General features: G+C 37.1%; 59 protein-coding genes and 2 tRNA genes. 51 read left to right on the top strand and 10 right to left on the bottom strand.

The features are described 5' to 3' along the window. Positions 1 to 67 precede the first annotated feature (67 nt). Both clpX and yihA read left to right on the top strand, forming a co-directional pair. Positions 68 to 1,321 carry an ATP-dependent Clp protease ATP-binding subunit ClpX gene (gene clpX, locus RV15_RS11990; protein ID WP_071878280.1) on the top strand — a complete coding sequence of 418 codons (1,254 nt, stop codon included), beginning with the start codon at positions 68 to 70 and terminating at the stop codon, positions 1,319 to 1,321. A 140-nt stretch (positions 1,322 to 1,461) separates the two neighbouring features. Continuing rightward, positions 1,462 to 2,043, top strand: a complete 582-nt coding sequence (gene yihA / locus RV15_RS11985; protein WP_071878279.1) for a ribosome biogenesis GTP-binding protein YihA/YsxC — start codon at positions 1,462 to 1,464, stop codon at positions 2,041 to 2,043. A 46-nt stretch (positions 2,044 to 2,089) separates the two neighbouring features. Here the strand turns inward: yihA and RV15_RS18750 are convergent, their stop codons facing one another. After that, on the bottom strand, positions 2,090 to 2,239 hold the full coding sequence (locus RV15_RS18750) for an SPJ_0845 family protein (RefSeq protein WP_167364099.1): 150 nt from the start codon (positions 2,237 to 2,239) through the stop codon (positions 2,090 to 2,092). Positions 2,240 to 2,455: 216 nt separating this feature from the next. Here RV15_RS18750 and yidD point away from each other — a divergent pair, with 216 nt between their 5' ends. Together yidD and RV15_RS11975 are read left to right on the top strand one after the other, a co-directional pair. After that, complete coding sequence (gene yidD, locus RV15_RS11980) at positions 2,456 to 2,746, top strand: membrane protein insertion efficiency factor YidD (RefSeq protein WP_071878278.1); 291 nt, start codon at positions 2,456 to 2,458, stop codon at positions 2,744 to 2,746. 19 nt (positions 2,747 to 2,765) lie between these two features. Continuing rightward, positions 2,766 to 3,644 (top strand): ROK family protein, encoded by an 879-nt coding sequence (locus RV15_RS11975; protein ID WP_071878277.1) that lies wholly within the window; start codon positions 2,766 to 2,768, stop codon positions 3,642 to 3,644. A gap of 106 nt (positions 3,645 to 3,750) precedes the next feature. Here RV15_RS11975 and RV15_RS18645 read toward each other — a convergent pair whose 3' ends face one another. Next, positions 3,751 to 3,990 (bottom strand): hypothetical protein, encoded by a 240-nt coding sequence (locus RV15_RS18645; RefSeq protein WP_139243024.1) that lies wholly within the window; start codon positions 3,988 to 3,990, stop codon positions 3,751 to 3,753. A gap of 43 nt (positions 3,991 to 4,033) precedes the next feature. Further along, on the bottom strand, positions 4,034 to 4,534 hold the full coding sequence (locus RV15_RS18640; protein WP_167364098.1) for an MBL fold metallo-hydrolase: 501 nt from the start codon (positions 4,532 to 4,534) through the stop codon (positions 4,034 to 4,036). 103 nt (positions 4,535 to 4,637) lie between these two features. Between RV15_RS18640 and RV15_RS11965 the strand changes: the two genes are divergently transcribed. The 14 genes from RV15_RS11965 to RV15_RS11900 all read left to right on the top strand — a co-directional run bounded on the left by RV15_RS11965 (position 4,638) and on the right by RV15_RS11900 (position 14,434). Further along, on the top strand, positions 4,638 to 5,513 hold the full coding sequence (locus tag RV15_RS11965) for a LysR family transcriptional regulator (protein ID WP_071878276.1): 876 nt from the start codon (positions 4,638 to 4,640) through the stop codon (positions 5,511 to 5,513). 256 nt (positions 5,514 to 5,769) lie between these two features. Further along, on the top strand, positions 5,770 to 6,939 hold the full coding sequence (locus RV15_RS11960) for an ABC transporter substrate-binding protein (RefSeq protein WP_071878275.1): 1,170 nt from the start codon (positions 5,770 to 5,772) through the stop codon (positions 6,937 to 6,939). 111 nt (positions 6,940 to 7,050) lie between these two features. Further along, complete coding sequence (locus tag RV15_RS11955) at positions 7,051 to 7,929, top strand: branched-chain amino acid ABC transporter permease (RefSeq protein WP_071878274.1); 879 nt, start codon at positions 7,051 to 7,053, stop codon at positions 7,927 to 7,929. A 9-nt stretch (positions 7,930 to 7,938) separates the two neighbouring features. Next, on the top strand, positions 7,939 to 8,907 hold the full coding sequence (locus RV15_RS11950) for a branched-chain amino acid ABC transporter permease (RefSeq protein WP_071878308.1): 969 nt from the start codon (positions 7,939 to 7,941) through the stop codon (positions 8,905 to 8,907). Beyond that, positions 8,888 to 9,664 (top strand): ABC transporter ATP-binding protein, encoded by a 777-nt coding sequence (locus RV15_RS11945; protein WP_071878273.1) that lies wholly within the window; start codon positions 8,888 to 8,890, stop codon positions 9,662 to 9,664. The genes RV15_RS11950 and RV15_RS11945 overlap by 20 nt, the downstream gene beginning before the upstream one ends. Then, positions 9,664 to 10,365 carry an ABC transporter ATP-binding protein gene (locus RV15_RS11940; protein ID WP_071878272.1) on the top strand — a complete coding sequence of 234 codons (702 nt, stop codon included), beginning with the start codon at positions 9,664 to 9,666 and terminating at the stop codon, positions 10,363 to 10,365. The genes RV15_RS11945 and RV15_RS11940 overlap by 1 nt, the downstream gene beginning before the upstream one ends. A gap of 4 nt (positions 10,366 to 10,369) precedes the next feature. After that, positions 10,370 to 11,026: a CBS domain-containing protein gene (locus RV15_RS11935; protein WP_071878271.1), complete on the top strand. Its 657-nt coding sequence runs from the start codon at positions 10,370 to 10,372 to the stop codon at positions 11,024 to 11,026. Between the two features lie 229 nt (positions 11,027 to 11,255). Beyond that, complete coding sequence (locus tag RV15_RS11930; RefSeq protein ID WP_071878270.1) at positions 11,256 to 11,834, top strand: hypothetical protein; 579 nt, start codon at positions 11,256 to 11,258, stop codon at positions 11,832 to 11,834. 1 nt (position 11,835) lies between these two features. Continuing rightward, positions 11,836 to 12,606, top strand: a complete 771-nt coding sequence (locus RV15_RS11925; RefSeq protein WP_071878269.1) for a class D sortase — start codon at positions 11,836 to 11,838, stop codon at positions 12,604 to 12,606. 18 nt (positions 12,607 to 12,624) lie between these two features. Continuing rightward, positions 12,625 to 13,479, top strand: a complete 855-nt coding sequence (locus RV15_RS11920; protein WP_071878268.1) for a hypothetical protein — start codon at positions 12,625 to 12,627, stop codon at positions 13,477 to 13,479. A 158-nt stretch (positions 13,480 to 13,637) separates the two neighbouring features. Next, on the top strand, positions 13,638 to 13,871 hold the full coding sequence (locus RV15_RS11915) for a DUF2969 domain-containing protein (protein WP_010760759.1): 234 nt from the start codon (positions 13,638 to 13,640) through the stop codon (positions 13,869 to 13,871). 91 nt (positions 13,872 to 13,962) lie between these two features. Next, a tRNA-Tyr gene (locus tag RV15_RS11910) sits at positions 13,963 to 14,043 on the top strand. Positions 14,044 to 14,053: 10 nt separating this feature from the next. Continuing rightward, positions 14,054 to 14,125, top strand: a tRNA-Gln gene (locus RV15_RS11905). Positions 14,126 to 14,248: 123 nt separating this feature from the next. Continuing rightward, complete coding sequence (locus RV15_RS11900) at positions 14,249 to 14,434, top strand: hypothetical protein (protein WP_071878267.1); 186 nt, start codon at positions 14,249 to 14,251, stop codon at positions 14,432 to 14,434. Between the two features lie 75 nt (positions 14,435 to 14,509). Here RV15_RS11900 and RV15_RS11895 read toward each other — a convergent pair whose 3' ends face one another. Next, positions 14,510 to 15,118, bottom strand: a complete 609-nt coding sequence (locus tag RV15_RS11895) for a TetR/AcrR family transcriptional regulator (protein ID WP_071878266.1) — start codon at positions 15,116 to 15,118, stop codon at positions 14,510 to 14,512. Positions 15,119 to 15,310: 192 nt separating this feature from the next. Here RV15_RS11895 and RV15_RS11890 point away from each other — a divergent pair, with 192 nt between their 5' ends. Beyond that, positions 15,311 to 19,558, top strand: coding sequence for a 2-hydroxyacyl-CoA dehydratase (locus RV15_RS11890; protein ID WP_071878265.1), 4,248 nt, complete (start codon positions 15,311 to 15,313; stop codon positions 19,556 to 19,558). A gap of 345 nt (positions 19,559 to 19,903) precedes the next feature. Then, the gene (locus tag RV15_RS11885; RefSeq protein WP_071878264.1) at positions 19,904 to 20,611 is read left to right on the top strand and encodes a GntR family transcriptional regulator; all 708 of its coding nucleotides are present in this window, start codon (positions 19,904 to 19,906) and stop codon (positions 20,609 to 20,611) included. A gap of 63 nt (positions 20,612 to 20,674) precedes the next feature. Here RV15_RS11885 and RV15_RS11880 read toward each other — a convergent pair whose 3' ends face one another. From RV15_RS11880 to RV15_RS11865, 4 genes are all read right to left on the bottom strand, one after another. Continuing rightward, on the bottom strand, positions 20,675 to 21,181 hold the full coding sequence (locus tag RV15_RS11880) for a QueT transporter family protein (protein ID WP_071878263.1): 507 nt from the start codon (positions 21,179 to 21,181) through the stop codon (positions 20,675 to 20,677). A 168-nt stretch (positions 21,182 to 21,349) separates the two neighbouring features. Beyond that, a complete protein-coding gene (locus tag RV15_RS11875) occupies positions 21,350 to 22,114 on the bottom strand; it encodes a 3-oxoacyl-ACP reductase (RefSeq protein WP_071878262.1) in 765 nt (254 codons plus the stop codon). 76 nt (positions 22,115 to 22,190) lie between these two features. After that, positions 22,191 to 22,427 (bottom strand): DUF2829 domain-containing protein, encoded by a 237-nt coding sequence (locus RV15_RS11870; RefSeq protein ID WP_071878261.1) that lies wholly within the window; start codon positions 22,425 to 22,427, stop codon positions 22,191 to 22,193. Continuing rightward, positions 22,417 to 23,076 carry a YigZ family protein gene (locus RV15_RS11865; protein ID WP_071878260.1) on the bottom strand — a complete coding sequence of 220 codons (660 nt, stop codon included), beginning with the start codon at positions 23,074 to 23,076 and terminating at the stop codon, positions 22,417 to 22,419. Before RV15_RS11865 ends, RV15_RS11870 begins: the two co-directional genes overlap by 11 nt. A gap of 194 nt (positions 23,077 to 23,270) precedes the next feature. Between RV15_RS11865 and RV15_RS11860 the strand changes: the two genes are divergently transcribed. The 24 genes from RV15_RS11860 to RV15_RS11745 all read left to right on the top strand — a co-directional run bounded on the left by RV15_RS11860 (position 23,271) and on the right by RV15_RS11745 (position 48,354). Next, positions 23,271 to 23,558 (top strand): DUF7662 domain-containing protein, encoded by a 288-nt coding sequence (locus RV15_RS11860; RefSeq protein ID WP_071878259.1) that lies wholly within the window; start codon positions 23,271 to 23,273, stop codon positions 23,556 to 23,558. Positions 23,559 to 23,681: 123 nt separating this feature from the next. Next, positions 23,682 to 24,008: a PTS sugar transporter subunit IIB gene (locus RV15_RS11855; protein WP_071878258.1), complete on the top strand. Its 327-nt coding sequence runs from the start codon at positions 23,682 to 23,684 to the stop codon at positions 24,006 to 24,008. A 175-nt stretch (positions 24,009 to 24,183) separates the two neighbouring features. Beyond that, positions 24,184 to 25,512, top strand: a complete 1,329-nt coding sequence (locus RV15_RS11850) for an ATP-dependent helicase ComFA (RefSeq protein WP_071878257.1) — start codon at positions 24,184 to 24,186, stop codon at positions 25,510 to 25,512. Then, positions 25,502 to 26,188, top strand: a complete 687-nt coding sequence (locus tag RV15_RS11845; RefSeq protein ID WP_071878256.1) for a ComF family protein — start codon at positions 25,502 to 25,504, stop codon at positions 26,186 to 26,188. Before RV15_RS11850 ends, RV15_RS11845 begins: the two co-directional genes overlap by 11 nt. Before the next feature lie 137 nt (positions 26,189 to 26,325). After that, positions 26,326 to 26,877 carry a ribosome hibernation-promoting factor, HPF/YfiA family gene (hpf, locus tag RV15_RS11840; RefSeq protein ID WP_025869219.1) on the top strand — a complete coding sequence of 184 codons (552 nt, stop codon included), beginning with the start codon at positions 26,326 to 26,328 and terminating at the stop codon, positions 26,875 to 26,877. Positions 26,878 to 27,210: 333 nt separating this feature from the next. Continuing rightward, the gene (secA, locus tag RV15_RS11835; protein WP_071878255.1) at positions 27,211 to 29,742 is read left to right on the top strand and encodes a preprotein translocase subunit SecA; all 2,532 of its coding nucleotides are present in this window, start codon (positions 27,211 to 27,213) and stop codon (positions 29,740 to 29,742) included. Positions 29,743 to 29,822: 80 nt separating this feature from the next. Then, positions 29,823 to 30,924, top strand: a protein-coding gene (gene prfB / locus RV15_RS11830) for a peptide chain release factor 2 (protein WP_217265822.1) whose coding sequence is annotated in 2 segments (ribosomal slippage) — positions 29,823 to 29,894 and positions 29,896 to 30,924 — 1,101 coding nt in all. Because the reading frame shifts where the segments join, the coding sequence is not laid out codon by codon here. A 107-nt stretch (positions 30,925 to 31,031) separates the two neighbouring features. After that, positions 31,032 to 31,718 carry a cell division ATP-binding protein FtsE gene (ftsE, locus tag RV15_RS11825; protein ID WP_071878253.1) on the top strand — a complete coding sequence of 229 codons (687 nt, stop codon included), beginning with the start codon at positions 31,032 to 31,034 and terminating at the stop codon, positions 31,716 to 31,718. Further along, positions 31,711 to 32,595 carry a permease-like cell division protein FtsX gene (gene ftsX / locus RV15_RS11820; RefSeq protein WP_071878252.1) on the top strand — a complete coding sequence of 295 codons (885 nt, stop codon included), beginning with the start codon at positions 31,711 to 31,713 and terminating at the stop codon, positions 32,593 to 32,595. The genes ftsE and ftsX overlap by 8 nt, the downstream gene beginning before the upstream one ends. A 103-nt stretch (positions 32,596 to 32,698) precedes the next feature. Beyond that, a complete protein-coding gene (gene cls / locus RV15_RS11815) occupies positions 32,699 to 34,147 on the top strand; it encodes a cardiolipin synthase (RefSeq protein WP_071878251.1) in 1,449 nt (482 codons plus the stop codon). A gap of 254 nt (positions 34,148 to 34,401) precedes the next feature. Further along, a complete protein-coding gene (locus RV15_RS11810) occupies positions 34,402 to 35,256 on the top strand; it encodes a phosphate ABC transporter substrate-binding protein PstS (RefSeq protein ID WP_071878250.1) in 855 nt (284 codons plus the stop codon). Between the two features lie 669 nt (positions 35,257 to 35,925). Next, entirely contained in the window at positions 35,926 to 36,846 is a 921-nt protein-coding gene (pstC, locus tag RV15_RS11805) for a phosphate ABC transporter permease subunit PstC (protein ID WP_071878249.1), read from the top strand. Further along, positions 36,846 to 37,730 (top strand): phosphate ABC transporter permease PstA, encoded by an 885-nt coding sequence (gene pstA / locus RV15_RS11800; protein ID WP_071878248.1) that lies wholly within the window; start codon positions 36,846 to 36,848, stop codon positions 37,728 to 37,730. The genes pstC and pstA overlap by 1 nt, the downstream gene beginning before the upstream one ends. Before the next feature lie 16 nt (positions 37,731 to 37,746). Continuing rightward, positions 37,747 to 38,547: a phosphate ABC transporter ATP-binding protein PstB gene (pstB, locus tag RV15_RS11795; RefSeq protein WP_071878247.1), complete on the top strand. Its 801-nt coding sequence runs from the start codon at positions 37,747 to 37,749 to the stop codon at positions 38,545 to 38,547. 10 nt (positions 38,548 to 38,557) lie between these two features. Beyond that, positions 38,558 to 39,316: a phosphate ABC transporter ATP-binding protein PstB gene (pstB, locus tag RV15_RS11790; protein ID WP_071878246.1), complete on the top strand. Its 759-nt coding sequence runs from the start codon at positions 38,558 to 38,560 to the stop codon at positions 39,314 to 39,316. Between the two features lie 17 nt (positions 39,317 to 39,333). Beyond that, complete coding sequence (phoU, locus tag RV15_RS11785) at positions 39,334 to 40,005, top strand: phosphate signaling complex protein PhoU (protein WP_069638742.1); 672 nt, start codon at positions 39,334 to 39,336, stop codon at positions 40,003 to 40,005. Positions 40,006 to 40,363: 358 nt separating this feature from the next. Then, on the top strand, positions 40,364 to 41,734 hold the full coding sequence (gene uhpT / locus RV15_RS11780) for a hexose-6-phosphate:phosphate antiporter (RefSeq protein ID WP_071878245.1): 1,371 nt from the start codon (positions 40,364 to 40,366) through the stop codon (positions 41,732 to 41,734). Positions 41,735 to 41,749: 15 nt separating this feature from the next. Then, positions 41,750 to 42,514, top strand: coding sequence for a tyrosine-protein phosphatase (locus RV15_RS11775; RefSeq protein ID WP_071878244.1), 765 nt, complete (start codon positions 41,750 to 41,752; stop codon positions 42,512 to 42,514). A 68-nt stretch (positions 42,515 to 42,582) separates the two neighbouring features. Beyond that, positions 42,583 to 43,521, top strand: coding sequence for a DNA-binding transcriptional repressor DeoR (locus RV15_RS11770; protein ID WP_071878307.1), 939 nt, complete (start codon positions 42,583 to 42,585; stop codon positions 43,519 to 43,521). A gap of 106 nt (positions 43,522 to 43,627) precedes the next feature. After that, positions 43,628 to 44,299: a deoxyribose-phosphate aldolase gene (gene deoC / locus RV15_RS11765; protein ID WP_071878243.1), complete on the top strand. Its 672-nt coding sequence runs from the start codon at positions 43,628 to 43,630 to the stop codon at positions 44,297 to 44,299. Between the two features lie 33 nt (positions 44,300 to 44,332). Continuing rightward, positions 44,333 to 45,634: a pyrimidine-nucleoside phosphorylase gene (locus tag RV15_RS11760; RefSeq protein ID WP_071878242.1), complete on the top strand. Its 1,302-nt coding sequence runs from the start codon at positions 44,333 to 44,335 to the stop codon at positions 45,632 to 45,634. Between the two features lie 272 nt (positions 45,635 to 45,906). Continuing rightward, entirely contained in the window at positions 45,907 to 47,508 is a 1,602-nt protein-coding gene (liaX, locus tag RV15_RS11755) for a daptomycin-sensing surface protein LiaX (protein WP_071878241.1), read from the top strand. 169 nt (positions 47,509 to 47,677) lie between these two features. Further along, positions 47,678 to 47,995, top strand: a complete 318-nt coding sequence (locus tag RV15_RS11750; RefSeq protein WP_071878240.1) for a PspC domain-containing protein — start codon at positions 47,678 to 47,680, stop codon at positions 47,993 to 47,995. Beyond that, positions 47,995 to 48,354, top strand: coding sequence for a phage holin family protein (locus RV15_RS11745; RefSeq protein ID WP_071878239.1), 360 nt, complete (start codon positions 47,995 to 47,997; stop codon positions 48,352 to 48,354). The genes RV15_RS11750 and RV15_RS11745 overlap by 1 nt, the downstream gene beginning before the upstream one ends. 107 nt (positions 48,355 to 48,461) lie before the next feature. Here RV15_RS11745 and RV15_RS11740 read toward each other — a convergent pair whose 3' ends face one another. Continuing rightward, positions 48,462 to 49,430, bottom strand: coding sequence for a GIY-YIG nuclease family protein (locus RV15_RS11740; protein ID WP_071878238.1), 969 nt, complete (start codon positions 49,428 to 49,430; stop codon positions 48,462 to 48,464). Positions 49,431 to 49,674: 244 nt separating this feature from the next. Here RV15_RS11740 and hprK point away from each other — a divergent pair, with 244 nt between their 5' ends. From hprK to RV15_RS11710, 6 genes are all read left to right on the top strand, one after another. Further along, entirely contained in the window at positions 49,675 to 50,613 is a 939-nt protein-coding gene (hprK, locus tag RV15_RS11735; RefSeq protein WP_071878306.1) for an HPr(Ser) kinase/phosphatase, read from the top strand. Between the two features lie 175 nt (positions 50,614 to 50,788). Further along, complete coding sequence (gene lgt / locus RV15_RS11730) at positions 50,789 to 51,616, top strand: prolipoprotein diacylglyceryl transferase (RefSeq protein ID WP_071878237.1); 828 nt, start codon at positions 50,789 to 50,791, stop codon at positions 51,614 to 51,616. Between the two features lie 366 nt (positions 51,617 to 51,982). Continuing rightward, positions 51,983 to 52,999 (top strand): NAD(P)H-dependent glycerol-3-phosphate dehydrogenase, encoded by a 1,017-nt coding sequence (locus RV15_RS11725; RefSeq protein WP_071878236.1) that lies wholly within the window; start codon positions 51,983 to 51,985, stop codon positions 52,997 to 52,999. A gap of 21 nt (positions 53,000 to 53,020) precedes the next feature. After that, positions 53,021 to 53,917, top strand: a complete 897-nt coding sequence (galU, locus tag RV15_RS11720; RefSeq protein WP_071878235.1) for a UTP--glucose-1-phosphate uridylyltransferase GalU — start codon at positions 53,021 to 53,023, stop codon at positions 53,915 to 53,917. Between the two features lie 216 nt (positions 53,918 to 54,133). Next, positions 54,134 to 54,577, top strand: a complete 444-nt coding sequence (locus RV15_RS11715; RefSeq protein WP_071878234.1) for a DUF948 domain-containing protein — start codon at positions 54,134 to 54,136, stop codon at positions 54,575 to 54,577. 23 nt (positions 54,578 to 54,600) lie between these two features. Further along, positions 54,601 to 55,191, top strand: a complete 591-nt coding sequence (locus RV15_RS11710; RefSeq protein WP_071878233.1) for a YtxH domain-containing protein — start codon at positions 54,601 to 54,603, stop codon at positions 55,189 to 55,191. Between the two features lie 61 nt (positions 55,192 to 55,252). Here RV15_RS11710 and RV15_RS11705 read toward each other — a convergent pair whose 3' ends face one another. Further along, positions 55,253 to 56,353 (bottom strand): aminopeptidase P family protein, encoded by a 1,101-nt coding sequence (locus tag RV15_RS11705; RefSeq protein ID WP_071878232.1) that lies wholly within the window; start codon positions 56,351 to 56,353, stop codon positions 55,253 to 55,255. Positions 56,354 to 56,567: 214 nt separating this feature from the next. On the opposite strand from RV15_RS11705, the gene ccpA reads away from it, so the two are divergent. Continuing rightward, positions 56,568 to 57,569, top strand: a complete 1,002-nt coding sequence (ccpA, locus tag RV15_RS11700) for a catabolite control protein A (protein ID WP_071878231.1) — start codon at positions 56,568 to 56,570, stop codon at positions 57,567 to 57,569. Positions 57,570 to 57,671 lie beyond the last annotated feature (102 nt).

The following is a 57,671-nucleotide window of genomic DNA, read 5'->3' as shown; positions in this document are numbered from 1 at the left end:
TTGATTTATGCTATTATATCTTAAGACTGTAACGACAGTCATTTTTAATTTTAGAGGGGTGACACGCATGTACGATAATACAAATAGCAACAATGGTGCAGTTCGCTGTTCATTCTGTGGTAAAACACAAGAAGAAGTGAAAAAAATCGTTGCCGGACCTGGCGTCTATATTTGTAATGAATGTATCGACTTATGTAAAGAGATTATTGATGAAGAATTTTACGACGAAGCCGTACGTGAATTAACGGATGTCCCAAAACCTCAAGAAATATTGGATGTCTTAAACGAATATGTAATTGGACAAGATCAAGCAAAACGCTCACTAGCGGTAGCTGTCTATAATCACTATAAACGTGTAAATCAATCAGAAAATTCAAGCTCTGAAGATGTAGAATTACAAAAGAGCAATATTTGTTTAATTGGACCAACAGGTTCTGGGAAAACATTTTTAGCGCAAACATTAGCTAGAACATTGAATGTACCATTTGCCATTGCAGATGCGACTAGCTTAACTGAAGCAGGATATGTAGGGGAAGACGTAGAAAATATTCTATTGAAGCTATTACAATCTGCTGATTTTAATGTGGAACGTGCTGAAAAAGGGATCATCTATATTGATGAGATCGACAAAATTGCCCGTAAGAGTGAAAATGTTTCGATCACAAGAGATGTATCAGGTGAAGGGGTGCAACAAGCCTTACTTAAAATCTTGGAAGGAACAGTTGCCAGCGTGCCACCGCAAGGCGGACGCAAACATCCACACCAAGAATTTATCCAAATCGATACAACAAATGTCTTGTTTATCGTGGGTGGTGCCTTTGATGGTATCGAAAACATGGTCAAAAATCGCTTAGGCGAAAAAACAATCGGTTTCGGTACGAAAAATAGCAAGCTGAACGAAGACGAAAGTGTCATGCAGCAAATCATTCCAGAAGATCTATTGAAATTTGGATTGATTCCTGAATTCATCGGACGCTTACCAGTGACTGCGGCTTTAGAGAAGTTGACGATAGATGATTTAGTTCGGATCTTAACTGAACCTAAAAATGCATTAGTCAAGCAATATCAAAAATTATTGTCTTTAGATGATACAGAATTAGAGTTTGAAACAGATGCTCTTCGTGCTATTGCGGGTAAAGCAATCGAACGTAATACAGGAGCGCGTGGCTTACGTTCGATCATTGAAGAGATCATGATGGATGTGATGTTTGATGTCCCATCAGATGAGACGATCGAAAAAGTGATCATTACAGAAATGGCTGTTGATGGTACAGGTAAACCAGCAATTGTTTATAATAAAAAGGATAAAAAAGCTGGGTAATGTTAAAAGACTAAAAAGTAGAGACGTGTCTCTACTTTTTTACTGATTTTTATGAAATAAATTTATCTAGCTGGAATGGGGAAAAGATAACATGAGGCTGAACGAGCTCGTTCAACGTTTAAACTTAGGAGGTTAGGACTATGAATGTTCATAACGCAGAAATTATTATTAGTGCAGTTTCACCGAAACAATATCCTGAGACTGAACTGCCTGAAATTGCTTTAGCAGGTCGTTCGAATGTGGGGAAATCATCGTTTATCAATACGTTGATCAACCGCAAAAATTTAGCTAGAACTTCCGGAAAACCAGGGAAAACGCAAACACTTAATTTTTACCTGATCGAAGACGCTTTGCATTTTGTTGATGTTCCAGGATACGGGTACGCCAAAGTTTCTAAAACAGAACGCGCCAAATGGGGCGAGATGATCGAAACGTATATGACAACAAGGGAACAATTAAAGGCAGTGGTATCTTTGGTTGATCTGCGTCATGCACCAACACAAGAAGATATTCAAATGTATGAGTTCTTAAAATACTACGAAATCCCTGTGATTGTTGTTGCAACGAAGAAGGATAAAATCCCTCGTGGCAAATGGAATAAGCATGAAAGTATCATCAAAAAAGCCTTGAATTTTGATAAGTCAGATGATTTTATTCTTTTTTCTTCCCAAACAAAAGAAGGAAAAGAAGAAGCGTGGCTTGCCATTGAAAAGTATTTATAAAAAAATAGCTTTGACGACTCTGAAGATGAGTGGTCAAAGCTATTTTTTATTGTTCCTTTTTCTTGTCTTCTTTTTGTTCTGTTTTTGCTGCTTGTTTTTCTAATTCTTCTTTCGGCATTTCAACTTTTTTAGGGTCTACCGCAAAAGAATCAAATAATTTATCTAGGTCATTTGTACGTTCAAATTTTAAGCCCATTTTGTCTTGCTCCATTTCATGTTAGATTGAGTAGAAGGAAACTGATGATTTCCGTCAGTCTCTTTTCTCTAGTTTAGCACCCTTTGAGAATTTTGAATAGTTTTCTTTTTCAACGAGTCAAAATTTAGCTAAAAATAGTTTTACTTTCCTCTTGTAAACTTGCATTCATTTATAAAACAAGGTATAGTTTTTTCTGATAGAGAAAAGAGGGACGAAATGGCAGGAAATATTTTTATCGGAATGGTCCGGTTTTATCAACGATTCATTTCACCTGGGCTTCCGGCTAGTTGCCGCTATCACCCAACCTGTTCACAATATATGATCGATGCAATTCAAACTCATGGCAGTATCAAAGGTGTGACGATGGGAACAGCGAGGTTTTTACGGTGTCATCCGCTAACAAAAGGCGGTATTGACTATGTGCCGTTGAAGTTTAGCTTAAAAAGAAATCCAGACCAGGAATACCATGGACCTTATAACTATAGAAGAAACAAGCAAAATAAATAGATGAAAGCAGGCATAGAATATGGCGATTTTAGCATTTGATTTTGGCGGTTCAGCAGTAAAACATGGGATTTGGAACGGTGAGAAGATGCTCGATAAGGGCAAGTTTCCAACGCCAAAAACCTGGGAAGAAATGAAAGCGTCATTATTAACTGTATTTGATGGAACCAAGCAAGAGCTAGAAGGTGTGGCGTTAAGTGCACCCGGTGTTGTGGATGTTGACAAGCAAATGATTAATGGGATTTCAGCAATTCCTTATATTCATGGATTCAATATATTTAAAGAATTGGAAGAACTGTTTAAACTTCCTGTGGCAATCGAAAATGATGCCAATTGTGCAGGGATGGCAGAAATTTATGAAGGCGCTGCTAAAGGCAAACAAGAAGTAGCGTTTGTTGTCGTTGGAACTGGAATCGGCGGTGCGATTTTTCATAATGGGCAAATTACTAAAGGTGCTCATCTTTACGGTGGCGAATTTGGTCTGATGTATCTAAGTGGTGGCGAAACGTTCAGCAAGCTGGGAACAGCGGTCCAAATGGCGTGGCGGTATTGCGAACGAAAAGGTGTAGAAAAAGAGACCTTCTCTGGAGAAGATGTGTTTAACCTAGCGGAGTCTGGTGACGAATTGGCAATAGAAGAGGTCGATAACTTTTATGAGTACTTAACCCAAGGATTGTTTAGTATTCAATTTTCTCTTGATCCAGAAATGATTGTTTTAGGCGGTGGGGTTTCGGCGAAGCAAGGATTGTTAGATGAAATCAATCGTCGAATGAAAGAAAAGTTAGCTCATTTTGAATTGAATGATTTTATTCCGCAGATCGTAACATGTAAATATAAAAACGATGCCAACTTGATTGGAGCGGCGGCAAATTTCTCCGCAAGAAATCATAGTACGATATAAGATTTGATCCGAGGATTTAGACTGTATAGGACTGAGACATAACGTAATTGGTTATGCCTCAGTCCTATTTTTGATTGCTGAAAAAACATGGGAAGTTGTTGCTAGGTTATCGAGGGAAAAAAGCAGTTTTTTCACCAAGGGTTAAAACGTTTAGTTTGTGCTGAATGTTTAGAACGCCAAAGGCATCAAGTAGATCTTGTTCATTTTGGGTAAAGTGTTTCCAGCCTTCAAAATGCAAAGGAATTATTTGGGCTTCTGGAAATGTGTAAGAAGTATCAAGCGCATCATTAGTGCTTATAGTTAAGTTAAGTGGTCCTGTCGGCTGAGCTGCACCAGCATAAATCAAAACATAGTCAGGATTCGCCTTTTTGGCTACATCTCTAATTCCTTCATAATAAACGGGTGTCCCCAGTTAAATAAAGTTCGAATGGCTGTTTTCCTGCAACGGTTATCAAAAATCCGATAACATCACCAGTCAATTTTTCAATCCCGGCAGGTCCATGTCGTGCTGGTGTTGCTGTAATGGTAACTTGTGTGCCGTTTGTGGTAAAGAGTATATCCTGTTTCCAAGGTGATAAACCAATTGCGTTATCACCTAAGCGTTGTGCACCGCTAACTGTGGTATAAGTTTTAGAGACAGTTTTTAAAAATTCTCTACCCGAATAATCTAAATTATCATGATGGTGATCATGACTAAGTAAAACAATATCGATGTTGTCTATTTCAGTAAGTGCAGGACCTTTTGTTTTTTCCAAAGTCGTATGATCATTAGCAAAAGAACTCCCTTGTGCATCCAATGTTGGATCGGTCATAAAACGTAGACCATCAATTTCTAAAATTACAGTGGGACCGCCGATATAGGTAAGATCAAACAAACGATTGTCTATCAAGTAAATCACTCCTTTTCTAAATTCAGCTTACCACGGGTATATGTATTTGTTAAATTGAATAAAATGAATTAAACTATCAATAATACAAATATGAGGTGGTAAGATGGACTTAAAAGAACTCCAAGCGTTCAAAACAATACTGGTAGAAGGAAACTTTTCAAAAGCAGCGCAAAAATTACATTATGCGCAATCAACGATTACAATGCAGATCCAACGATTAGAAAAGGAAATAGATTTTCGTTTGTTTGATCGAAGTGCTAATTTACAGTTAACGCCCTCTGGTGAGTTATTTGCTAAGGAAGTAGATGGATTGATCAAACATTGGTCTTCAGTAGTAGATTCAGCTAGATCTATCCAAAAGGAAGAAGTTGGTGAAATTAATATTGGGGTAGTAGAGCCAATTGCGATTACCAAATTTCCGCGTATCATTGCGGAATTTAGAAAAGAGAAACCTTTCGTCACTTGTAATATTACTATAGGGAATGCAGATTCGTTAGGATTACTATTAGAGAAACAACAGTTGGATTTTATTATTGCTGGAAAACCGACAAAATATTATCAACATACGGTTTTTGAAGAACTATATCAAGAGAAAATAATCTTTATTGTTTCTAGAAAATTTGTAGAATTATTTAGCGAGAAACATAAAATAGACGTTTTAAATAAATACCCGTTATTTGTTTCAGGCGAAAATTGTTTAACCTATATTCAACTTGAGCAACTATTTGAAGCTCCTCAGCAAAGACCGTTTCATTATTCAGTCGGGCAGCTCTCTAATGTTTCAAACTTCATTCATGAGTTCCCTTCAATAGGTGTAGTTAGCTCTTCAGTAGTATTGAAAGATGATGTTTTTAAATTGCCAATCGATGGGATCAAGTCTATGATTTCTATTGGAATTTATAGTAAAAAAGAAGATATTCAATACTTGTCTAAATCAAAACAACTTATCTTAAAACTAATTAGAGAGTCACTCTGTTGAGCGGAATAAGACTAACTTAGGCACCTAGTCTTTCAAGGCACGAAATTAGCCCATTTAACGCGGTTTTTCGTGGATAATAATTTGAATTATAAAAATTTTCTGAAAATTCATTGACAATTTATTCTTTTTTGCTTATATTTGTATACATACTTCTTTAATAATTATATACGCGAAGAACATTATCAAGCTTTTTGTGTTAGCTCTTCAGGAAACAGCTGACCAGCATAACAAGTTTTAAAATCAAGGGGGAAATAAGATGAAAAAATTTAGCTTTTTATTTGCTAGTCTCTTTTTATTAGCAGCATGTGGTCCAACAGCTGGCGGAGGCGCAAGCGGTGGTGGAAATAAGACTGAAGGCGATACGATTAAAATCGGAATGAATATGGAACTTTCTGGTGATGTTTCGGCATATGGGAATGCTGAAAAGGAAGGTATTACCCTAGCTGTTGAGGAAATCAACGAAGCAGGTGGTGTGTTAGGGAAAAAAATAGAATTAATTGAAAAAGATAACAAATCAGAAAATGGTGAAGCCACTTCTGTTGCGGCCAATTTAACAGCTAAAGATAAAGTTGTTGCCGTTGTTGGGCCAGCAACATCTGGTGCAACGAAAGCAACGATTCCAAATATGACAAAAGCAGCGGTGCCTGTTATTACGCCTTCTGGGACGGATGATAGTATCACTGTTGTCAATGATAAAGTACAGGAATATATTTTCAGAGCTTGTTTCCAAGATACGTTCCAAGGGGTTATCCTAGCGAACTTTGCCCAAGATAATTTAAAGGCTGAAAATGTTGTCATTATCGGTGATAATTCAAGTGATTACGCCATTGGATTAACGAAATCATTTAAAGATACGTTTACAGGTAAGATCGCTAAAGAAGAAACGTTCACTGCAGGAGACAAAGACTTCCAAGCCATCTTAACAAAAATCAAAGACCTTGATTACGATGCTATCTACATTCCTGGTTACTATGCAGAAGCAGGATTGATCATCAAGCAAGCACGTGAGATGGGGATCGACAAGCCGATCCTTGGTGCTGATGGATTTGGTGATGAAAAATTAGTTGAAATTGCTGGAGCGAAAAATGTCTCTGATGTTTATTACACAGGACACTTCTCAGAAAAAGCACCGGCAACAGATAAAGTAAAACCATTTGTAGATGCATTCAAGAAAAAATACGATAAACAACCATCAGCTTTCAATGCTTTAGGTTACGACTCTGTTTACATGTTAAAACAAGCAATGGAAGATAAAGATTCAGCAGATTCAAAAGATATTACAGAAGGCTTAGCTTCATTGAAAGACTTTGTCGGTGTGACTGGTAAAATGACGATGGACAAGGATCATAATCCTGAAAAATCAGTTGTTGTATTAGGCTTGACAGAAGGAAAAGAAACATCAGCAGATGCAGTAGAACCTAAATAGTAACAAGTTGGTAGAGACTTAAAAGAGGGTGAGACAAGGTTTTACGTTTTGTCCATCCTCTTTTTATTTTAATTAAACAGCAATTATTCTAAAATATTGGAAGTGATAAACATGGAAGTAGTGATTCAACAGCTAGTAAACGGTCTTTTTCTAGGAAGTATTTATGCGCTCTTAGCATTAGGGTATACAATGGTTTACGGAATCATCAAATTGATCAACTTTGCTCATGGAGAAATTTATATGCTAGGTGGATTTATGGGCTATTTCTTTATCAATAAATTGAATTTAGGTTTTTTCCCAGCATTGATTTTATCAATGGCAGGAGCTGCCGTGATCGGGGTAGTAATTGAGTTTTTAGCTTATCGACCGCTAAGAAAGTCAACAAGGATCGCGGCTTTGATCACCGCAATTGGGGTTTCATTTTTACTGCAAAACGGAATGATTTATTGGTTAGGTCCTGAAAAAAAATCATTTCCGCAGGCAATTGAATTTAAAAATTATCAACTAGGCTTTATTCAAATTTCAAATATTCAAATTCTTATTTTAGTTATTTCTCTAGTGTTGATGATTGCCTTGCAATTGATTGTTAAAAAGACAAAAATGGGTAAAGCAATGCGGGCCGTTTCCGTTGATGCTGATGCCGCACAGTTGATGGGGATCAATGTCAATCGAACAATTTCATTTACTTTTGCATTAGGTTCTGCATTGGCTGCGGCCGCGGGCATGCTGATCGGACTCTATTATAATTCTATTGATCCAATGATGGGGGTTGTTCCAGGGCTTAAATCATTCGTTGCGGCTGTTTTAGGTGGAATCGGAATCATACCAGGAGCAGCACTGGGTGGTTTTGTGATTGGATTGTTAGAAACGATCACGATTGCACTTGGGTTTTCAGATTACAAAGATGCAGTTGTATATGCATTGTTGATTATTATTTTATTGATTCGTCCTGCTGGAATTCTTGGCAAGAACATCAAAGAGAAAGTGTAGGTGGCAGTCATGAAAAAGAATTTAAAATATAACCTTGTTTGGCTTTTAATTGCTGCGTTAGCTTATGCTTTTATTTATGTATTATATGTTACAGGCGTGATCACACCGTTTACTGAATATACACTGATTACGATCGGAATCAATATTATGTTGGCCTTGGGCTTGAATTTGATTATCGGTTTTTCGGGTCAATTTTCACTTGGTCATGCAGGGTTTATGGCAATCGGTGCGTATAGTGCAGCGATCATGACCGTTAAGTATCCAACAATGGGTGGTTTTTTCAGTGGGATTCTACTAGGAATCGTTTTATCAGGTCTTGTGGCTTTGCTAGTAGGTATTCCAACCTTGCGGCTAAAAGGGGATTACTTGGCGATTGCAACGTTAGGGATTTCTGAAATCATTCGGATCATTATTATCAATATGAAAGATATAACCAATGGACCTGCTGGAATCTTTGGTATTCCACCGATGGTCAGTTGGCCGATGGTTTTTGGTTTTGTAGTGATTGTTACTTTAATCATTGTGAATTTTATCCACAGTGGTCCAGGGCGCGCGACGATGGCGATAAGAGAAGACGAGATCGCAGCGGAATCAATGGGGGTCAACACGACAAAATATAAAGTTGTAGCCTTCATTATAGGTGCTGTGACAGCAAGTGTTGCGGGTGCTATTTATTCAAGCTATGTTCAAACGATTGCACCGAAAGATTTTGGCTTTATGAAATCGATCGATATATTGATTATTGTGGTCTTTGGTGGAATTGGAAGTGTTACGGGAACCTTTATTTCAGCGATTGTGCTGGGAATTTTAAATATGTTTTTACAAGATGCTGGTGCACTTAGAATGATCATTTATGCATTAGCTCTGATCATTATCATGATTTTCAAACCAGGCGGCCTTTTAGGCACATGGGAATTTTCAGTAAAGAAATTATTCAAGAAAAAGGAGGACAAATCAAATGCCTCTATTGAACGTTAGTAATTTAACCAAAAACTTTGGTGGACTTGCCGCTGTTTCAAATGTCAATCTGTCCTTAGAAACCAATGAACTTATTGGTTTGATTGGACCCAATGGTGCGGGGAAGACGACTTTATTTAATCTTTTAACAGGCGTTTATGAGCCGAGTGAAGGAACCGTCACACTAGATATTCTAGGCAAAGAACATGTATTAAATGGCATGAAACCATATAAAATTGCAGATATGGGCTTAAGCAGAACTTTTCAAAATATCCGTTTATTCAAGGATTTGTCTGTGTTGGATAATGTGTTGATTGCAATGAATAGTAAAAATAAAGAAGGCATCCTTTCCAGTATTTTACGTTTACCGACGTTTTATAAAAAAGAGGAAGAGATGGAAAAGAAAGTATTGGAGCTGTTGGCCATTTTTGGTTTGGAAAATAAGGTTCAGACCTTAGCCAAAAATTTGCCTTATGGGGAACAAAGACGTTTAGAAATCGTACGTGCCTTAGCGACTCAACCAAAGGTGTTATTTCTAGACGAACCGGCAGCAGGGATGAATCCACAGGAAACGGCTGATTTAACTGAACTGATCAGAAAAATCCAAAAGGAATTCCAAATTACAATTGTCTTGATCGAACATGATATGAGTTTGGTTATGGAGGTTTGTCAAAGAATTTATGTATTAGAGTACGGTAGAATCATTGCTGAAGGAAAGCCAGAAGCAATCAAAAACGATCCTCGTGTGATCGAAGCTTATCTTGGAGGTGAACTATAATGCTGACAATTGAAAATTTATCTGTTCATTATGGTGTGATTCAAGCTGTACGAGATGTTAGTTTTAATGTAGAACAAGGAGAAATTGTCTCGTTGATCGGTGCTAATGGTGCTGGGAAAACAACGATTTTAAGAACAATTTCTGGCTTAAATCGACCATCGAATGGTACGATTACGTTTGAAGGACAACAAATTCAAAAAATGGTGCCGCAAAAGATCGTGGCATCAGGCTTGTGTCAAGTGCCAGAAGGCCGCCATGTTTTTTCAGGTTTAACAGTTCAGGAAAACCTAGAAATGGGTGCGTTTTTGAGAAAAGACGGAGATCTGAAGCAGGATTATCAAATGATTTTTGAGCGTTTTCCGATTTTGAAAGAACGAAAAAATCAAGATGCGTCTACTTTATCTGGTGGGGAACAGCAAATGTTAGCAATGGGAAGAGCACTGATGTCTAAGCCTCGTTTACTATTGTTAGACGAACCGTCCATGGGATTAGCTCCGATTTTTATTCAAGAAATTTTTAATATTATAAAAGAAATCAATAAACAAGGAACAACTGTTTTATTGATTGAGCAAAATGCAAAAATGGCTTTATCGATTGCAGATCGAGGGTATGTTTTGGAGACCGGGGAAGTTGTTTTAAGTGGACCAGGAAAAGAATTACTGGAAAGTGAAGAAGTGAAAAAAGCGTATTTAGGAGGCTAGTAGCATGAGTGTAAGTGATTTTATGACAAAAAATCTAGTTGTTGCACAACCGGAAATGAAAATTTTTGACGCCGTTGATTTGATGAAAAAAAATAATATCCATCGTTTACCAGTGGTCAAAGGAGAAAAACTCATAGGATTGATCACAGAAGGAACGATTCAATCGGCAATGCCGTCAAAAGCAACTAGTTTGAGCGTCTATGAAGTGAATTATTTGCTAAACAAGACGACAGTAGCAGATATAATGGTAAAAGAAGTTCAAACAATCAAGCCAACTGCTTCATTAGAAGACGGTATTTTCCAGATGCGTCAAAATAATATTGGTGTCTTACCTGTTGTTGATGCAAATAAAACTTTAATTGGAATTATAACAAATAATGATATTTTCGATGCCTTTTTAAAAATTACTGGTTATAACGCTGGCGGTACTAGAATTCAACTGCGCATACCCGAAGACCATAAAGGGATTTTGGCTGCTATTACAAAATTATTGGCAGAGAATGATTTTAGTATTTTGACAGTAGTTGTAAACCATAAAGAACTAGAAACGATTATTGAGTTACAGATCGAAAGTCGGGAAACGCTTCAAATTCAAAATATTTTAAAAGATGCAGGTTATGATGTTTTTGAGGCAATATTTATGTCTCCGCAAATTTCATAAAGAAGAATAGTACGAAAAATACACGCATTTTTTTTCTGAAAAAGGGTTTGACTAATATTAGGGCGTATGATAGTTTTATATAGTAAAGTAACTTAATGGAATATTAAAGTGCTGTTTATCTTTAATATTCTTTCCTTATGTCTTCTAAACATTAGAGGGTTGTTGTTGGTATAATTATTACAGATTTTCTGTAATTGATTATAAATATTTAAGAATAGGAGGAATGAAAATGAAAAAAGTTATCGGATTTATTATTGCTTGTGTAGCAACTGTAAGCTTTGCAACAACTGCTTCGGCAGACGGCGCTATTTCAGCTACAGAACAGCCAATCCTTAACGAATTGAATGCTGGTGCAACAATCGGCGGTAAAAAATTCAATTTTGATGCGGCTGAAACGAATGCAGCTTCAAATCACTTGAAACGTGTTGATTTAACACAAGCTCAAGCAGATGAAGCGATTAAAAACATCCAAGCGGCTCGTAGCTTAGTTGAGAGTGTTTCTGTTAATACTACAGGAGTTAACTCACTTGGAAAAGCAATTAGCTTATTGCCAGCAAACGTAATTTCACAAGTACAAAATTACGCAATTGCTGCTGGTAATGCTGTAGGCGTTAAAATCACTTTTGGAGCTCGCGGAAGCTATTCTGCAGTGACAATTACTGATGCTAACGGCGCGCCTGTTTATCAAGCTGGAACTCCAGTGAAAAATACAGGATCAAACTACGCATTAAGCGGTATTACTTTTGGCTCATTGATCGTAGCTGCAGCAGGTGCAGTATTCGTGAGCAGAAAGAACAAATTAGCATAAGATGAAACAACTAAAAAGAGTAGGGGCATTTATTTATGTGCCTCTTCTCTTTATGTGTTTTGGCTATCTTGTTATTTACATAATTGGTGCACCTGTCATTAATTTCGCATCTTCCGCAGTCGAGCTGATCTCACTAAATGACGCTCCGTCTTTTGATCAAAAAGGAACGAATCTCCTTGAAAAGAGATATGAAGACAAAGAGCAGGCTTCATCTGATAAAACAACAGATAAATCGGTTCAAACAAAAACTGATGCGTCTGACAATAAATCAGCAAAAGCAGTCGCTGCCGGTATGAAAGTGACTGAAAAAGGCGAGTTAGCTTCTTCAAGTATGGTCTATCCTGTAGGAGGAGATCAATTTGGAGAGGTAGTGATCGACAAAGTGGGAATTAATGAACCATTATTTTACGGAGATAGTGAAGAAATTTTGCGTTTAGGCGCAGGACAATACATCGGAAGTATGATTCCAGGAGATCTTGGAACGACTTTGATCGGTGGGCATAATCTACCTTCCTTTGGTAAAATTTATTACTTAGAACCTGGGGACGAAGTAGCTATCCGCACTCACTATGGTGATTATACGTACCAAGTGACAGAGGTAAAAATAGCGAACTACAAAGACCCTACAATCAATACCAAATTAGGTGAACGCACTAAAAGATCGCTGATTCTATATACCTGTTACCCATTAGATGCAATTGGTTTAACACCAGAGCGAGTTTTTGTTTCTGCAGATTATGTATCTGGACCAATTATCGATGAGAAGTCATAAGGGAGGAGAATCAGTCAGATGAAAAATCGCAATCATTCAATGAAAGTAATTTCTCGCTTTTTTATTGCTTTTTTGTCTTCAGTTTTTTTGTTTGCATTTTTAATTTTACTGACATTGAGATTAACCCTTTTTAGTGAAAATTATATTACCAAACAAGCAACTAAAGCAGATTACTATTCGCAGTTAACAGAAGAAATCAATCGACAAGTGGAAAATAGCGCTCTAGGAAGTAACATTCCAACCGGGGTCTTAAATCAGTCGATCAGTAAAGACTTAGTTAAGACAGACGTAGATGCGTATTTTAAAGCGATGTACAATACAGGAACAAAGTATTCAATCTCTAATGAAAAAGGCGTTCATGATGCTGTTTCTAAAGCGATTACAAAGTATATGGAAGAAAAAGCAATTCAGACAACACCAGAATCCGTACAGGCTGTAACTGGTCTTTCAGACAATGCCGTAAACATTTATAAGGGCTATATTGAGTTGCCGTTTTTAGTTTCCTATGGACGAAAAGTGATCAATTATAAATCAACGCTAGTTATTTTTATGGGAGTTTGCGGTGTGCTTTGGCTATTGTTAAGCTTTTCTCTCTATTCTTCATTGAGAGGGTATGTTCATCGTTTGTTGCGGTATTGGGCATATATTTGGATTAGCAGCGGCTTGATGATGGCCGTTGTGCCAGCATTCATCTTAATGCAAGGATTTTTGAAAAAGCTAGGAATTCAATCTAAAGCAATGTATGACTTTATACAAACTTATTTATCAAGCTTTTTGTGGTTGTTTATTATGGTTGGGATAATCTCAATCGTAGCAGGTATCATTTTTGGAGTACTTAGCGAAATCAAGAGAAAAAATTTATTTAGCGCTTAATGCTGAAAGAAGTTTTAAGAAATCATAATAAGATCGTCAGCTTGTTTTTAAATAGGCTGACTTTTTTATTGCATACGAAAGTGATGCAAGTAAATAACGTTTAGCACGCTTTCTTTTTTTTACATAACATGATACCATAGAGGCTTGGAGGGATGAAGATGTCAAAAAAAAATAAAGATATAGAAGTAAAAATAGAAGAAGCAGAAAAAAAAGTAAATGGTGAAACAATTACAGTTAGTACCTTGACAATCGGCAAAAAAGAAATTGGTCAAGTTTTAGCACAAGACACAAAAAAATTTGCTGTGGTGATCGATGGGCGCAATGAAGCAACTGTGAAAACGCTTGATGAAGCGATAGAATACATTATTCGCCAATGGAATTTAAACGACTAAAATAAATAACAACTTTTTTTCGAAAAAGGCTTGCTTTTTGTTCAAAAGTTTTGTATTATAACTAAGTCAGGTTTGTTACTAAAAACCTTCTGGAGGAATAGCGAAGTGGCTAAACGCGACGGACTGTAAATCCGTTCCTTAGGGTTCAGTGGTTCGAATCCACTTTCCTCCATTTTGACCATTGGGGTATAGCCAAGCGGTAAGGCAACAGGTTTTGATCCTGTCATGCGTTGGTTCGAATCCAGCTACCCCAGTTTTTTTCTTAGAACAACTCAGATAGAGTTGTTCTTTTTTTGACTAAAAAAATGATAGTAACTTTTGTTCTCTTTTTTTAGAATATGTGATAAAGTGGATGAAAAGCATGAGGAGTGAACCCGATGAATCTTAAAGAGAAAATAACTGAAACAGCTGAAAAAGTGTATGACTTAGCTCGTGAAGGAAAATATGATGTCAACGTGAATCTTTTTTCTAAAAAGAGAAGCAATGAGAAGGCAAAAGGCATTGAAGTTGTAACACTTAGAGATACAGCGCATACTAAAAAGTGGCGCTCTAAGAACCGTTAAAGAGAATGAAGAGCAAATAGCCTGAAACAACGTCCTTTATATGTTGTTTCAGGCTATTTTGTTTACTGGAGGGTATTACTTGTCGATTTCAAGTCCTAAGACTGTCAGGTGTCCATTTCCGACGAGTTTAATGACAAGTCTAGCTAAATGATTGGGAGCCATGTCAGTGTCACTTGTGATCCACCAGTGCAGGGTTCCAATAAAAATTGAGGTCATGTACTCAATAATAAAATCAATAGGCACCTCGATATCATTTTCAGTAATTTTTAGTTTGGAGAAAATATCCGCATATTTCTCATAAATAATATCTGCCAGCTTTTTCCGTAATAATTCATTTGAACTGCCATCCATGATCGTCAGAAAGAAGTTTTTATTTTGTTGAATATTGATATAAATATGCGTAAGCAGAAACTCGATTTGTTTGACTTTGATTCGATTGCTGACGATGATTTGTTCAGTATCAATAATAGAGGTGAAGGCATTGATCGCAAAATCGAAAATTTGTTCATAGAGGTCTTGTTTGTCCTTGAAATGAGCATAGAAAGTCGCACGATTGATCATCGCTTCATCGGCAATGTCTTGAATCGTTATACCATCGTACCCTTTTTCGTTGACTAAGTGAAAGAAAGCTTCGATAATCATTTTGTGTGTTCGTTTTACCCGTAGGTCCGTTTTCTTCGACATATAAATTTCCTTTCGAAATAATCAACAGATTTAAAAAGTTTGTTGCTTATCTCACAAATTTGAGTGATTTGCCTGTTGCAATTACATTAGAATCTTTCTAAAATATACATAAGTATTATATCAGACACCTTGTAGGATAATCAACAAAGTGTTGTGAAATAAAAGGGTATGAACTATAAGGAGATAAAAGTTATGACAATAAGAGCCGGAATCGATGTTGGATCAACAACTGTGAAATTAGTAATTATTGACGAAGAAAAGCATACAAAATTTGCAAAATATGAACGACATTACTCAGATGTAAAAGCAGCGACTGAAAAAGTGTTGAATGAAGCAATGAATGAATTAGGTGAAAAAACACCGATTACAATGACGATCACAGGCTCAGGCGGAATGGGATTGGCAGATGTGTTGAATATTTCATTTGTTCAAGAAGTCATTGCCTGTACAAAAACAGTAGAAGAGATCATACCTGAAACAGATGTAGCGATTGAATTGGGCGGAGAAGACGCAAAGATTACTTTTTTTGAAGGTGCATTAGAACAACGGATGAACGGGAGTTGTGCTGGAGGAACTGGGGCTTTTATCGATCAAATGGCAGTCTTATTAAAAACAGATGCAAATGGTGTCAATGAATTAGCTAAAAACTATCAGACGATTTATCCAATTGCTTCTCGATGCGGCGTTTTTGCCAAAACAGATGTGCAGCCATTGATCAATGAAGGCGCAGCTAAAGAGGATATTGCGGCGAGTATTTTTCAGGCGGTTGTCAACCAAACGATTGCAGGTCTTGCTGCCGGTCGTAAAATCAGAGGGAAAATTGCCTTTTTAGGTGGACCGCTTTTCTTTATGTCAGAACTTAGAAAACGATTCATTGAAACTTTAGATGTAAAGCCGGAAGATGTGATTTTTCCAGAGAATCCACAACTATTTGTCGCAATGGGGGCAGCCATTTATTCTGAAGGTGCTAACCCAACAACGCTAGAGGAATTAATCCATCGCTTGACTAATGGGGATCAAGAGCAATTAAAACCAACCGATACATTAGAGCCGCTGTTTCAAGATGACACACAATTAAAAGAATTTAGAGCGCGTCATAATCAAGCTAAAGCGCAAGAAAAGCTATTATCTGAACATCATGGCGTTGCCTTTTTAGGGATTGATGCAGGGTCGACGACGACTAAAGTCACGCTAATTGATGAAGATGGCAATCTGCTGTTTTCGTTTTATGGAAATAATCAAGGACAGCCTTTAGAAACCACAATGACAGTTCTAAAAGACTTATACCAACAATTACCAAAAGATGTTTTCATTGGAAAGTCAGCAGTTACAGGATATGGTGAACATTTAATCAAAAATGCTTTGAAAGTTGATATTGGTGAAGTTGAAACAATGGCACATTATAAAGCGGCCAATCATTTTCAACCCGGTGTTGATTTTATTTTAGATATCGGTGGTCAAGATATGAAAGCTATGACGATCAAAGACGGTGTCTTGTCTTCAATCCAACTAAATGAAGCTTGTTCATCAGGCTGCGGTTCTTTTATTGAGACATTTGCCAAATCGTTGAATTTTGATGTAAAAGACTTTGCCATTGAGGCCTTAAGTTCTAAAGCACCAGTTGATTTGGGTTCTCGTTGTACGGTCTTTATGAATTCAAAAGTAAAACAAGTACAAAAAGAAGGGGCATCCGTTGGAGATATCTCTGCTGGTTTGTCTTATTCTGTGATCAAAAATGCGATATACAAAGTAATCAAAGTACGACGCCCAGAAGAATTGGGAAAGAAAATTGTTTGCCAAGGTGGGACATTCTATAATGAAGCAGTATTACGTGCTTTTGAAATGATCAGTGAACGTGAAGTTGTCCGTCCTTCGATCGCAGGACTAATGGGTGCGTATGGTGCAGCATTGATTGCATTAGAGAATTATGAATTGGGTCAAGAAACAACGATTCTTGGACTTGATGAGCTGGATACCTTTACAGCGGATAAGGAATTTACCCATTGTGGTTTATGTGAAAATAACTGCATGATGACGGTGACGATTTTTTCTGATGGCCGCCAATTTATCACAGGAAATCGCTGTGAGCGTGGGACTAGAATTAAAGTAAAGAAAGAAGATCGTAAAGTCAATTTGGTTGATTATAAATACCGAAAATTATTTAAATATCGTCCATTGAAAGAAAAAGATGCGGTTCATGGCAGAATCGGCATTCCTCGTGTTTTGAATATGTATGAAAATTATCCATTATGGCATACTTTCTTCACGGATCTAGGGTTCCGAGTCGAGTTATCACCACGCTCAAATAAAGAGTTATATGAACAAGGCATGGAAACTATTCCAAGTGATACAGCCTGTTATCCTGCTAAAATCTCTCACGGGCATATTCAAGCATTAATCGATTCAAAAGTCCCAATGATTTTTTATCCGGGTGTTGTTTTTGAACGTCAAGAGTCAGCAGAAGCGGATAATCATTTTAATTGTCCAATCGTTCAAAGTTATCCTGATGTGATTCGCAATAATGTAGATGATATTCGTGATGGAAAAGTCGATTACCGCAACCCGTACATTAATTTAGCAAATGAAGCATCTGTGGCGAAAGTCTTAAGTGAAACCTTTGCTGATTTAGGTATTTCAGCGGAACAAGTGACTCAAGCTTTGCGACATGGGTATGAAGAATTAGATGCTTTCAAAGAAGATGTCCGCAACAAAGGGGAAGAAACGTTAGTGATGCTGAATCAAAAAGGGGAAAAAGGAATCGTTTTATCTGGACGTCCGTATCATTTAGATCCTGAGATCAACCACGGAATCGCTGACGTAATCACGCAAGAAGGGTTCCATGTGTTGACTGAAGATTGTGTTTCTCATTTAAGTGATGTAGGTAATTTACGGGTCGTCAATCAATGGGTCTATCATTCGCGGCTATATGCAGCGGCTCGTGTTGTAGCTAAATCAAAAAATCTTGAGCTTGTGCAGTTGAATTCATTTGGCTGCGGGCTAGATGCGGTCACGACTGACCAAGTGGAAGAAATCATGGATCAATATGGCAAAATCTATACTGTTTTAAAGATTGATGAAGGATCTAATTTAGGGGCAATCAGGATTCGATTACGTTCATTAAAAGCCGCTGTCGGTGAACGGGAAAAAATGGATTTTCAACCAAAACTACAACATGAAGAACCAGAGAAAATCATTTTTACGAAAGAAATGAAAAAAACGCATACGTTATTATTACCAATGCTTAGTCCAATCCATCAATCTGGATTAGTAGATGTTGCATTACAAGCGTCTGGGTATAATGTTGTATGCTTGCCGGCAGATGACCGTGAAGCAGTTAATGTTGGGTTGAAATATGTCAATAATGATGCGTGTTATCCTGCTATTATTTCAATCGGCCAATTAGTTGAAGCCCTAGAAAGCGGAGAATATGATCTAGAACATGTCAGTGTGATGATGACACAAACAGGTGGCGGCTGCCGTGCAACAAACTATATTCCGCTGCTTAGAAAAGCCTTGAATGATGCGGGCTTCCCACAAGTTCCTGTGGTTTCAGTTTCAATGGGGAATAAAGGGGTCGAATCGAATCCAGGATTTAAGTTTACACTGCCAATGCTAAAACGGGTCGCCGTAGCCTTTTTATATGGAGATTTATTTGAACGAGTGGTTTATCGAACCCGTCCGTACGAAACAGAAACGGGTATGATCGATGCACTCCACGCTAAATGGTTAAAACAAATCGAGAAAAATGTTCGAAACGGTTCATTGAGCTTGTTTAACCGCAACATGAAAAAAATCATCAAAGAATTTGATGAGGTTCCACTTCATCAAATCAAGAAACCTAAAGTTGGAGTTGTTGGCGAAATTCTAGTGAAATATTCACCAACCGCGAATAATGATATCGTTCGTCTATTGGAGGCAGAAGGGGCAGAAGCTGTTGTTCCAGATATTGTCGGATTCATGAATTACTCTCTTTATAATCAAATTTGGAAATACGACAACATGGGGATGTCTAAACAAAGCAAAAACTTAGCTCAATTTGCAATTCGCATCATCGAATATGTTGAAAAACCGATGGATAAAGCCTTAAGAAATTCTAAACGCTTTGAAGGTCTAAGCTCAATCCATGAATTGGCCGAAGATGCAGGGAAAATTCTTTCAATTGGCAATCATACGGGTGAAGGTTGGTTCTTGACCGGTGAAATGATTGAGTTGTTGAAATCGGATGTAAACAATATTGTTTGTATGCAGCCGTTTGGTTGTTTGCCAAATCATGTCGTTGGGAAAGGTGTGACGAAAGAGTTGCGACGTCAATATCCTAAAGCAAATATCGCGCCGATTGATTATGACCCAGGCGTTTCATTAGTGAACCAACTGAATCGCATTCGTTTGATGATGGCGACAGCGAATAAAATGTTGGAAGAAGAAAAGATACGTTCTTAAAATGAATAACTAATCGAACAAAATACTTGCACAGTTAAAATCAAAAAGTATTTCCGCCGTTGATTCAGATTATAATTGAGTGACTAGGACATAATGCATCAAGTTATGTCTTAGTTTTTTTGTACCATAGGAGAATAAATATGAATTTATTTATTTCTTTTTGTTAGACGGTTGGTATATAATAAGGTGAAGTAATGGAAAAGTTGTCTAAACAACATCCTAAACTTGACTTGTAGCATACCAAATTGTTTTACAAAACGTTTCCTTGGCTAGATTTTCGAACTTTTGGTTGTTTATGAGGTATATACCAGTTATAATGGAAGTGAATAAAAAGGAGGAAGTAAGATGGTGTCAAGTTTACCAGTTTATATTCAAATACACGATAAGATTAAAGATGACATTGAACATGGTGTTTGGAAGATTGGAGACAGACTTCCATCAGAGCGTGAGCTGGCGACTCAGTTTAGTGTGAGCCGAATGACGTTAAGACAGGCGATCCAGACACTTGCTGATGAGGGGATTTTAGAACGTAAGATCGGTTCAGGCACTTATGTTGCCCGTAAAAAAGTGCAGGAAAAAATGACGGGAACAACGAGCTTTACTGATATTATGCTTTCGCAAAATCGAGTGCCGTCTAGCCGCACCGTCTCCTACTATGTAGCTAAACCAAGTTCTAGTGAAATGGAAAAGCTAAATCTGAAAGAAAATGAACAGATCGTCCGGATGGAGCGGGTTCGTTTTGCAGATGATCTGCCGATTTGCTTTGAGGTTGCCAGCGTTCCCTATTCTCTAGTCGATCAATATAGTAAAGCTGAGATTACCAATTCTTTTTATAAGACTTTAGAAACAAAAGGCGGCAATAAAATTGGACACGCTAACCAAACAATTTCAGCGATGTTGGCATCAGAGCAAATCGCTGATTATTTAAAAATCAAACGAGGAGATGCAATTCTTCGCTTGCGCCAAATTTCATATTTTGAAAATGGCACACCGTTTGAATATGTTAGAACCCAATATGTAGGCAACCGCTTTGAATTTTATTTAGAAAAATAAACGACAATGAACGTGTCTCAACGCTCTCATTCAGAGTAGCAGAACACGTTCATTGTTATTTTTTTATTTTGTTAAATCAATTTTCTGATTGATCCAATACACCAAAATACCACCAACTGACATCGACAACAACTCCCCGATAGCGACAGTTAGCCATGTATAGAAAAATGGCATATGATAAAAATAAGTCAATTGACCAGCTACTGTAAACATTGATAGTGAACAAATAATGGCTGTTAAACTCATTTTTTTGATTGGACTTTTAAACCGCTTGGTGACTGAGTACGATAAAAGTAAAACGACAAACGTCGACAAACTGCCGATAACAACATCGACTAAACCTAAGGGGGATGCAAAATTTGAGATAGCCACACCGAAAGTCACAGCGATGATGTACCGTTTATTGAATAATGGCAAATAATTGAACAACTCAGAGAGCCTGAATTGAACAGCACCGAAACCAATTGGCGCTAAAAAGATCGTAACCACGACATAAAGTGCTGTGATCATAGCCATTTTTGTTAAGCTAATGACAGACCAGGCTGTGGTCTGCGTGTTTGGATTATTCATATGTGTTCTCCTTTGTAAAACAGATTTTCTGTTTTAGTAATAACTATGACCAAAGGAAGTGACAGAACAAGACTGCCAGCTGAAGTGTCATAGTGTGAATCGCTTCACTGCTTGTATGTTACCGAATGTTCGCTTGGTTGTAAAGTAAAGTGTGAAGTCATAACTAGATTATTTCTCTAACCAACCACCATCGATCGTCATCACAGTTCCATGAATGTAGTCTGCCTGCTGGCTGGCTAAAAAGAGAGTCAAAGCTGCAACTTCTTCAGGTTTTGCCCAGCGACCAGCGGGTGTTTCGTTTGCGACCCAAGCAGCCATTTTTCCATCGCCAGCAAAATCAGCAGCATTCATTGGTGTTTGGATCGCTCCAGGAGCAATCGCATTTGCTCGGATCCCTTGTTTGATGTAGTCGTAATCTAATTGTTTGGTATAACCGATGATCGCATGTTTTGACGCGGTGTAAGCCGCGCCGCCACCGCCAGCTACCATACCAGCAATTGACGCCATATTGATGACGACTCCATGTTTTTGCTGCAGCATTTGAGGTAAAATCTGATTGGTGACCAAAAAAGTTCCTTTTAAATTAACAGATAGAACATCATCCCACAGTGCCTCTGTGGTTTCCAAGGTCGGTGTGTAATTATCCAAGATACCAGCAGTATTAAGTAAAATATGTATGGGGCCAAATGATTTATTTGCTTCTTCTAAGGCAGAGCTGATTTCGTTTTTTTTCGTAATGTCTCCGGTATAAGCTAGAAATTTTCCAGGTGAGGCAGTTGTTTTAGCAAATGTTTGAGCTAAGCCTATTGCATCGAGATCCATTCCAAAGACATTGGCGCCTTGGTCGACAAAAGCAAGTACTTGTGCCTGACCTATACCAGAAGCCGCTCCTGTTACGAAAATTGTTTTTCCTTGGTACTCAGTAAATTGCATAATAGTTCCTCTTTTCCTAATAAATAGAAAAAGCTAGACCGACTTATTTCAAGTGCCCTAGCTTCTTTTTGTCTTCTTAATCCGTGCTGACGATTTTCCAGTCTTCAGCCAGTACGTCACAGGGGGTTGGTGAAAACATACTATAGCCTTCATCAGATGTTTTAATCAAAAAATAAGGTGTAACTGGGAGAAAGGTTCCGTCAGAGGTACCGATTTCATCTCTAAGTTCAATATACAATTCAAAACCGCTCCAACCTGTTCTTACAGCCTTAGCCCCTTTTTTTATCAGCGGTAATACTTCTTCAAATGTCATTTGTGTGCTCCTTTTTAATAATTGGTTGTTCATGATAAGAACAGTCACCTTCTTTGAAGGCGACTTGTCCGTTCAACTGTTCGGTGACCTCTGCCATAAATTGCTCAGCATTTGGTTCATCTACAAGACAAATTATTTCCACTTGTTCGCCATAAATCGTGTCTTGTAATGTGTATGGCTTGTGTTCCATAAAATGTTGTAAGGTGCCTAAATTTGGATAATTAATTGTTAAGCGGATTTCCTGTTGCAGTTTTCCTTCAACTAATCCGATTTTTGCTAATGCATGAGAGACTGCATGGCTATAAGCTCGGATCAAGCCGCCAGAACCTAATTTTGTGCCGCCAAAATAACGAGTGACGACTGCTACGACGTTGATCAGTTCTTGTTTCTTCAAAACTTCCAACATTGGTATACCAGCTGTGCCGCTAGGTTCGCCATCATCACTGCTGCGCTGGATATCACTTTTTTCACCGATCACAAAGGCAGTGCAATTATGATTAGCTTTCCAATGTTCTTTTTTCTTTTGTGCAATAAAGGCTTTGGCTTCTTCTTCCGAATAAACACGCTTGAGCGCACAAATAAAGCGTGATTTTTTGATTTCGATTTCACTTTCTCCGTCAGAACGAATGGTAAAATAACTTTCAAGCATTTCCTCATTCCTTTTCTACATACTGTTTTAAGTATAAAAAAAATCAGGATGAGAAGCAACCATTCTCTTTAAAAAGATCAGTGAGTGCATTTGCTTCTTGGAAAATATATGAGATAATGATTAAAAGAATGAATAGCTTTTAGCAAAAATCAATTTCTTTCAGGTAGTGTTGATCTAACAAAGGAGTGAGAAATTTGGCAAAAGAGCGTCAAAAGAAATATGATAGCGTTACCCATTATTTAACAGCCAATGGGGGTTCACAAGTAACTCTAACGTTTACTCAGTTTGACGAGTTGCTTTTTCCACATTCCGGACTGCCTAAAACAGCGCGAACCGATGTTGACTGGTGGGCGAATGATCATAAACATCCAGAAAAAGGTGCTTATGGGTGGCTTAACGCAAGCTATCAAGTGGTTCAAGTAAACCTTGAAAAAGAATATGTCGTTTTTAACAAACTACTTAAATCTAATTGGCTATTTTGAACGATTGACAGATGATAGCTAAAAGCAGGAAGCGTTGACAAAAAACAGTTTTTTACTATACTTAAGATTAAAGAGATATAGAACATGATTTGATTGTACCAATTGGAAAAGGAGATGGATGAAATGGCTAAAAAAACAATTATGCTTGTATGTTCAGCTGGAATGAGTACAAGTTTACTCGTAACAAAAATGCAAAAGGCTGCTGATGCAAAAGGTTTAGACACCGATATATTCGCAGTATCTGCTTCAGATGCGGATAACAATTTAGAAAGCAAACCTGTAGACGTATTATTATTAGGCCCCCAAGTTCGTTTTATGAAAGGCGACTTTGAAAAACGCTTAGCGCCAAAAGGAATTCCTCTAGAAGTAATCAACATGGCAGATTATGGCATGATGAACGGGGAAAAAGTTTTACAACAAGCGTTAAATTTGATTGGTAATGATGAATAAATAAAATTGAAATAAGTGAGAAAAAACGGACTAAGTTTTTCTCACTTATTTTTGTTGCCCCTAATAGACTCAATTAATCAGCTGGAAAAGCGGATTAGTTGAGTTTTTTTCGTCAAAAACTCTGAATAAAAAATAGTTAGCAGAAAATGCGTAGTTTTATTATGGAGGGGAAATAATGCAAGAATTATGGGGAAGGAAAGTTTTAAAAAAAGAGATCAATGACAATAAATCGATTATTGCCGACAGCCAAAAACTACCAACAATGGATATGCTAAATGAAAAGGAAATACAATGCTTACGATGCGGTCAAATTCAAAGAAAAGTATTGGTTCAATTGAGTAATGGTTATTATTTTTGTCCGGAGTGTATTCAATTAGGTAGGGTGGATACCAGTCAGGAATTTTATCACTTACCAGAGCCAACGCCAATACAAAGGACAGTCCATTTTGCTTGGAAAGGCGCATTGACACAAGGGCAGCAAGCAGTATCAGATGAGTTATTAGCTTCTGTAAAAAAAGGTGAATCTAGGATGATTTGGGCTGTTACAGGTGCAGGAAAGACGGAGATGCTGTTTAAAACGATCCATTATTGTTTGGAGTGCGGTTATCGCGTTGGCGTAGCTTCGCCTAGGGTAGATGTTTGTTTAGAGCTTTTTCCTAGAATACAGGCCGTTTTTCCAGATGAGCCAGCTATCTTGCTTCATGGAAAGATGGACGAAGGGTATCGTTATACTAAATTACTAATATGTACCACACATCAACTATTACGTTTTTTTCAGGCGTTTGATGTATTGATCATTGATGAAGTGGACGCATTTCCTTTTGTGGACAATCCATTATTGCAGTATGCCGTAAAAAAAGCGATCAAAAACAAGAGCTCACTTATTTATCTGACTGCGACACCCACTGAAACGTCAACTAAAAGAAATCGACAAAATAACGTGCAGATCAGTATTTTACCTGCACGTTATCATCGAAGGGCCTTACCCGTTCCGAAAACAAAATGGTGTCATCACTGGCGTGAAAAAATTAAAAAAGGCCGCAGTCCCAAACAACTTGTGGCTAAAATCCGTACATTGATGAACAAGAATGACGTATTGATTTTTTGCCCTAGCATTGCTTTGATGGAGCAATTAAAAAATGCTATTGAAAAAAAATTTCCTAAAGTACCGTTGGCTTGTGTTCATTCGCAAGATTCAGAACGACTAGAAAAAGTACTAGGCATGAGAAATAAAGAATATAGGATTTTGATAACTTCTACTATCTTGGAACGGGGTGTGACTTTTGACGGTGTATCAGTAATTGTTTTAGGTGCAAACCATCCTGTTTTTGCCACTTCAGCTCTTGTTCAAATTGCTGGAAGAGTCGATCGAAGAATGGACTATACTGCAGGCGAAGTTTGGTTTTTACATGATGGCTGTACCAGAGCAATGAGAGAGGCAATCAAACAAATCAAAAAGATGAATAGGTTAGGGCGAGAAAGGGGCTTGATTGATGAAATGTAATTATTGCAGGCAAATGGTCACTAGAAATTTAACGATGAAAGAAATTTTTTTGCCTAAAAAAATCATGTCGGAGCAATTGTGCTCACAATGTGTTGTAAAATTTCAATTATTAGGCAAAAAAGAGAACTGTCGTGGTTGTCAGCGGCAGACTAAAAAGGCTTATTGTGAGGATTGTTTGAAGTGGCAACGGTGTTATCCAGGCTATGACTTTCATCACGAAGCAATATTTTCATACAATCAAGCGATGCAAGAATGGTTTGAAGAATATAAATTTAAAGGCAATTATCGTCTTCGCTATAGTTTTGCTTCATTTTTACAGCCTTACTTTAAGCAAAAGAAAAATTTTTTAGTGATCCCAATGCCAATATCAGCAAAACGTATGGAAACACGGGGATTTAATCAGGTTGAAGGAATACTAGATGCTGCGAACATTTCCTATCAGCCGTACCTTGTCCGGTTTGCAGACGGTGTTTCCCAAGTCCAAAAAACAAGAAAAGAGCGATTAACTTTGCAACAACCCTTTAAACTTACAAAAGAAGGTAGCAAAGTAGTTGAAAATAAAGACATACTTTTAGTTGATGATATTTATACAACTGGGCGGACGATTTTTCATGCAGCGCAAGTTATTTTAGAAAAACAGCCTACAAAACTGTATACGTTTTCTCTCGCAAGATAACAGAGAAATTAAAATAAAAAAACGATCGCAATTTTGTTGGCAAAAGCAGGATAATTCGTTATAATAGAATTAAGAAGAAGGATAACAGAGTGGTCCTTTTATTCCTTCTTTAGTGGCAGATGAAAGGGGTAATCGTTATGTTTAGATATAATGTGCGTGGAGAAAACATCGAAGTTACTGAAGCTATCCGTGACTACGTAGAGAAAAAAGTAGGCAAATTAGAGCGTTATTTCAGTGATTCACCTGAAGCAACAGTACATGTGAACTTAAAAGTCTACACTGAAAAAACAGCAAAAGTTGAGGTTACAATTCCTCTACCTTATTTAGTTTTACGAGCTGAAGAAACATCACCTGATTTATATGCAAGTGTTGATTTAGTTGTAGATAAATTAGAACGACAAATCCGTAAATTTAAAACAAAAATTAACCGTAAATCTCGTGAAACAGGGATGAATACTGCTAAAGCAGCTATTTTCTTAAATGGTGAAGAAACACCAGAAGAAACGCCAGAATTAGACATCGTTCGTACTAAACGTCTTTCATTAAAACCAATGGATAGTGAAGAAGCTGTTTTACAAATGAACATGTTAGGACATAACTTTTTTATCTTTGAAGATTCAGAAACAAACGGAACAAGTATTGTTTACCGTCGTAAAGACGGCAAATATGGCTTGATCGAAACAGACTAAATTGAACAAGTGAGGTAAAATAATTTTGATTCAATAAAATTATTCTAAAAATAGCTAGAAAATCAAAATAAAAGCCATTTTTAGAAAAATTATTATCAAGAGTTATTTTCTTTCGAATAATCGATTTTTAAGAGACTGAAGCAGGACGGCACACGTTTTGCCGCAGTCTCTTTCCTTATTGCCCCTGTATAATACATAAAAAATGAACTAATATATTATTAATATTAAGAGAAGTTATTTCCTTTCTTACCAACTAGTGATAAAATGGAAAGGATGATTGTGCATTTAGTGCAAAAAATAAATTAGAGTTTACTGAAAGGAACACTTAAAAACATGGCGAATTTTTTAAAAAAGATAATTGAAAATGATAAAAAGGAACTGAAGCGCTTGGATGGTATTGCCAAACAAGTAGATACTCATGCTTCAGCGATTGCTGCATTAAGCGATGAAGAATTAAGAGCAAAGACAGACGAGTTCAAAGCTCGCTATCAAAAAGGAGAAACACTAGATCAACTATTACCAGAAGCTTTTGCGGTTGTCCGTGAAGCAGCAAAACGTGTCTTAGGATTATACCCATATCACGTTCAGTTAATGGGTGGTATCGTCTTACATGATGGGAACATTCCTGAAATGAGAACGGGTGAAGGGAAAACGTTGACTGCTACAATGCCAGTTTATTTAAATGCGTTGACTGGCGAAGGTGTTCACGTTGTGACAGTGAATGAATATTTAGCAACTCGTGACTCGGATGAAATGGGTGAGTTATACAACTTCTTAGGTTTAACAGTCGGTTTAAATATCAACTCAAAATCATCTGAAGAAAAACGGGATGCTTATAATTGCGATATTACCTACAGTACAAATAACGAATTAGGGTTCGATTATTTACGTGATAATATGGTTGTTTACCGTAACCAAATGGTACAACGTCCGTTGAACTATGCCATTGTGGATGAGGTCGATTCAATCTTAATCGATGAAGCTCGGACACCGTTGATTATTTCAGGTCAAGCTGAAAAATCAACAGCACTTTACACGCGCACAGATAATTTTGTTAAGCGTCTAAAAGAAGAAGAAGACTATAAAATCGATGTTCAATCGAAAACAATTAGTTTAACAGAAGCTGGAATTGAAAAAGCAGAAGAAAACTTTGGTTTAGAAAATCTTTACGACATTGAAAATACAGCGTTAACACATCATATGGATCAAGCGTTGCGTGCAAACTTCATCATGCTTCGTGACATTGATTACGTGGTACAAGAAGGTAAAGTCTTGATTGTTGACCAATTTACTGGTCGAATCATGGATGGACGTCGTTATTCTGATGGCCTCCACCAAGCAATCGAAGCCAAAGAAGGCGTAGAGATCGAAGATGAAACGAAGACAATGGCGACAATCACATTCCAAAACTATTTCCGTATGTATAAGAAATTATCTGGGATGACAGGGACTGCTAAGACAGAGGAAGAAGAGTTTCGTGAAATTTACAACATTCAAGTCTTCCAAATTCCGACAAACCGTCCAATCGTTCGTGATGACCGTGCAGATTTACTGTACCCAACATTACAAAGTAAATTTAAAGCTGTTGTCCAAGATATCAAAGAACGTTATCATAACGGTCAACCTGTTTTAGTCGGAACGGTTGCAGTTGAAACATCTGAATTGTTATCAGAACTACTTAACAAAGAAAAAGTACCTCATGAAGTGTTGAATGCGAAAAACCACTTTAAAGAAGCAGAAATTATTATGAATGCAGGTCAAAAAGGGGCAGTAACAATTGCTACCAATATGGCTGGTCGTGGTACAGATATCAAACTTGGGCTTGGTGTTGTTGAACTTGGAGGTTTAGCGGTTATTGGTACTGAACGTCATGAATCTCGTCGTATCGATAATCAATTACGTGGACGTGCTGGACGTCAAGGAGATCCAGGGGTTTCTCAATTCTATCTATCACTAGAAGATGACTTGATGAAACGTTTTGGCTCAGATCGAATCAAAGCATTCTTGGATCGTATGAATGTTGAAGAATCAGATGCAGTAATCCAAAGTAAAATGTTCAGTAAACAAGTTGAATCTGCTCAAAAACGTGTTGAAGGTAACAACTACGATACACGTAAAAATGTCCTACAATATGATGATGTAATGCGTGAGCAACGCGAAGTTATTTATGCGCAACGTCAAGAAGTCATCATGGAAGAAAATGATTTAACTGAAGTATTATTGAATATGGTGAAACGGACAATCACGCGTGTTGTAGAAAGTCATACCCAATTAGAAAAAGAAAATTGGAACTTAGATGGCATTGTTGATTTTGCTGCGTCAACTTTAGTTCATGAAGATTCTATTACTAAAGCAGATATTGAGACTAAATCGCCAGAAGAAATCAAAGCATATTTAGTAACACGTGCCCAAGAAGTCTATGATACAAAGGTAGAGCAATTAAATGGAGCAGAGCAAATTCTTGAATTCCAAAAAGTTGTTATTTTACGTGTTGTAGATACAAAATGGACCGATCATATTGATGCGATGGATCAATTACGTCAATCAGTCGGTTTGCGTGCTTATGGTCAAAACAATCCATTAGTTGAATATCAAACAGAAGGTTACAATATGTTTGAAGAAATGATTGGAGCAATTGAATATGAAGTTACTCGCTTATTCATGAAATCAGAAATTCGTCAAAATGTTCAACGGGAACAAGTAGCACAAGGTGAGGCTGTTCATTCATCAGATGAAGAAGAGCCACAAAGCAATACAAGTGCTAAGAAGAAACCAATCCATGTTGACGAGAAAATTGGCCGCAATGATCCTTGTCCATGCGGCAGCGGCAAGAAATACAAAAATTGCCACGGTAAAGGTCTGTAACAATCGATGAAGGTGAGGCGTTCGCCTCGCCTTCATTTGTTTGCGTAATAAAGTATTGAAAGTGAAAGGAAGAAAATATCATGGAAAATGCTGAAATCCGTACTATTTTAGATGAAATGAATCAATCAATTACAAGCTTCAGGGGGTCTCTTTGACTTAGATCAATTAGAAGAAGACATAGCGGAAGCTGAAAATAGAATGGCAGAGCCCGGTTTTTGGGATAATTCAGAAACAGCACAGCAGTTGATCAATGAAACCAATGCTTATAAAGAAAAATACCAACAGTTTCATCAATTTGCTGATGAACTGGAAGAATTGGAAATCATGAGTGAAATGCAGCAAGAAGAATATGATCCAGACACTCAAATAGAATTGGAAGAACGTTTACTTGCTCTAAAGGAAAAATTAAGTATTTATGAGCTTTCCTTACTCTTAAACGAGCCTTATGACAAAAATAATGTTATCATGGAACTTCATCCAGGAGCTGGTGGCACGGAATCACAAGATTGGGGCAGTATGTTGCTTCGAATGTATACCCGTTGGGCTGAAAGTCATGGGTTTCAAGTAGAAACATTAGATTACCAATCAGGAGACGAAGCAGGAATAAAAAGTGTGACTCTTTTAATTAAGGGATATAATGCCTATGGTTATTTGAAATCTGAAAAAGGGGTTCACCGTTTAGTGCGAATTTCACCATTTGATTCTGCCAAACGTCGCCACACTTCTTTTTGCTCGGTTGATATTATGCCTGAACTGGATGAAAATGTTGAGATCGATATCAATACTGATGATTTAAAAGTCGACACCTATCGTGCTAGTGGAGCTGGTGGACAGCATATCAATAAAACCGAATCAGCTGTGCGGATCACTCATATCCCAACAGGAACTGTTGTTGCCAGTCAAGCGCAACGTTCACAATTAAAAAACCGTGAGCAAGCGATGGGCATGCTAAAAGCCAAACTTTACCAATTAGAAATGGATAAAAAAGCACAAGAAGCAGCTTCGTTGCGTGGAGAACAGCTAGAGATCGGTTGGGGCTCACAAATTCGTTCGTATGTTTTCCACCCCTATTCAATGGTCAAAGACCATCGTACCAATTATGAAACTGGAAATGTACAGGCAGTAATGGATGGAGACCTGGATGGTTTCATTGATGCTTACTTGAAACAAAAATTAAATTGATCAATTCACAGAAATGAAACAAAATTGTAAACTGTTGAAAGAGCCTTGAAACAAAGTCATGTTATAATGATTGATAGTCTAGAAAACAGAGATGGAGAGAATACGCCATGATTGAAATGAAAGATGTAATGAAGAAATATTCGAATGGTACAACTGCTATCCGAAATATTTCAGTAGAAATAAAACCAGGTGAATTCGTTTATGTTGTTGGCCCTTCCGGAGCCGGAAAATCAACATTCATTAAATTGATGTACCGTGAAGAAAAAGCAACAAAAGGACGTTTAAAAGTTGCCAGTCATGATTTAATGAAAATAAAAAATGCAGAAGTACCTTATCTTAGAAGAGAAATCGGCATTGTTTTTCAGGATTATAAATTATTGACGAAGAAGACTGTCTATGAAAATGTTGCTTATGCGATGCAAGTTGTTGGACGTAAACCGAGAGATATCAAGAAAAGAGTAATGGAAGTTCTTGATCTTGTTGGTTTAAAACATAAAGTTCGAGTGTTCCCAAGTGAATTATCTGGTGGTGAACAACAACGTGTGTCAATCGCGCGCGCAATCGTAAATACACCCAAAGTGCTAATTGCCGATGAACCAACAGGAAATCTTGACCCAGAAAACTCATGGGAAATCATGAAATTGTTAGATCGGATCAACGCACAAGGAACGACCGTTGTGATGGCAACACATAACAGCACGATTGTAAATACGATCCGTCATCGCGTAATCGCCATTGAAAATGGCCGAATTATTCGAGACCAAGCGGAAGGAGACTATGGCTACGATGATTAGAACGTTCTTTTCTCACGTCCTAGAAAGTATCAAAAGTTTAAAACGTAATGGGTGGATGACAATCGCTTCTGCTAGTGCCGTTACGATTACTTTAGTCCTTGTTGGGATTTTTATGGCAGTTATTTTCAATGCAACAAAATTAGCAAAAGATATTGAAGAGAACGTAACAGTTTCAGTTTTCGTTGATATTGGTACAACACCAGATGAAATGCAAAAATTAGAAAAAGACCTAAATAAAATCAAAGATGTAGAGACAATTTCTTACTCAAATAAAGACCAACAATTAAAGAAAATCCAAAAACAAATGGGTGAGGCTTGGAATTTATTTGAAGGAGACAGCAATCCGCTTTACGATGTCTACTTAGTAAGTGCTAAAGATCCAGCAGATACAAAGAAAATTTCCGAAAAAGCAGCTAAACTTCCAAATGTGTTTAAAGCAGATTATGGTGGTGTTTCTTCAGATAAAATCTTCAGTCTTGCTGGAAAAGTTAGAACATGGGGATTGGGTGCAGCGTTATTGCTATTGTTTGTCGCAGTGTTCTTGATTTCCAATACGATTCGTATTACCATTCTTTCACGTCAAAGAGAAATCCAAATCATGCGTTTGGTTGGTGCAAAAAATGGATATATTCGTTGGCCGTTCTTTATAGAAGGTGCTTGGATTGGTCTATTAGGCTCTATCATTCCAATTCTTTTATTAACGTTCGGGTATCAACAGTTTTATAATATATTCAACCGTCAATTGTTACAATCAAATTATTCATTGCTAAAACCAGAATCGTTTGTTTGGCAATTGGATCTATTGATGGTCGTGATTGGTATGACTATCGGATCTTTAGGTTCAATTATATCAATGCGTCGTTTCTTAAAAATTTAGCAAGCTTAAGCAGACATTTTTGTCTGCTTTTTCTTTACTTATTTTCATAAGTTCGTTATGCTTTAATGGGGATAAGTGAGATGTGTGTGATTGGGGTGAATAAATGAAATTTTTATATGATAATTTATTTGTTATTATTTTTATTGCTAATATGCTATTATCATTAATTATCGTTTTTAGGGAACGAAAACAAACAGCTCAGACATGGTCATGGTTACTTGTACTGATGTTTATTCCAGTCTTAGGCTTTGTGCTCTATATATTTTTAGGTCGAGGAATTTCTAAAGATAAGATCTTTGATATGAAGATGCAGGCAAAAATCGGGATGAATGCCGAAATAGAATCAGAGAAACAATCATTATTAAGAGGTCTTTTTCCGCATCCACCAACAGGTGATGTAGATCCTAAACAGCTGATTTACATGCTGACTATTTTTGAGAGTTCATTATATACAACGAATAATGAGATTCGTTTATATACAGATGGAAGAGAGAAGTTTGATGGCTTGATCGAAGATATTCGCCAAGCAGTTGATCATGTTCATATGGAGTATTACATTTATCGCGGAGATACCTTAGGTAAAGAAATTCGTCAGGAGCTAATTGAAGCGGTAAAAAGAGGGGTCAAAGTCCGATTGCTTTTAGATGCTTGGGGTTCAACGCAAGTAAATATGAAATTTTTTGAAGCGTTAAAGAAAAACGGCGGGGAAATTGCTTTTTTCTTCCCACTATTTGTTCCATATTTAAACCCAAGAATCAATTATCGTAATCACCGAAAAATAGTGGTGATCGATGGTAAAGTTGGTTATACAGGGGGTTTTAATGTTGGCAATGAATACCTAGGTGAAGTTGAAAAATTTGGATATTGGCGTGATAATCATCTACGAATCCATGGTGAAGCCGTTTATAGTTTGCAAAATCGTTTTTTGATGGATTGGAATTCACAACATCGAAAAGAACTTAGCTACGATGCAGCGTATTTTCCGCCGATTAATTCTGATGGGAAAAAAGCGATTCAAGTTGTGACCAGTGGTCCTGATTCAGAACTTGAACAAATTAAGATGACCTATTTAAAAATGATTTCAATAGCAAAGAAAGAAATCTTGATTCAAACACCATACTATATACCAGATGCTTCAATTCATGAAGCGCTGAAATTAGCACTACTATCGGGCGTCAAAGTGCGTATGCAAATACCCAATAAACCCGATCATATGTTGGTTTACTGGGCAACCTATTCCTTTTCGGCTGAACTATTGGAATATGGTGCGATTATTGAGACCTACGAACATGGATTTATCCATGCGAAGACAATGATTATTGATGGAGGAATTGTTTCTGTCGGGTCAGCGAATATCGATGTGCGTTCTTTCCGACTTGATTTTGAAGTGAACACAATTATTTATGATCAAGAATTTTCGAGAGAAGTACGTGATGCTTTTTACGAAGATTCTAAAGTATCTGAACTTTTGACAGAAGAAATATACCGCGATCGTGGTGTACTCATTAAATTAAAAGAAGGCTTAGCTCGCCTAATTTCGCCATTGCTATAAACTTGTGTAAAAGTGGTTGAAACAGAAGTGTTTAACTCTTATTTCCGAAAGAGTTGCTTCTGCTCTCACCGTTTATCCAGATTCCATGTGGCTGGGATGTGACTCGCAGAGTTGTGTCCCAGCCACTTTTTACTTTATCATTTTTTGTTATTTTATTCTAAAAAAATGCGAATGTTGAAAACTTATAATTTTCAAGGGAAACAGTTAATGTTAAAATAAATTGATTGAATTGAGTTTGGAGGATTATCAGATAAATGAAAAAGAAAATGCTATTATTTTTTAGTCTAATTGGAATACTAACTTTATCAGGCTGTGCTAAGTGGATCGATCGAGGTGAATCGATCACAGCAGTCGGCTCATCAGCACTACAACCCTTAGTTGAAACAGCAGCTGAAGAGTTTCAAAGTCAAAACCCAGGACGCTTTGTCAATGTCCAAGGAGGCGGAAGTGGAACGGGATTGAGCCAAGTTCAGTCCGGAGCAGTGGATATTGGGAATTCTGACTTGTTTGCCGAAGAGAAAAAAGGAATCGACGCTTCTAAATTGACAGATCATAAGGTCGCTGTAGTAGGAATCACACCGATCGTTAATAAGAATGTTGGGGTATCAGATATTTCACTAGAAAACCTTAGAAAAATCTTTTTAGGTGAAATAACCAACTGGAAAGAAATCGGCGGAAAAGATATTCCAATCGTTATGTTAAATCGTGCTGCTGGAAGTGGTACACGCGTGACCTTTGAGCGATGGGTATTAGATGGTAAAACAGCAATACAGGCACAAGAACAAGACTCAAGCGGAATGGTTCGTTCTATTGTTGCTGATACACCTGGAGCAATCAGCTATACGGCTTTTTCTTATGTCAATGATGAAGTCAACACGTTAAGTATTGATGGTGTAAAACCAACTGATGAGAATGTTATAACGAATAAATGGACAATTTGGTCTTATGAACATATGTATACACTAGGAAAACCAAAGCAATTGACGGATGAATTTTTGGAATTTATGTTATCAGATGATGTACAGGAAAAAATCATCGCTCAATTAGGGTATATACCTGTATCTAAGATGGAAGTAGAACGTGATTGGCAAGGAAATCTTATTAAATAATCGACCTTTACACAAAATTTACAAACTTAACATAAGTTTTACATGTTATTAAACACAAATTTATGTTGGAAAGTTACACTAATTTTATTATGGGAAGTGCTTGGTAGATGGGGCGTTATTGATGAAAAATAAAAATAGAATGTAGTAGAAAATACTATATTTTATTGTTCCTATTTTTCAGTCGAAACTAAACGAGCACGTTACGCTTTTGCTTTGAAACACAGTGAGTGAAATGAACTGATGTTGAAAAGTACAAGGTGAAGTAAAACGGAACGTTGTTACTGATATGCTATCTAGCTTCACGAGCTGACTCTTCGGGAAAAAGATAAAAATAGATTGAGGCAAAAAGCACCACATTCGATTTTTCCTATTTTCCAGTCGGAGTCGAACGAGCTCGTTACGCTTTTAATGCTATCTAGCTTCGCAGGCTAGCCTTTCGGAAAAAAGATAAAATATGAATGAGGCAAAAAGCACCTCAGTCATATTTTCCTATTTTCAGTCAAGGCTGGACGAGCCTGCTACGCTTTTAATGCTATCTAGCTTCACGAGCTGACTCCTCGGGAAAAAGATAAAAATAGATTGTGGCAAAAAGCACCACATTCGATTTTTCCTATTTTCCAGTCGGAGTCGAACGAGCTCGTTACGCTTTTAAAATAAGGAGGAATTTTCTTGGAAGATGTGCAGAAGAAATTGTTAACAAAATCAAAGCGCGCCAGAATGGAACAACGTGGGAAATTTATTAGTTTTCTATGTATCGCTTTGATTGTTTTGGTTGTTTTATCGATCTTTTATTTTGTAGCCAGTAAAGGGTTAGCAACCTTTTTTACAAATAAAATCAAAGTATCCGACTTTTTATTCGGTTCAAACTGGAATCCAAGTGAAACAGGGACAGATGGTAAACCAATGGTCGGGGCCTTACCGATGATTGCTGGCTCTTTTATTGTAACGTTCTTATCAGCGATTATTGCAACGCCATTTGCGATTGGTGCAGCTGTGTTCATGACAGAAATTTCACCTAAAAAAGGCTCAAAAATTTTACAACCGGTTATTGAACTATTAGTAGGTATTCCTTCTGTTGTGTATGGCTTTATCGGATTATCAGTCATTGTTCCTTTTATTCGCTCAATTTTCGGTGGTACAGGCTTTGGGATTTTAGCTGGAACCTTTGTACTATTTATCATGATTTTGCCTACGGTTACCACAATGACGGTAGATGCTTTAAAATCAGTACCACGTCATTATCGTGAAGCATCCTTAGCGTTAGGAGCGACACGTTGGCAAACCATTTACAAAGTAGTTTTACGAGCTGCAGTTCCGGGGATTTTAACCGCCGTTGTTTTTGGAATGGCGCGTGCCTTTGGTGAAGCATTAGCCATCCAAATGGTTATCGGAAATGCTGCAATTATGCCATCTAGCTTAACAACCCCAGCGTCAACATTAACCAGTATTTTAACGATGGGGATCGGAAATACGATTATGGGAACAGTAGAAAACAATGTGCTTTGGTCACTTGCTTTGATCTTACTATTGATGTCATTGTTCTTTAATATTATTATTCGAATCATTGGTAAGAAAGGAGCCTTGAAATAATGAATGCAAAAAAAGCAGATAAAATTGCAACAGGTATTTTGTACGCCATTTCTGGTGTGATTGTTTTGATCTTGGCCGCCTTGCTACTTTATATTTTGATTCGCGGGATTCCCCATATTTCTTGGGACTTTTTAACGAAACCATCTAAAGCCTACCAAGCAGGCGGTGGTATCGGAATTCAATTATTCAACTCACTGTATTTATTATTAATTACCATGTTGATTAGTTTTCCAATTTCACTAGGTGCAGGGATTTACTTATCTGAATATGCGAAGAAAAACTGGGTGACAGATGTGATTCGTACATCAATCGAAATTTTAAGCTCACTTCCTTCAGTTGTCGTAGGTTTGTTTGGTTTCCTGATCTTTGTTGTACAGATTGGGTATGGGTTTTCAATCATTTCTGGTGCTTTGGCATTAACCTTTTTCAACTTACCATTGTTGACGAGAAATGTTGAAGAATCATTAAAAGCCGTTCATTATACACAACGAGAAGCGGGCTTGTCTTTGGGCTTATCTCGCTGGGAAACAGTAATAAAAGTAGTCGTTCCAGAAGCATTACCAGGTATTTTAACAGGAGTGATCTTAAGTTCAGGCAGAATTTTTGGTGAAGCGGCTGCGTTGATTTATACTGCAGGGCAAAGTGCGCCAGCGTTAGATTTCAGTAATTGGAATCCGTTAAGTGTCTCAAGTCCGATCAGTATTTTCCGTCAAGCTGAAACCTTAGCTGTTCATATTTGGAAAATTAATACAGAAGGCACGATGCCAGATGGAGCAGCTGTTTCTGCGGGTGCTTCGGCCGTTCTGATTTTAGTCGTGTTACTCTTTAATTTTGGTGCACGCTTTATCGGAAACAGATTATATAAAAGAATGACATCAGCCTAATGTTAGGGGAATCAGAATGAAAGAATATAATTTAAATGATACCAATATTATTAAATTGCCAGAGCCGATTGCCTTGCATACCGATGATCTACATGTTTGGTATGGAGACAATGAAGCAATCAAAGGTGTTGATTTAGAGTTTGAAAAAAATAAAATTACTGCCTTGATCGGTCCTTCTGGTTGTGGTAAATCAACTTATTTACGTTCGTTGAATCGAATGAATGATGGCATTGCCAATACCAAAGTAACAGGTAGTATCATGTATAAAGATGTGAACGTCAATACCAAAGAAGTGGATGTTTATGAAATGCGGAAACGTATCGGCATGGTGTTTCAGCGTCCTAACCCATTTAGTAAATCAATCTATGAAAATATTACATTTGCCTTGAAACAACATGGTGAAAAAGATAAGAAGAAGTTAGATGAGATTGTGGAAACAAGCTTAAAACAAGCCGCACTTTGGGATCAAGTCAAAGATAATTTGGGTAAGAGTGCGTTAGCGTTGTCTGGTGGTCAACAACAACGTTTGTGTATTGCTAGAGCGATTGCAATGAAACCAGATATCTTACTTTTAGATGAACCAGCAAGTGCTTTGGATCCAATCTCAACTGGGAAAGTAGAAGAAACATTAGTTAATTTGAAAAATGATTATACAATCATTATCGTAACCCATAATATGCAGCAAGCTGCCCGTATCAGTGATTACACCGCCTTTTTCTACTTAGGTAAAGTGATCGAATACGATGAAACAAGAAAAATCTTTACACGACCAAAAATTCAAGCGACAGAAGATTACGTTTCTGGACATTTTGGTTAGGAGGAGCAAGATGACAAAAGAAATTATTTCATCAAAAGATTTGCATTTATATTACGGTAAAAAAGAAGCGTTAAAAGGAATTGACTTAAACATCAATCAAGGGGAAATCACTGCGATGATTGGACCATCTGGTTGCGGTAAATCGACTTATCTGCGTTCACTGAATCGGATGAATGATCTGATTCCAGGTGTAACGATCACAGGAAGTGTTGTTTACAAAGGTAAAGATATCTATGGACCAAAAACAGATATCGTAGATTTACGTAAAGAAATCGGTATGGTATTTCAACAACCCAACCCGTTTCCTTTTTCTATCTATGAAAATGTGATCTACGGATTACGTTTAAAAGGTGAAAAGGACAAACAGGTACTGGATCAAGCCGTAGAAAATAGTTTAAAAGCAGCGTCTGTTTGGGAAGATGTGAAAGATAAATTGCATAAAAGTGCTTTATCTTTATCTGGCGGACAACAACAACGTGTTTGCATTGCTCGTGTTTTAGCAGTTGATCCTGAAATCATTCTATTGGATGAACCTACAAGTGCGCTTGACCCCGTTTCAAGTGGTAAGATCGAGAATATGCTTTTAACACTGAAAGAAAAATATACAATGATCATGGTGACACATAATATGTCACAGGCTTCACGAATTTCTGATAAAACGGCTTTCTTTTTGCAAGGCGAATTGATAGAATTTAATGATACGAAGAAGATATTCTTGAATCCTAAAGAAAAACAAACAGAAGATTATATTTCTGGAAAATTTGGTTAAAAAAAGGAGGAACACAGATGTTGCGTAGCCAGTTTGAAGAAGAATTACTGAATCTGCATAATCAATTTTATGAAATGGGCATGATGGTAAGTAACGTGGTACATAAATCTGTACGTGCTTACATTAATCATGATAAAAAAATTGCCAATGAGGTAATTGATTATGATGTACAAATCAATGATATGGAAGTAAAACTAGAAAAGAAAAGTTTTGAAATGATTGCTTTACAACAACCTGTAACAACAGACCTTAGAATGATCATCACAGTCATGAAGGCAAGCTCAGACTTAGAAAGAATGGCGGATCACGCTGTATCGATCGCTAAATCAACGATTCGCTTAAAAGGTGAGACTAGAATTCCTGAGATTGAAAAAGAAATTTCGGATATGTCTGATTATGTGAAGAAAATGGTTGATAATGTGTTGATTGCCTATGTAAAAACTGATCAAAAAGATGCGCGTATGATTGCTAAAATGGATACCCGTGTGAATGAATATTTTGATAGCATCTACAGTCATTCGATCAAAGCGATGCAGGCAAATCCAGAAACAGTTGTCAGTGGAACGGATTATCTGCATGTCGCAACCTATTTAGAACGGATCGGGGACTATGTAACGAATATTTGTGAGTGGATCGTTTATCTAGCGACTGGGAAAATTACAGAGTTAAATAGTAACCATGACGAATAAGTGAATAAATGAAAGGTAGAGGGTGGGACCAGGAGTGTTTAACTCCGAGAAATTAAGAGGGAATTCACGAAAATTGCTCTTCAAATTTTTGTGAATTTCAGTTTATTTCCGAAGGGATTACTTCTACCCCCGCTGTTTATTCGGACTCCTTGAGGCTGGAATGTAACTCGTAGAGTTATGTTCCAGTCTCTATTTTTTGTGAACTAAATCTTACATGAATTAAAACAATGTAAAAAATAGTTATGAACATAATTTCAATATATAGTTTACATTTGTTCTTGGCTCGTGTATTATACAATTATATTGGAAAGCGCTAACCATTATAATTAAAATTTTGGGGTGAGGAAATTTGGAAGATATGAATGCAGTTGTTGGGAATATGAATCGGCCGACCTTGGCTGAACAAAGAAAACAGTGGTTCAAAGAATTTATGAAACCGTTTTTGGTCGTTGTAGTAATTTATATTACGATGTATATGATTCGTAATAACTTTAAAGCAGCACAGCCATTATTGAAAAGCCAATTAGGTCTTACAACAACAGATCTTGGTTATATTGGTTTTGTCTTTTCTATTGTTTATGGCTTTGGTAAATTTATCGTTGGGTATATTGTAGATGGAAAAAATACGAAGAAGATTTTGTCAATTTTGTTATTATTATCTTCAATCACAGTCTTATGTATGGGGATTCTCTTTACAATGAATAATGTGCCAATGGGTTGGATCGTTGTTTTGTGGTCATTAAATGGTTTGTTTCAATGTGTTGGGGGACCAAGCTGTGCTTCTGTGATCACACAATGGACAACGAGAAGCAATCGTGGTAGATATATTGGGTTATGGAACGCATCGCACAATATCGGTGGTGGTTTTGCAGGGATTTTTGCTGTTTGGTGTGCAACCACTTTTTTCAAAGGACAAGTTGCAGGAATGTTTATTATTCCAGCAATCGTTGCGGCGGTCGTTGCTGTAGGAACCTTTTTCATTGGGAAAAATAGACCTGAAGATTTAGGTTGGAATTCGAGTGAAGAAATTTTTGGTGAACCTGTTGAAGAAGCCAATGTGGATGCTGAAAATTTAACAAAATGGGAAATCTTCAAAAAATATTTACTAACGAATCCTTATATTTGGGTGTTATGTGTAGCTAATGTCTTTGTTTATATCGTACGGATTGGCATCGATAACTGGGCGCCATTATATGTGACAGAGCATTTGAATTTTTCACAAGAAGCCGCAGCTCAAACGATTTTCTACTTTGAGATGGGTGCGTTGATCGGGTGTTTAGCTTGGGGCTATATATCAGATTTATTGAAAGGTCGTCCAGCTTTAGTAGCTACTGTGAGTACAATTTTATTACCGATCGGAATTATTGGGTATCAATTGGGAACAACAGAATTTGTAATCAATGCCTCATTATTCATGCTAGGGATGATGGTTTTTGGTCCACAATTATTGATTAATTTATCAATGCTAGGATTCGTACCGAAAAAAGCAACAGTTGTTTCAGGAGGATTATTAGGGGCATTCGCCTATCTGTTTGGAGATTCAATGGCGAAAATTCTTTTGGCTAAGATCTCTGATCCGTCAAAAGATGGGGTAAATTTCTTTGGACATGTCCTGCATGGTTGGAATGATACCTTTATCATCTTTTACATTTCGATCGTGATCATTGCTGTTCTTTTAGGCATTGTTGCACTGGCAGAAGAAAAAAGAAGAAAAAAAGTAAATTCATAAAGGTGGAATAGACAAATGAACGTACAAATTACGAATTTTAGGGATTTAGGCGGGATTAAAAATAAAGAAGGTAAAACGGTCAAAGCCAAAAAACTATTGCGCTCGGGTCATTTGGTAAATTTAGATCAGGAAACGCAGACTACTTTGGTTGACGAGTTTAATCTAACCAGGATCATCGATTTTAGACGAGAATTTGAGATCAGTGAAGCACCAGATACACCGATTGAAGCTGTGGAGTATGTCAATTTAGATCTCCTTGGAAAAATGAATGCTAAAAATTCAAGTTTAGCTGATTTTGCTAAATTAAAATCAATCGAAGCGGTCGACAAGCATATGCTAGGTGTTTATGAGGATCTGATCTTGAATCCGGGGGCTCAAGAAGGGTTTACGGAATTTATGGAGTACATTTTAGCAAATAAAAATGGCGCAACGATTTTCCACTGTTTTGCTGGTAAAGACCGAACGGGCTATGCTTCAGCATTATTGCTATTGTTATTAGATGTAGAAAAGGAAGAAATCTACAAAGACTTTCTAATTACAAATACTGAAAGAAAACAAGCGAATGATGAATTAGTGCAGCAATTTAGAGAGCAGGGTTTCAATGAAGAACAGCTTGACTCTTTAGCGACAGCACTTTATGTAAAAGAAGAGTATTTGGATCATGCCTTTCATTTAATTGAGAAAAATTTTGGTACAGCAGAAAAATATGCGGCCAAATGTTTGAATTTTGACCTAGAAAAACTTTCTGAATTAAGAAGTATCTATTTAACTGACGAATAAAGTGTCATTTGTCATCCTTGTTTGTTCTTGCTATAATGGGCTTAAATGATAAGGAACGGACAATGAGTATGGATAAAGAAAAACAACAACTTAGTATTGAAGTTGCAAGACTCTACTATCAATCTTCACTTAGTCAGCAGGAAATAGCTGAAAAATTAAATGTTTCACGTCCGACGATTTCGCGGTTACTGAATTATGCGAAAGAAAAAGGCTACGTTCAAATCACGATCTTTGACCCTTTTTCTGATTTATTTGAAATCGAAAAAAAGTTGAAAGAAAAATATGGACTAGCAGAAGTTCATGTAGCTTTTTCACCAGATCCCAACTACAATTCTATTTCTGAATACTTGACAGCGTATGCAGCTGAATACCTTGAAGATACAATCAAAAATGGGGATATCATCGGCGTTAGTTGGGGGACAACAATGCATAAGACTGTTTCTAAGATGAGCCGGATGGATGTCAAAGGCGTAGAAGTTGTTCAGTTGAAAGGCGGAATTGCTTACTTTGATGTTAACAATTATGCATTTGAGACGATTACACTATTTGCTGAGATTCTCAATACAAAAGCAAGAACATTTCCTTTGCCAGTTATTTTAGATAGTAAGCAAGCGAAGGACTTGGTCGTTAAAGATCGTCATATCAGTAAAGTCATCGAATTAGGCAGACAGGCAAACATTGCAGTCTTTACTGTTGGAACAGTTCAAAGCGAATCACTGCATTTTCGTTTGGGCTATTTTACCGAGCAAGAAGAAAAATCGCTCAAAGCCAATGCAGTTGGTGATATCTGTTCTAGATTCTTTAATGAAGATGGGAAAATCAGTGACGAAGAAATCAATGGTCGTACGATCGGGATTGAACTTGAAGAGCTTAAGACCAAAGAAAAATCTATTCTAATTGCTGGTGGAGATCGCAAAATTAAAGCCATTCATGGGGCGTTAGTTGGCGGATATGCCAACGTTTTACTGATCGATAAATTTACAGCCATGAAACTGTTAAGTCACTAATTATATTTGGGAAACGGAGTAGACATTATTTTCTACTCTTTTATAAATAGCTAATATGAACGAAATTTCATTTTAATAGAACGAAATTTCTGAAAGGGAGACTACAATGAACGTAAACAAAATGATCGACCATACTTTATTAAAACCAGAAGCAGACGAGGCAGCATTATTAACATTACTCGAAGAGGCAAAAAAATATGAATTTGCATCAGTATGTGTGAATCCATATTGGGTAGCTTTGGCAAGTAAAGAATTAGCTGGTACGTCAGTTGAAATATGTACAGTTATCGGATTTCCTCTAGGCGCAAATACAACGGCAACAAAAGCTTTTGAAGCAGCAGATGCTATTAAAAATGGCGCAACAGAAGTTGATATGGTTATTAATGTTGGTGCACTAAGATCAGGTGATGAAGAAACTGTGTTAAAAGATATCGAAGCCGTTGTCAAATCAGCTCAAGGGAAAGCTTTAGTCAAAGTGATTCTTGAAAATTGTCTGTTAACAGACAGAGAAATCGCTACTGCTTCTAAGCTTTCTGTTCAAGCAGGTGCAGATTTTGTTAAAACATCAACCGGTTTTTCAACGGGAGGTGCAACAATCAAAGATGTTGCCTTGATGCGTAAAACAGTTGGCCCAACGATTGGTGTAAAAGCATCAGGTGGTGTTCGGACAGTCGAAGATGCCAAAGCAATGATTCATGCTGGCGCATCAAGACTAGGAGCAAGTTCCAGTGTCGCTATAGTCGATGGATCAATGAAAGATACTACAGGCGGCTATTAAAATTTATACAATAGAGATTGCGAGGTACAAAATATGAGAATGGTTGATATCATTGAAAAAAAACGAAATGGTCATGAACTGAGTAAAGCAGAGATTGAATTTTTTGTTGAAGGTTTAACAGATGGAACCATTCCTGATTATCAGGCAAGTGCTTTTTTAATGGCTGTTTATTTTCAGGACATGTCGGATAAAGAACGAGCTGATTTAACATTGGCTATGGTCCATTCAGGTGATGTAATTGATTTATCGGACATTGAAGGTATAAAAGTCGATAAACATTCAACAGGTGGTGTTGGTGATACGACGACGCTAGTTTTAGCACCGTTAGTTGCAGCACTTGATATTCCTTTTGCAAAAATGTCGGGGCGTGGCTTAGGTCACACAGGCGGCACAATCGATAAGTTGGAAGCCTTTGAAGGATTCCATGTAGAATTGACAGATACTGAATTTACTGAAATGGTCAATCGCGATAAAATTTCAGTGATCGGTCAATCGGGTAATCTAACACCCGCAGATAAAAAGCTCTATGCTTTACGGGACGTTACAGCAACCGTTAGTTCAATTCCTTTGATTGCAAGCTCAATCATGAGTAAGAAAATCGCAGCAGGTGCAGATGCGATTGTTTTAGATGTTAAGACAGGTGCAGGTGCATTTATGAAAACCGAGAAAGAGGCAGCTGAACTTGCTTCTGCAATGGTTAGAATCGGCAATCTAGTAGGTAGAAATACGATGGCGATCATTTCTGATATGTCACAACCATTGGGAAATGCAATCGGTAATTCATTAGAAGTGCAAGAAGCAATCGATACATTGCATGGAAATGGACCAGCAGATTTAACTGAATTGGTTTTGACGTTAGGTAGTCAAATGGTCGTGCTTTCAGGTAAGACAGATTCTTTAGCAACAGCGAGAGAAATGTTAAAAGGTGTAATCAAAGATGGTTCAGCCTTAGTGAAATTCAAACAATTTATCAAAAACCAAGGGGGCAATCCTGAGTGGGTCGATGATCCTAAATTATTGCCGCAGGCTAACTTTGAGATAGAAGTTGTTTCCGATTCAGATGGTTTTGTTTCAGAAATCGTTGCGGACAACATTGGTGTAGCCGCAATGAAACTGGGAGCAGGTCGTGAAACAAAGGAAGATGAGATTGATTTAGCTGTTGGGTTGATTTTAAGAAAAAAAGTTGGCGATCCAGTGAAAAAAGGGGACAGTTTAGTCACGATTTTTGCCAATCAACAAGATGTTGAGGATGTTGTAGCGATGATCAAAGAGAATATCCGTATTGGGTTAGATGTTCAAGAGAGTAAATTGATTTATCGTGAGATCCATAATTAGTCTAAGCAATTAAAAAAAATAAAAAGCGCATGAATTATATAGAAGAGATGGGATCGTCGAGTGATGCCCGTTTCTTCTTTATTTGATGTGCTACGTGTTTTTCCTATTAAAAGCGTTAAAAATCGATAGTATTGTTAAATAAAAGAACGGTTACCCTTGAGGACTACCTAAAATTCATTCTTAAGTCCTATGACAAACCATCAAAAAGAAGGCATAATAGGTACATAAGGAAAACACCCTCGGGTGAAAAATTTGCTAAGGAGGCAATTTCCATGAAAGAAAGAGAAAGAGTATTAGATTTAGTCAAAAAAGGTATCCTATCTTCAGAGGAAGCTTTAGTATTATTAGAAAATATGGCGACAGAAAAAGATGAAAAGCAAATCAAAAAAGCTGCCGACCAAGTAAATGCAACAAATCCAACCACTGACACAAAAGAAAATGACAGAGTCGAAGAATTATTAAATAAGCTAGAAAATCAAGAAGAAGATGAAACAGTCGAACCTGAGATCACGGATGAAGATTTAAAAGCAAAAGAAGCAGCAGATCATGAACGATTAGAAAAAATTCTCGATGATCTAGCAACCAAAGCAAATCGTACTTCTGTAGAATTAGATGAAGTCAATGCAGAAATTGCTGGCGTCAAAGAAGAAATCAAAGAAGCACAAGAAAAATTGATGGAATTAAACACAAAAGAAGAACTAAGTGAATTAACAGCTGAAGAGTTGGAATTAAGAACATCACTAGAAGCTGAAATCAAGTCATTAGAAGATTCTTTAGATGCAAGAATTCAAGAGAAAGTTGCTTTAGACGCAGAATTGAAAGATATTCGCAAAGAACAATGGTCAGAAACAAAAGACCGTGTAACGTCTAAATTTGACATTCCTGATGACTGGAAAGACCAAGCAACAGATACAATCAATCAAGTTGGCGAAAAAATGAGTGAGGCTGGTTCACAATTAGGCTCATTCTTGAAAAAAACATTCAGCTCATTCTCAGAAACAATGAATGACAACATGGAATGGAAAGACGTTAGCTTTAAAGTTCCTGGTGTTGCAACAACAAAATTTGAACATGAATTTAATTATCCAGCACCACTTGCAAGTTTGATTGATGTTAAAGTAGCAAATGGAAATATCGTATTCAAAACATGGGATCAACCAGATGTCAAAGTAGAAGGGAAAATCAAGCTTTATGGTAAAATGGATGCTGAAACACCACTTGAAGCTTTCTTAGAAAGAAGTCAAATCGATGTGGATGATGAAGTGATTTCATTCCAAATTCCAAATAAACGTGTTCGTGCAGACTTGATTTTCTACTTACCTGAGCGTACATTTGATCATGTATCCATTAAGTTATTGAACGGAAATGTATCAATCGAATCATTAAAAGCAAAAGATGTTTATACAAAATCAACGAATGGCTCAATCACATTTAACAAAATTGATGCGACAATGCTTGAAATTGAAGGCGTGAATGGTGATATTAAAGTCCTAGATGGTGAAATCCTTGATAACATCATTGAAACAGTTAATGGGACTGTAACAATCGCGGCAACACCTCAAACGATCGGCGTTTCATTGATCAATGGCGATGTTCGCATTACTGCAAAAGAGCACACATTACGTAAAGTCGAAGCAAGTTCTGTTAATGGGAATGTAAAAATCGCATTACCAGCTGAACTAGGTGTCGAAGGTACGGTAAAAACAAGCCTAGGTAGCGTTAATAGTCGCCTAAGTGATTATGAAGTGATTCGTGAAAAGAAAGAAAGAACCAATCAATTATTGCAATTTAGACGATTAGATGATGAGAATATGGCACAAATCAATGCTTCTACAACAACAGGAAACATTTATTTAAAAGACACAGATAAATAAATGCGTAGAACATTGAACGATTAAAAGCTGTCGACTGCTTAAAGATAGTTAAGAGTGGTAATCTAAAATAGGTAACGCTCTTAACTATTAAAAAGCAAAGAAAATACAAAAAAAGGATGATTCTTTATCCATTCTATTGTAAAATTTAAGAAAGGAGAGGTGAAAAAACATGAGAAAACGATTGACAAAATCTCCCAATAATGTGGTATTAACAGGAACCCTAGCGGGAATCGCAGAATGGTTAGGTATTGATCCTACAATCGTACGTGTGATTTATGTGGTAGCGAGCTTTATCTTTATCGGTAGCCCAATTTTCTTATATATTGTCTTAGCTGTATTGATTCCTTCAGGTAGAGCGAGAAATGATAGCTATGGGCATCAAAACCCGTATAATAGAAATACTCGTAATGCTAACCCTTATGCGAATGATCAAAAACAAAGAAAACAAGCTGAAAAAGTGAATGATGATGACTGGAGTGACTTTTAATGAGCTATTTTCAACGTCTGATTGTTAATACGTTGACCTTTGTTTCACTCGCAGTGATTTTCCCGAATATGATTTATGTAAGGAGTATCTGGATGGCGATCATCGCGGCATTTGTTCTTTCTATATTGAATATGCTAGTGAAACCGGTGTTGACGATTCTATCGCTTCCGCTGACGTTACTTACATTTGGTTTATTTAGTTTTATTGTCAATGCAGCAATTTTGAGGATGACTTCTTCCTTCGTTGGAGAAATGAATTTTGGATTTTCCAGCTTTGGAGCAGCGATCCTAATGGCTGTCATCATGTCACTAGTCAATGCAATTGTTAGTGAACGTAATATGGATAAATACAACGAATAAGAAAATTAGATAGATGGATTCAACTCAGATGAAACAAGAGTTTCCATTATTCCTTCGGATTTTAAAGGTCTGAGCTATAACTCAAAGAGTTATAGCTCAGACCTTTTTTATGCAAATGGATCAGTGAGATCAAGTAATCGGCATTCTTTGTGCCGATTGATATAACTATATAAAATATTGATAAAATCAACTTGATTTTTGGAAAATTGCTGAATGTTTTCGGGCTTATTTTTAGGAAGAATTTTTTTGGCTAGTTCACTAGGTGTATAGTTAGAAAAGGTTCGTGTTGTGATTGTTCGCTGACTTATGACAAGGCCTTGGTAAATCAGGTAGTATTTTATTTTTGATCCGACTGGAACCGATAATAACTGCCAATTCGTTTGGTTTGCTAAAATCAATTTTTTATTTTGATTAAAAAAACGAGTAAGAAAATGCCAGTCTTCACGCAATTTTAGTGCTTTTTCAAATGAATGATTGTCTGAAGCTGACATCATTTTTATTTCTAAACGTTTTTGAGGTAGTTGATTGTTAAATGTGAAAGCACCTAGTATTTCTTTGGCTGCAATGTTTGACTCAACAGGTTCAGAAGTACTTTCAAGAAAAGAGTGCTGCCAATAATTACTCTGATTCAATCTATATAGGCTTTCTAAAATTAACTTTAATTTAGAAAGTTTTTTATTGATCGAGAAAGGACCAAAACAGTTTGTTTTCGTAGGAACAGAAAGTATATTAATTGAGAGCTCTCCCTGTTCCGCATTGATTTCGACATATTTATATTTCTCAAAAGCGTTCATTTGCCGATTATAGATAGGGCGGTGTGTTTGGATCAGTTGGCATTCAAGCAATAGAGCGTCAAGTTCGGACTCTACTTCGATAACATCAAAGGCAGCTAATTGCTGGATTAACCGTAATGTTTTACTAGAGTGCTGTTTATTTCTAACAAAGTAACTGCTGACACGTTCCCGCAACTTTTTTGCTTTTCCTATATAGATAATTTCTCCATGTCTATCCTTCATTAAATAGACACCAGGACTTAATGGTAGATTTTTTGCTTGATTTTTCAGAGTTTCTTTCATAAAGGATCACATCCAATAGTATGTTTTTAGCTGGTTATGGTAATACAAATCAAGTATACAAATTAATGTAAGATAGTCAACTATTTGCTGATATACAATCTCTATTTTGGGCTGAATTAAGGAGACAAAACTGGCCGTACCATTAAGAACAGAAACAAAACAAGGACAATCTTTCGAATAGCTAGAAACTTCCTACTTGGCATGATAAAATAGTACGAGTAGAAGAAAGGAATGGATGATAGATATGGAAGAAGTTGTAAAGATTCATCAACTGGTAAAAAAGCTTTCTTTAGAAGTCGTTTATGGCGATGAAGAAAGTTTAAATAGAGAAATCACAACCGGAGATATTTCACGCCCTGGATTGGAGTTAACGGGTTATTTTAATTATTATCCTCATAATCGTTTGCAGCTGTTTGGCAGCAAAGAGATTACTTTTTCACAACGGATGATACCAGAAGAACGATTGATGGTTATGCGCCGGTTATGTGAGAAGGATACGCCTGCTTTTATTATTTCCAGAGGACTGGAAGCACCTGAAGAAATGGTACAAGCAGCTAAAGAAAAAGGCTTGGCAGTTTTACGCTCGCCGATTTCGACTTCGAGATTATTAGGGGAATTATCAAGCTATTTAGATAGTCGTTTAGCTGCAAGAACTAGCGTACACGGTGTTTTAGTGGACGTTTATGGTTTAGGTGTCTTGATTCAAGGAGACAGTGGCATCGGGAAAAGTGAAACGGCATTAGAATTGATCAAGCGTGGTCATCGATTGATCGCAGATGATCGTGTAGATGTTTATCAACAAGACGAATTAACGGTTGTTGGTGAGCCACCTAAAATTTTGCAGCACTTGATCGAAATTCGTGGAATCGGCATCATTGACGTAATGAATCTATTTGGTGCAAGTGCTGTCCGTGGCTTTATGCAGGTGCAACTGGTTGTTTATTTAGAGGCATGGGAAAAAGATAAAAAATATGATCGCTTAGGCTCAGATGATGCAATGGTGGAAATTGCCAGTGTCGATGTTCCACAAATTCGTATTCCTGTAAAAACTGGCCGAAATGTGGCGATCATTATTGAAGTTGCCGCAATGAATTTCCGTGCAAAAACAATGGGTTATGATGCAACAAAATCATTTGAAGAACGATTGACTCGATTGATCGAAGAAAATTCAGGGACTATGTAGCTTCGAGAGTTAGCGCTACGGAACGTTTGTTACGGTAAGTTATCTAGCTGCATGGGCTAGTCTTTCGGAAAAAAGATAAATTATGAAACAGTTAAAGAACACCTCAGTCATAATTTTCTGTTTTTCAGTCGAGACTGAATGAGCTCATTTCGATTTTAAATTAGGAGGAAGCCAAATGTTAGGTCAAGTAAATCCAGTAGCATTTAATCTTTTTGGAATATCTGTATACTGGTATGCAATAATTATTGTTTCAGGGATCGTACTAGCTGTTTGGCTAAGTAGTCGAGAAGCGGTTCGCGTCGGGTTAAAAGAAGACGATGTAATTGATTTTATGCTTTGGGGATTGCCGAGTGCGATTATTGGTGCCCGATTGTATTATGTGATTTTTCAGTGGCAGGACTATGTAAATAATCCAATCGAGATTATCTTGACCAGAAATGGTGGTCTGGCAATTTATGGTGGCTTGATTGGTGGAGGACTGGCATTATTTTTCTTCACCAGACATCGTTTTATTTCAACGTGGACATTTTTAGATATTGCAGCGCCAAGTGTGATTTTAGCACAAGGGATTGGACGCTGGGGAAACTTTATGAATCATGAAGCCTACGGTCCTGCAACAACGCGTGGCTTTCTAGAAGGGTTACATTTGCCAAAATTTATCATTGATAATATGAATATTGATGGGACGTACCATCAGCCAACTTTTTTATATGAATCTATTTGGAATGTTTTAGGATTTATCGTATTGGTTCTTTTAAGGAAAAAGAAACATTTCTTAAAAGAAGGAGAAGTTGTTTTAAGCTATATCGTCTGGTATTCTTTCGGCCGTTTCTTTATTGAAGGCATGCGGACAGATAGTTTATATGCATTTGGCGATATTAGAGTTTCTCAACTATTTTCTCTAGTTCTATTCTTCGGTGCCATTGGACTTATGATCTTTCGACGTAAAAAAGGCTCAGTACCATTTTATGATCGTGAAAAAGGAATAAAAAAGGCTGTTTAGAACTGCCTATTCTAGTTAAGCTATGTTAAAATGTTATGTGGGTATGAAAGTTATGAAATGAGTAATTTAGTTTGTTTATTTAAAGGAATAAGATACTGAGTAATCTAGCATTATTGAATCAGCTCTTCGGAAAGAAGATAAAAATTGAAGGAGTCAAAGAGCGACTCAATCAATTTTTCCTATTTTTCAGTCAGAGCTGGTCGAGCTTGTTCAGCTTTTCTATGATCTAGCTTCACCGAATCAGCTCTTCGGAAAAAAGATAAAAACTAAATGAGTCAAAGAGCGACTCAGTTATTTTTTTCTATTTTTCAGTCAGAGCTAAACGATTCGTTCAGCTTTTCTTATTTCGAAAGGAGATTTTCACCAATGAAACAAAAAGTTGCGGTTTTAGGTCCTGGTTCGTGGGGAACTGCATTGGCTCAAGTTTTAGCAGAAAATGGTCATGAGGTTCGTATTTGGGGACATAATAAAGCACAGATTGATGAAATCAACAATTACCACACGAATCGTCATTATCTTCCTGATCTGGTTATCCCAGAATCGATTCAAGGGAAGATGTCATTAGAGGAATGTATTCAAGATGCAGATGCAGTATTGTTTGTTGTTCCGACAAAAGCGATTCGTTCGGTCGCTCAAGAATTTACAGCGAAATGCAAGAATCAGCCGTTGATTATCCATGCTAGTAAAGGCTTGGAACAAGGTAGCCATAAACGAATCTCTGAGGTTTTGATGGAAGAAATTCCAGCAGAGAAAAGACACGGAGTGGTTGTTTTATCTGGTCCGAGTCATGCAGAAGAAGTCGCAGTTCATGATATTACAACGATTACTGCTGCAAGTGAGAGCTTAGCAGAAGCAACCTACGTACAGTCATTATTTATGAATGATTATTTTAGAATTTATACTAATGATGATGTGATTGGTGTTGAAACTGGCGCGGCTTTGAAAAATATCATTGCCTTAGGTGCAGGTGCGATTCATGGATTAGGCTTTGGTGATGATGCCAAAGCGGCGATCATGACACGTGGTTTAGCTGAAATCAGTCGTTTGGGTGTGGCAATGGGCGCAAATCCTTTAACGTTTATCGGTTTAAGTGGAGTTGGTGACTTAATCGTTACATGCACAAGTGTACATTCGCGTAATTGGCGTGCAGGAAATCTGCTTGGAAAAGGGCATAGTTTGGATGAAGTTCTTGAAAACATGGGAATGATCGTTGAAGGTGTTTCAACAACCAAAGCAGCGTATGAGTTATCTCAACAGCTAAACGTTGAGATGCCAATTACAGAGGCAATTTATAAAGTGTTATATGAAGGACAAGATGTAAAACAAGCAGCAAAAGAAATTATGCTGCGTGATGGTAAAACAGAAAATGAATTTTCTATATAATTTTTTAGGAGGCCAATAGGCATGAAAGTAAAAAAAGCGGTTATTCCAGCAGCTGGACTGGGAACAAGATTTTTACCAGCAACAAAAGCAATGGCAAAAGAAATGCTGCCGATTGTAGATAAACCAACGATTCAATTTATCGTGGAAGAAGCTCTAGCTTCAGGAATCGAAGACATTTTGATCGTCACGGGAAAAGCAAAACGTCCGATTGAAGATCATTTTGATGCAAACTTTGAATTAGAAAGTAATCTTCGTGAAAAAAATAAAACAGATCTCTTGAAATTAGTAGAAGAAACGACAGATGTCAATCTTCACTTTATTCGTCAATCTCATCCAAAAGGCTTAGGACATGCTGTTTTACAAGCCAAAGCATTTGTTGGCAATGAACCGTTTGTTGTGATGCTTGGTGATGATATCATGGAAGACAAAATACCTTTGTCAAAACAATTGATGAATGATTATGAAGAAACACATGCATCTACTATTGCTGTAATGAAAGTCCCACATGAAGAAACGTCAAAATATGGCATCATCAATCCGGAAGCGGAAGTTTCTAAGGGCTTGTACAATGTCAATAATTTTGTTGAAAAGCCAACACCTGAAGAGGCGCCAAGTGATTTAGCGATCATTGGTCGTTACTTGTTAACACCCGAAATTTTCCACGTGTTAGAATCACAAGAACCAGGTGCTGGTGGTGAAATCCAGTTAACGGATGCCATTGATACATTGAATAAAACGCAACGTGTCTTTGCTCGTGAGTTTACTGGCAAACGTTATGATGTAGGCGATAAGTTTGGCTTTATGAAAACGAGTATTGAGTATGGATTAGTTCACCCAGAAGTGAAGGATAACCTACGTGAGTACATTATTGAACTAGGCGCTGAACTTGCTAAAGAAGATGCACCTAAAAATAAATAAACGAAAATGAGTGATATGATCTTTTTCATTTAAAGGCAGAGCAAAATTTGTTCTGTCTTTTTTTATAAATTACAATCAAGATTTTTGAAAGTCTCAGTAGAGACTTAGGCTATAAATTGGTATAATTAAGATAACAAAGCTAACTGAATGATTTGTGAAAAAGAGCGGTTGGTGTTATTCTAAGAACATGGAATAATTGATGGAAGGAGCAAGAATATGACAGGTGGAGAGGTTGCAGCGATTATTGCAGCAGTGGCGTTTGCTGTATTAGTAGTGTTTATTGTTTTAGTATTGCTAAAAATCGGAAAAACGGTGGAAAGAGTTACGACCACAGTTGACGAAGCAAATAAAACGATTGAGATTGTAACAAAAGATGTAGATATTTTATCTAGACAGGTAGAGGGACTTTTGGTAAAAAGTAATGAGTTGCTAGACGATGTCAATAAGAAAGTAGCAACAATTGATCCATTATTTGCTGCAGTGGCAGATTTGAGTGAAAGTGTTTCAGAACTAAACTATTCTAGTCGAAATTTACTTGGAAAAGTTGGCTCTGTAGGGAAGACAACAGCCAAAGCAGGTGTTGTCAGCAAAGTGGGTGGAGCGGCTTTTAGGGCATTTCGTCCCAAAAAATCATCAAAAACAAGTGAAACAACCAAATAATAAAAGATAATGGAGGAATAAACATGGCGAAAAAAGGTGGCTTTTTTTTAGGAGCAATTATTGGTGGAACGGCAGCAGCGGTGGCAGCACTTTTATTGGCACCAAAATCAGGTAAAGAATTACGTGAAGATTTAGCAAACCAAGCAGATGATTTTAAAGACAAAGCAACGGATTATACAGATTACGCTGTACAAAAAGGTTCTGAATTATCATCAATTGCTAAAGATAAAGCGAGTGTGTTAGGTGAGCAAGCAGGTGATTTAGCTGGGAATGTAAAAGATAAGACAAAAGATTCTCTTGATAAAGCTCAAGGTGTTTCAGATACGGTATTGGAATCCTTTAAAAAACAAACTGGCGATTTATCTGATCGCTTTAAGAAAACGGCTAAAGACGTCAATGATCAAGTGGACGAATTAGGCGATATCGCAGAAGACGCCTCTGATGATATTTTTATAGACGTTAAAGAATCTGCAAAAAAAGCCAAAGAAACTGTTTCTGAAGGTGTTGCTGAAGCAAAAGAAGTAACGAAAGATGTTCCGGAAAAAGCAGAAGACGCAAAAGAAGATACCAAAAAAGCGGTTAAAGAAACAATAGAAGACGTTAAAGGTAAATAGAGCAAATGAAAAAACAAAGCCAACATTCCAATTGGGATGCAGGCTTTGTTTTTTGTTATGATCAATTGAAGATCATTAAGTCTTTTGGTGTTTTTGTAAAAGCTTCACAGCCGGATTGTGTGACATGTAAGCAATCTTCAATACGTACTCCGACTTGGTTAGGAATGTAGATGCCAGGTTCAATAGAAAAACACATACCCTCTTCGATAACTAAGTCATTTCCTGTCACAAGTGAAGGGTATTCATGGACAGTCGTTCCGATCCCGTGGCCTAATCGGTGATTGAAATATTCACCATAGCCGTAACCGCTAATAACACCGCGAGCAACTTCATCTAATTCGCCAGCTGTGACACCTGGTTTTACAGCGTCCATTGCTTTTAATTGGGCTTCTAAAACGATGGAGTAGATTTCTTTTTGGAAATCTGTCGGCTCTTTGTAGGCAACTGTTCGAGTAACGTCACTGCAGTAGCCATTGTAAACAACACCTAAATCAAATAAAACAAAGTCGTGTTTTTCAACAGCTGTACTGCCTGGATTTCCATGAGGACTTGCAGCATTTGTTCCTGTTAGTACTAAAGTATCAAAACTCATTGAACGAATGCCTTGACGTTTTAGTTGATACTCGATTTCTGCTAATATTTCTTGTTCTTTAGCGCCTTCTTGAATGGCTTTAAAGCCGATCTCTAAGGCAACATCAGCCCAATTACCGGCTTCCATAAGCGTAGAAATTTCAGAAGGAGTTTTTAGCAATTGTAATTTTTCAATGATGGGTGTAACGTTTGCTGAGAAATCACTGGCTGGGAAATAATGATTTAAACGATCAAAACGAGCAACAGTTAAAGCATCTTTCTCTGTTGCGATTTTAGTTGGTGTTTCATTTTTTTTGATGAGTTGAGCAATTTTTTCCCAAGGATTCTCGCTATCTAGGTAGCCATAGACTGGATAATTCCATGAACTATTTGCTGCATCTTCCACTTCTAACGCTGGTGTAAATAAAAAAGGGTCATGATTTAATGAAATAAATAAGGCTAAAACCCGTTCATGAGGATCGCTTTTATAGCCTGAAAAGTAGGCAATATGCCCAGGATCACTAATATAAGTAAGATCAGTGTTCGTGTCGGCCATCCATTTTTTTAGTTCATTGATTTTTTCTTGGTTCATAGATATCCTTCTTTCTTTTAAAACTATTACACTAAAAAGCATAGCTTTATCATACCATGAAATGAGCTAAAGTGCTTTTTGAAATATAAAGTAAATTTTCATGAAAATAGGATAAAACGGTTGCAAAAATAAAAAAACTCTGCTATTCTTATTGAGAAATGTAAACAGCGTTTTCAGAAAATGAAGACAACTATAAATATTTAGGAGAATAGACATGGAAAAACAAACAATTACAATTTATGATGTTGCACGTGAAGCAAATGTATCCATGGCGACTGTATCTCGTGTAGTCAATGGCAATCCCAATGTAAAACCTGCTACACGCAAAAAAGTGTTAGAAGTGATTGACCGCTTAGATTACCGTCCCAATGCTGTCGCTCGTGGTTTAGCAAGTAAAAAGACAACAACTGTGGGTGTGATCATTCCTGATGTTAGCAATATCTTTTTTGCTTCGTTAGCTCGAGGGATCGATGATGTTGCAACAATGTATAAATACAACATTATTTTAGCGAACTCTGACAGTAATGATCAAAAAGAAGTCAATGTACTGAATAATCTTTTGGCTAAACAAGTTGATGGAATCATTTTTATGGGTCACCATATTACAGATGAAATCCGTGGCGAGTTTTCTCGTTCTAAAACTCCTGTTGTTCTGGCTGGTTCGATTGATCCAGATGAACAAGTAGGTAGTGTAAATATTGATTATGCGGAAGCGACAAAAGATGCAACGAATTTATTGGCTAAAAACGGCAATAAAAAAATTGCTTTTGTCAGCGGTGCATTGATCGATCCAATCAATGGTCAAAACCGTATTAAAGGCTATAAAGAAGCTTTAGCTGATAATGGTTTAACCTATAATGAAGGTTTGATTTTTGAATCTGAGTATAAATTTAAAGCAGGTATCTCATTAGCTGAACGTATCCGTAACAGTGGGGCGACAGCCGCTTATGTGACGGACGATGAACTGGCTATCGGTTTATTGGATGGCATGATTGATGCTGGTGTGAAAGTACCAGAAGAGTTTGAAATCATTACAAGCAATAACTCATTACTAACCGAAGTTGCTCGTCCGCGTCTTTCAAGCGTGACACAACCATTATATGATATCGGTGCTGTAGCAATGCGTTTATTGACAAAATTAATGAATAAAGAAGAAATCGAAGATAAGACAGTTATCTTGCCATATGGTATAGATCAAAAAGATTCAACTAAATAACACAGATGACCCCACAAAATGAAATTGTTTTGTGGGGTTTTTATTTCTCTGATAGAAATATTGCTAATAAAAATGGCTCTTTGTCAACTAATGTTGGTAAAG

Source organism: Enterococcus silesiacus (assembly GCF_001886225.1).
GTDB classification, from domain to species: Bacteria; Bacillota; Bacilli; order Lactobacillales; family Enterococcaceae; genus Enterococcus_L; species Enterococcus_L silesiacus.
Note: the sequence above shows the minus strand (reverse complement) of the source record. Positions and strands in the feature narration are given on the sequence as shown.

Excerpts from the sequence above, each read along its gene's own strand:
- RV15_RS11965 (WP_071878276.1), top strand. The coding sequence starts at position 4,638 with ATGGACTTAAAAGAACTCCAAGCGTTCAAAACAATACTGGTAGAAGGA.
- yidD (WP_071878278.1), top strand. The coding sequence starts at position 2,456 with ATGGCAGGAAATATTTTTATCGGAATGGTCCGGTTTTATCAACGATTC.
- RV15_RS11750 (WP_071878240.1), top strand. The coding sequence starts at position 47,678 with ATGAGAAAACGATTGACAAAATCTCCCAATAATGTGGTATTAACAGGA.
- RV15_RS11915 (WP_010760759.1), top strand. The coding sequence starts at position 13,638 with ATGTCAAAAAAAAATAAAGATATAGAAGTAAAAATAGAAGAAGCAGAA.
- RV15_RS11740 (WP_071878238.1), bottom strand. The coding sequence starts at position 49,430 with ATGAAAGAAACTCTGAAAAATCAAGCAAAAAATCTACCATTAAGTCCT.
- RV15_RS11930 (WP_071878270.1), top strand. The coding sequence starts at position 11,256 with ATGAAAAAAGTTATCGGATTTATTATTGCTTGTGTAGCAACTGTAAGC.
- ftsX (WP_071878252.1), top strand. The coding sequence starts at position 31,711 with ATGATTAGAACGTTCTTTTCTCACGTCCTAGAAAGTATCAAAAGTTTA.
- RV15_RS11775 (WP_071878244.1), top strand. The coding sequence starts at position 41,750 with ATGAACGTACAAATTACGAATTTTAGGGATTTAGGCGGGATTAAAAAT.
- RV15_RS11945 (WP_071878273.1), top strand. The coding sequence starts at position 8,888 with ATGCCTCTATTGAACGTTAGTAATTTAACCAAAAACTTTGGTGGACTT.
- galU (WP_071878235.1), top strand. The coding sequence starts at position 53,021 with ATGAAAGTAAAAAAAGCGGTTATTCCAGCAGCTGGACTGGGAACAAGA.
- RV15_RS11960 (WP_071878275.1), top strand. The coding sequence starts at position 5,770 with ATGAAAAAATTTAGCTTTTTATTTGCTAGTCTCTTTTTATTAGCAGCA.
- RV15_RS11760 (WP_071878242.1), top strand. The coding sequence starts at position 44,333 with ATGAGAATGGTTGATATCATTGAAAAAAAACGAAATGGTCATGAACTG.
- hprK (WP_071878306.1), top strand. The coding sequence starts at position 49,675 with ATGGAAGAAGTTGTAAAGATTCATCAACTGGTAAAAAAGCTTTCTTTA.
- RV15_RS11810 (WP_071878250.1), top strand. The coding sequence starts at position 34,402 with ATGAAAAAGAAAATGCTATTATTTTTTAGTCTAATTGGAATACTAACT.
- RV15_RS11710 (WP_071878233.1), top strand. The coding sequence starts at position 54,601 with ATGGCGAAAAAAGGTGGCTTTTTTTTAGGAGCAATTATTGGTGGAACG.
- liaX (WP_071878241.1), top strand. The coding sequence starts at position 45,907 with ATGAAAGAAAGAGAAAGAGTATTAGATTTAGTCAAAAAAGGTATCCTA.
- clpX (WP_071878280.1), top strand. The coding sequence starts at position 68 with ATGTACGATAATACAAATAGCAACAATGGTGCAGTTCGCTGTTCATTC.
- deoC (WP_071878243.1), top strand. The coding sequence starts at position 43,628 with ATGAACGTAAACAAAATGATCGACCATACTTTATTAAAACCAGAAGCA.
- RV15_RS11850 (WP_071878257.1), top strand. The coding sequence starts at position 24,184 with ATGCAAGAATTATGGGGAAGGAAAGTTTTAAAAAAAGAGATCAATGAC.
- RV15_RS11715 (WP_071878234.1), top strand. The coding sequence starts at position 54,134 with ATGACAGGTGGAGAGGTTGCAGCGATTATTGCAGCAGTGGCGTTTGCT.
- RV15_RS11770 (WP_071878307.1), top strand. The coding sequence starts at position 42,583 with ATGGATAAAGAAAAACAACAACTTAGTATTGAAGTTGCAAGACTCTAC.
- RV15_RS11950 (WP_071878308.1), top strand. The coding sequence starts at position 7,939 with ATGAAAAAGAATTTAAAATATAACCTTGTTTGGCTTTTAATTGCTGCG.
- RV15_RS11940 (WP_071878272.1), top strand. The coding sequence starts at position 9,664 with ATGCTGACAATTGAAAATTTATCTGTTCATTATGGTGTGATTCAAGCT.
- RV15_RS11855 (WP_071878258.1), top strand. The coding sequence starts at position 23,682 with ATGGCTAAAAAAACAATTATGCTTGTATGTTCAGCTGGAATGAGTACA.
- phoU (WP_069638742.1), top strand. The coding sequence starts at position 39,334 with ATGTTGCGTAGCCAGTTTGAAGAAGAATTACTGAATCTGCATAATCAA.
- pstA (WP_071878248.1), top strand. The coding sequence starts at position 36,846 with ATGAATGCAAAAAAAGCAGATAAAATTGCAACAGGTATTTTGTACGCC.
- RV15_RS11975 (WP_071878277.1), top strand. The coding sequence starts at position 2,766 with ATGGCGATTTTAGCATTTGATTTTGGCGGTTCAGCAGTAAAACATGGG.
- RV15_RS11865 (WP_071878260.1), bottom strand. The coding sequence starts at position 23,076 with ATGCTTGAAAGTTATTTTACCATTCGTTCTGACGGAGAAAGTGAAATC.
- lgt (WP_071878237.1), top strand. The coding sequence starts at position 50,789 with ATGTTAGGTCAAGTAAATCCAGTAGCATTTAATCTTTTTGGAATATCT.
- RV15_RS11935 (WP_071878271.1), top strand. The coding sequence starts at position 10,370 with ATGAGTGTAAGTGATTTTATGACAAAAAATCTAGTTGTTGCACAACCG.
- RV15_RS11880 (WP_071878263.1), bottom strand. The coding sequence starts at position 21,181 with ATGAATAATCCAAACACGCAGACCACAGCCTGGTCTGTCATTAGCTTA.
- pstB (WP_071878246.1), top strand. The coding sequence starts at position 38,558 with ATGACAAAAGAAATTATTTCATCAAAAGATTTGCATTTATATTACGGT.
- uhpT (WP_071878245.1), top strand. The coding sequence starts at position 40,364 with ATGAATGCAGTTGTTGGGAATATGAATCGGCCGACCTTGGCTGAACAA.
- RV15_RS11925 (WP_071878269.1), top strand. The coding sequence starts at position 11,836 with ATGAAACAACTAAAAAGAGTAGGGGCATTTATTTATGTGCCTCTTCTC.
- RV15_RS18750 (WP_167364099.1), bottom strand. The coding sequence starts at position 2,239 with ATGGGCTTAAAATTTGAACGTACAAATGACCTAGATAAATTATTTGAT.
- RV15_RS11875 (WP_071878262.1), bottom strand. The coding sequence starts at position 22,114 with ATGCAATTTACTGAGTACCAAGGAAAAACAATTTTCGTAACAGGAGCG.
- RV15_RS11920 (WP_071878268.1), top strand. The coding sequence starts at position 12,625 with ATGAAAAATCGCAATCATTCAATGAAAGTAATTTCTCGCTTTTTTATT.
- RV15_RS11845 (WP_071878256.1), top strand. The coding sequence starts at position 25,502 with ATGAAATGTAATTATTGCAGGCAAATGGTCACTAGAAATTTAACGATG.
- RV15_RS11745 (WP_071878239.1), top strand. The coding sequence starts at position 47,995 with ATGAGCTATTTTCAACGTCTGATTGTTAATACGTTGACCTTTGTTTCA.
- ftsE (WP_071878253.1), top strand. The coding sequence starts at position 31,032 with ATGATTGAAATGAAAGATGTAATGAAGAAATATTCGAATGGTACAACT.
- RV15_RS11955 (WP_071878274.1), top strand. The coding sequence starts at position 7,051 with ATGGAAGTAGTGATTCAACAGCTAGTAAACGGTCTTTTTCTAGGAAGT.
- secA (WP_071878255.1), top strand. The coding sequence starts at position 27,211 with ATGGCGAATTTTTTAAAAAAGATAATTGAAAATGATAAAAAGGAACTG.
- RV15_RS11885 (WP_071878264.1), top strand. The coding sequence starts at position 19,904 with ATGGTGTCAAGTTTACCAGTTTATATTCAAATACACGATAAGATTAAA.
- ccpA (WP_071878231.1), top strand. The coding sequence starts at position 56,568 with ATGGAAAAACAAACAATTACAATTTATGATGTTGCACGTGAAGCAAAT.
- RV15_RS11705 (WP_071878232.1), bottom strand. The coding sequence starts at position 56,353 with ATGAACCAAGAAAAAATCAATGAACTAAAAAAATGGATGGCCGACACG.
- RV15_RS11725 (WP_071878236.1), top strand. The coding sequence starts at position 51,983 with ATGAAACAAAAAGTTGCGGTTTTAGGTCCTGGTTCGTGGGGAACTGCA.
- cls (WP_071878251.1), top strand. The coding sequence starts at position 32,699 with ATGAAATTTTTATATGATAATTTATTTGTTATTATTTTTATTGCTAAT.
- pstB (WP_071878247.1), top strand. The coding sequence starts at position 37,747 with ATGAAAGAATATAATTTAAATGATACCAATATTATTAAATTGCCAGAG.
- RV15_RS11900 (WP_071878267.1), top strand. The coding sequence starts at position 14,249 with ATGAATCTTAAAGAGAAAATAACTGAAACAGCTGAAAAAGTGTATGAC.
- RV15_RS11890 (WP_071878265.1), top strand. The coding sequence starts at position 15,311 with ATGACAATAAGAGCCGGAATCGATGTTGGATCAACAACTGTGAAATTA.
- hpf (WP_025869219.1), top strand. The coding sequence starts at position 26,326 with ATGTTTAGATATAATGTGCGTGGAGAAAACATCGAAGTTACTGAAGCT.
- RV15_RS11870 (WP_071878261.1), bottom strand. The coding sequence starts at position 22,427 with ATGACATTTGAAGAAGTATTACCGCTGATAAAAAAAGGGGCTAAGGCT.
- RV15_RS11895 (WP_071878266.1), bottom strand. The coding sequence starts at position 15,118 with ATGTCGAAGAAAACGGACCTACGGGTAAAACGAACACACAAAATGATT.
- yihA (WP_071878279.1), top strand. The coding sequence starts at position 1,462 with ATGAATGTTCATAACGCAGAAATTATTATTAGTGCAGTTTCACCGAAA.